This window comes from Arthrobacter sp. LAPM80, assembly GCF_046736435.1.
In the GTDB taxonomy this organism is placed as follows: Bacteria; Actinomycetota; Actinomycetes; order Actinomycetales; family Micrococcaceae; genus Specibacter.
In genome coordinates this window covers 1-57,671 of record NZ_JBCHVD010000001.1, presented here as the reverse complement: position 1 = coordinate 57,671, position 57,671 = coordinate 1, and the positions used below count along the sequence as shown (strand labels likewise).

The 57,671-nt window shown below is 62.9% G+C and carries 48 protein-coding genes, 1 tRNA gene and 2 pseudogenes (1 of these 51 running past the window's edge); 22 read left to right on the top strand and 29 right to left on the bottom strand.

Annotated features, from left to right (window positions below):
• The 6 genes from AAGW05_RS00255 to AAGW05_RS00230 all read right to left on the bottom strand — a co-directional run.
• Window positions 1-712 carry the 5' end (the start) of an acyl-CoA synthetase gene (locus AAGW05_RS00255; RefSeq protein ID WP_411802454.1) on the bottom strand. 821 nt of this gene lie to the left of the window's left edge, so 712 of the gene's 1,533 nt are visible here — the first part of the coding sequence; its start codon is at window positions 710-712; its stop codon lies off the left edge, out of view.
• Between the two features lie 65 nt (window positions 713-777).
• Window positions 778-1,644, bottom strand: coding sequence for a crotonase/enoyl-CoA hydratase family protein (locus AAGW05_RS00250; RefSeq protein WP_411802453.1), 867 nt, complete (start codon window positions 1,642-1,644; stop codon window positions 778-780).
• Complete coding sequence (locus AAGW05_RS00245; protein ID WP_411802452.1) at window positions 1,641-3,836, bottom strand: 3-hydroxyacyl-CoA dehydrogenase NAD-binding domain-containing protein; 2,196 nt, start codon at window positions 3,834-3,836, stop codon at window positions 1,641-1,643. The genes AAGW05_RS00250 and AAGW05_RS00245 overlap by 4 nt, the downstream gene beginning before the upstream one ends.
• A 4-nt stretch (window positions 3,837-3,840) precedes the next feature.
• Window positions 3,841-5,064 (bottom strand): acetyl-CoA C-acetyltransferase, encoded by a 1,224-nt coding sequence (locus tag AAGW05_RS00240; protein ID WP_411802451.1) that lies wholly within the window; start codon window positions 5,062-5,064, stop codon window positions 3,841-3,843.
• Window positions 5,065-5,197: 133 nt separating this feature from the next.
• The gene (locus tag AAGW05_RS00235; RefSeq protein ID WP_411802450.1) at window positions 5,198-5,542 is read right to left on the bottom strand and encodes an acyl-CoA dehydrogenase family protein; all 345 of its coding nucleotides are present in this window, start codon (window positions 5,540-5,542) and stop codon (window positions 5,198-5,200) included.
• Window positions 5,445-5,933 (bottom strand): hypothetical protein, encoded by a 489-nt coding sequence (locus AAGW05_RS00230; RefSeq protein ID WP_411802856.1) that lies wholly within the window; start codon window positions 5,931-5,933, stop codon window positions 5,445-5,447. Before AAGW05_RS00230 ends, AAGW05_RS00235 begins: the two co-directional genes overlap by 98 nt.
• Window positions 5,934-6,013: 80 nt before the next feature.
• Between AAGW05_RS00230 and AAGW05_RS00225 the strand changes: the two genes are divergently transcribed.
• Both AAGW05_RS00225 and AAGW05_RS00220 read left to right on the top strand, forming a co-directional pair.
• Window positions 6,014-6,877: an enoyl-CoA hydratase-related protein gene (locus AAGW05_RS00225; protein WP_411802449.1), complete on the top strand. Its 864-nt coding sequence runs from the start codon at window positions 6,014-6,016 to the stop codon at window positions 6,875-6,877.
• The gene (locus tag AAGW05_RS00220; protein WP_411802448.1) at window positions 6,874-7,545 is read left to right on the top strand and encodes a TetR/AcrR family transcriptional regulator; all 672 of its coding nucleotides are present in this window, start codon (window positions 6,874-6,876) and stop codon (window positions 7,543-7,545) included. Before AAGW05_RS00225 ends, AAGW05_RS00220 begins: the two co-directional genes overlap by 4 nt.
• Before the next feature lie 83 nt (window positions 7,546-7,628).
• Here the strand turns inward: AAGW05_RS00220 and AAGW05_RS00215 are convergent, their stop codons facing one another.
• The 5 genes from AAGW05_RS00215 to AAGW05_RS00195 all read right to left on the bottom strand — a co-directional run bounded on the left by AAGW05_RS00215 (window position 7,629) and on the right by AAGW05_RS00195 (window position 13,780).
• Window positions 7,629-8,528, bottom strand: a complete 900-nt coding sequence (locus AAGW05_RS00215) for an SDR family oxidoreductase (RefSeq protein WP_411802447.1) — start codon at window positions 8,526-8,528, stop codon at window positions 7,629-7,631.
• Window positions 8,512-8,829: an AMP-binding enzyme gene (locus tag AAGW05_RS00210; protein WP_411802446.1), complete on the bottom strand. Its 318-nt coding sequence runs from the start codon at window positions 8,827-8,829 to the stop codon at window positions 8,512-8,514. The genes AAGW05_RS00215 and AAGW05_RS00210 overlap by 17 nt, the downstream gene beginning before the upstream one ends.
• Before the next feature lie 524 nt (window positions 8,830-9,353).
• A tRNA-Met gene (locus AAGW05_RS00205) sits at window positions 9,354-9,427 on the bottom strand.
• A gap of 130 nt (window positions 9,428-9,557) precedes the next feature.
• Complete coding sequence (locus AAGW05_RS00200; RefSeq protein WP_411802445.1) at window positions 9,558-12,557, bottom strand: UPF0182 family protein; 3,000 nt, start codon at window positions 12,555-12,557, stop codon at window positions 9,558-9,560.
• 128 nt (window positions 12,558-12,685) lie between these two features.
• Entirely contained in the window at window positions 12,686-13,780 is a 1,095-nt protein-coding gene (locus tag AAGW05_RS00195; RefSeq protein WP_411802444.1) for a PDZ domain-containing protein, read from the bottom strand.
• Between the two features lie 270 nt (window positions 13,781-14,050).
• Here AAGW05_RS00195 and AAGW05_RS00190 point away from each other — a divergent pair, with 270 nt between their 5' ends.
• Entirely contained in the window at window positions 14,051-15,460 is a 1,410-nt protein-coding gene (locus AAGW05_RS00190; RefSeq protein ID WP_411802443.1) for a zinc-dependent metalloprotease, read from the top strand.
• Between the two features lie 95 nt (window positions 15,461-15,555).
• Here AAGW05_RS00190 and AAGW05_RS00185 read toward each other — a convergent pair whose 3' ends face one another.
• Window positions 15,556-16,224, bottom strand: a complete 669-nt coding sequence (locus tag AAGW05_RS00185; protein WP_411802442.1) for a M48 family metallopeptidase — start codon at window positions 16,222-16,224, stop codon at window positions 15,556-15,558.
• Between the two features lie 202 nt (window positions 16,225-16,426).
• On the opposite strand from AAGW05_RS00185, the gene AAGW05_RS00180 reads away from it, so the two are divergent.
• The gene (locus AAGW05_RS00180; protein ID WP_411802441.1) at window positions 16,427-17,539 is read left to right on the top strand and encodes a ThiF family adenylyltransferase; all 1,113 of its coding nucleotides are present in this window, start codon (window positions 16,427-16,429) and stop codon (window positions 17,537-17,539) included.
• Here the strand turns inward: AAGW05_RS00180 and AAGW05_RS00175 are convergent.
• The gene (locus AAGW05_RS00175) at window positions 17,500-19,647 is read right to left on the bottom strand and encodes an ATP-dependent DNA helicase UvrD2 (RefSeq protein ID WP_411802440.1); all 2,148 of its coding nucleotides are present in this window, start codon (window positions 19,645-19,647) and stop codon (window positions 17,500-17,502) included. The two genes, AAGW05_RS00180 and AAGW05_RS00175, sit on opposite strands and share 40 nt — an antisense overlap.
• Window positions 19,644-20,645 carry an NAD(+) diphosphatase gene (gene nudC / locus AAGW05_RS00170; RefSeq protein ID WP_411802439.1) on the bottom strand — a complete coding sequence of 334 codons (1,002 nt, stop codon included), beginning with the start codon at window positions 20,643-20,645 and terminating at the stop codon, window positions 19,644-19,646. The genes AAGW05_RS00175 and nudC overlap by 4 nt, the downstream gene beginning before the upstream one ends.
• Window positions 20,646-20,831: 186 nt before the next feature.
• Between nudC and AAGW05_RS00165 the strand changes: the two genes are divergently transcribed.
• Window positions 20,832-22,199 (top strand): phosphotransferase, encoded by a 1,368-nt coding sequence (locus AAGW05_RS00165; RefSeq protein WP_411802438.1) that lies wholly within the window; start codon window positions 20,832-20,834, stop codon window positions 22,197-22,199.
• Between the two features lie 61 nt (window positions 22,200-22,260).
• On the opposite strand, the gene AAGW05_RS00160 is transcribed toward AAGW05_RS00165, so the two are convergent.
• The 3 genes from AAGW05_RS00160 to AAGW05_RS00150 are packed head-to-tail and all read right to left on the bottom strand — an operon-like array spanning window position 22,261 to window position 29,599.
• Entirely contained in the window at window positions 22,261-25,791 is a 3,531-nt protein-coding gene (locus AAGW05_RS00160; protein ID WP_411802437.1) for an ATP-dependent helicase, read from the bottom strand.
• Window positions 25,788-29,177, bottom strand: a complete 3,390-nt coding sequence (locus AAGW05_RS00155) for an ATP-dependent helicase (RefSeq protein ID WP_411802436.1) — start codon at window positions 29,175-29,177, stop codon at window positions 25,788-25,790. Before AAGW05_RS00155 ends, AAGW05_RS00160 begins: the two co-directional genes overlap by 4 nt.
• Window positions 29,174-29,599 carry an MGMT family protein gene (locus tag AAGW05_RS00150; protein ID WP_411802435.1) on the bottom strand — a complete coding sequence of 142 codons (426 nt, stop codon included), beginning with the start codon at window positions 29,597-29,599 and terminating at the stop codon, window positions 29,174-29,176. The genes AAGW05_RS00155 and AAGW05_RS00150 overlap by 4 nt, the downstream gene beginning before the upstream one ends.
• 68 nt (window positions 29,600-29,667) lie before the next feature.
• On the opposite strand from AAGW05_RS00150, the gene AAGW05_RS00145 reads away from it, so the two are divergent.
• The 7 genes from AAGW05_RS00145 to AAGW05_RS00115 all read left to right on the top strand — a co-directional run bounded on the left by AAGW05_RS00145 (window position 29,668) and on the right by AAGW05_RS00115 (window position 34,442).
• Window positions 29,668-30,357 carry a 3'-5' exonuclease gene (locus tag AAGW05_RS00145; RefSeq protein WP_411802434.1) on the top strand — a complete coding sequence of 230 codons (690 nt, stop codon included), beginning with the start codon at window positions 29,668-29,670 and terminating at the stop codon, window positions 30,355-30,357.
• A gap of 315 nt (window positions 30,358-30,672) precedes the next feature.
• Window positions 30,673-31,605, top strand: a complete 933-nt coding sequence (locus tag AAGW05_RS00140) for an ABC transporter substrate-binding protein (protein WP_411802839.1) — start codon at window positions 30,673-30,675, stop codon at window positions 31,603-31,605.
• Between the two features lie 10 nt (window positions 31,606-31,615).
• Window positions 31,616-32,374, top strand: a complete 759-nt coding sequence (locus tag AAGW05_RS00135; protein WP_411802433.1) for an amino acid ABC transporter permease — start codon at window positions 31,616-31,618, stop codon at window positions 32,372-32,374.
• A 3-nt stretch (window positions 32,375-32,377) separates the two neighbouring features.
• A complete protein-coding gene (locus AAGW05_RS00130) occupies window positions 32,378-33,115 on the top strand; it encodes an amino acid ABC transporter ATP-binding protein (protein WP_411802432.1) in 738 nt (245 codons plus the stop codon).
• Between the two features lie 134 nt (window positions 33,116-33,249).
• Entirely contained in the window at window positions 33,250-33,645 is a 396-nt protein-coding gene (locus AAGW05_RS00125; RefSeq protein ID WP_411802431.1) for a hypothetical protein, read from the top strand.
• A gap of 53 nt (window positions 33,646-33,698) precedes the next feature.
• Entirely contained in the window at window positions 33,699-33,926 is a 228-nt protein-coding gene (locus tag AAGW05_RS00120; protein ID WP_411802430.1) for a hypothetical protein, read from the top strand.
• Window positions 33,927-33,929: 3 nt separating this feature from the next.
• Window positions 33,930-34,442 carry a hypothetical protein gene (locus AAGW05_RS00115; protein WP_411802429.1) on the top strand — a complete coding sequence of 171 codons (513 nt, stop codon included), beginning with the start codon at window positions 33,930-33,932 and terminating at the stop codon, window positions 34,440-34,442.
• Between the two features lie 632 nt (window positions 34,443-35,074).
• Here the strand turns inward: AAGW05_RS00115 and AAGW05_RS00110 are convergent.
• Window positions 35,075-35,662 carry a recombinase family protein gene (locus AAGW05_RS00110; protein ID WP_411802838.1) on the bottom strand — a complete coding sequence of 196 codons (588 nt, stop codon included), beginning with the start codon at window positions 35,660-35,662 and terminating at the stop codon, window positions 35,075-35,077.
• Window positions 35,663-36,221: 559 nt separating this feature from the next.
• Here AAGW05_RS00110 and AAGW05_RS00105 point away from each other — a divergent pair.
• Complete coding sequence (locus AAGW05_RS00105; RefSeq protein WP_411802428.1) at window positions 36,222-39,542, top strand: RHS repeat-associated core domain-containing protein; 3,321 nt, start codon at window positions 36,222-36,224, stop codon at window positions 39,540-39,542.
• A 13-nt stretch (window positions 39,543-39,555) separates the two neighbouring features.
• Window positions 39,556-39,942 carry a hypothetical protein gene (locus tag AAGW05_RS00100; RefSeq protein WP_411802427.1) on the top strand — a complete coding sequence of 129 codons (387 nt, stop codon included), beginning with the start codon at window positions 39,556-39,558 and terminating at the stop codon, window positions 39,940-39,942.
• A gap of 276 nt (window positions 39,943-40,218) precedes the next feature.
• Here the strand turns inward: AAGW05_RS00100 and AAGW05_RS00095 are convergent.
• The 5 genes and pseudogenes from AAGW05_RS00095 to AAGW05_RS00075 form a co-directional block, all read right to left on the bottom strand.
• Window positions 40,219-41,106, bottom strand: a pseudogene (locus AAGW05_RS00095) (IS110 family transposase); the annotation flags it as partial.
• 34 nt (window positions 41,107-41,140) lie between these two features.
• A complete protein-coding gene (locus tag AAGW05_RS00090; protein ID WP_411802426.1) occupies window positions 41,141-43,657 on the bottom strand; it encodes a tyrosine-type recombinase/integrase in 2,517 nt (838 codons plus the stop codon).
• Window positions 43,654-44,916, bottom strand: a complete 1,263-nt coding sequence (locus AAGW05_RS00085; RefSeq protein ID WP_411802425.1) for a tyrosine-type recombinase/integrase — start codon at window positions 44,914-44,916, stop codon at window positions 43,654-43,656. Before AAGW05_RS00085 ends, AAGW05_RS00090 begins: the two co-directional genes overlap by 4 nt.
• A gap of 76 nt (window positions 44,917-44,992) precedes the next feature.
• Window positions 44,993-45,307 (bottom strand): annotated as a pseudogene (locus AAGW05_RS00080) (IS110 family transposase); the annotation flags it as partial.
• 556 nt (window positions 45,308-45,863) lie between these two features.
• On the bottom strand, window positions 45,864-46,382 hold the full coding sequence (locus AAGW05_RS00075; protein ID WP_411802424.1) for a GNAT family N-acetyltransferase: 519 nt from the start codon (window positions 46,380-46,382) through the stop codon (window positions 45,864-45,866).
• 136 nt (window positions 46,383-46,518) lie between these two features.
• On the opposite strand from AAGW05_RS00075, the gene AAGW05_RS00070 reads away from it, so the two are divergent.
• Entirely contained in the window at window positions 46,519-46,908 is a 390-nt protein-coding gene (locus AAGW05_RS00070) for an NUDIX domain-containing protein (RefSeq protein WP_411802423.1), read from the top strand.
• Between the two features lie 133 nt (window positions 46,909-47,041).
• On the opposite strand, the gene AAGW05_RS00065 is transcribed toward AAGW05_RS00070, so the two are convergent.
• The 3 genes from AAGW05_RS00065 to AAGW05_RS00055 form a co-directional block, all read right to left on the bottom strand.
• Window positions 47,042-47,626 (bottom strand): HAAS signaling domain-containing protein, encoded by a 585-nt coding sequence (locus tag AAGW05_RS00065; RefSeq protein WP_411802422.1) that lies wholly within the window; start codon window positions 47,624-47,626, stop codon window positions 47,042-47,044.
• Window positions 47,623-48,000, bottom strand: coding sequence for a PadR family transcriptional regulator (locus tag AAGW05_RS00060; RefSeq protein WP_411802421.1), 378 nt, complete (start codon window positions 47,998-48,000; stop codon window positions 47,623-47,625). Before AAGW05_RS00060 ends, AAGW05_RS00065 begins: the two co-directional genes overlap by 4 nt.
• A gap of 486 nt (window positions 48,001-48,486) precedes the next feature.
• Window positions 48,487-48,906 carry a hypothetical protein gene (locus AAGW05_RS00055; protein WP_411802420.1) on the bottom strand — a complete coding sequence of 140 codons (420 nt, stop codon included), beginning with the start codon at window positions 48,904-48,906 and terminating at the stop codon, window positions 48,487-48,489.
• 838 nt (window positions 48,907-49,744) lie between these two features.
• Here AAGW05_RS00055 and AAGW05_RS00050 point away from each other — a divergent pair.
• The 6 genes from AAGW05_RS00050 (at window position 49,745) to AAGW05_RS00025 (ending at window position 54,896) form a co-directional block, all read left to right on the top strand.
• Window positions 49,745-49,981, top strand: coding sequence for a GNAT family N-acetyltransferase (locus AAGW05_RS00050; protein ID WP_411802419.1), 237 nt, complete (start codon window positions 49,745-49,747; stop codon window positions 49,979-49,981).
• Window positions 49,982-50,579: 598 nt separating this feature from the next.
• Entirely contained in the window at window positions 50,580-52,430 is a 1,851-nt protein-coding gene (locus AAGW05_RS00045) for an FUSC family protein (protein ID WP_411802418.1), read from the top strand.
• A gap of 116 nt (window positions 52,431-52,546) precedes the next feature.
• Window positions 52,547-52,831 (top strand): hypothetical protein, encoded by a 285-nt coding sequence (locus AAGW05_RS00040; RefSeq protein ID WP_411802417.1) that lies wholly within the window; start codon window positions 52,547-52,549, stop codon window positions 52,829-52,831.
• Window positions 52,832-52,858: 27 nt separating this feature from the next.
• Window positions 52,859-53,125, top strand: a complete 267-nt coding sequence (locus AAGW05_RS00035) for a hypothetical protein (protein ID WP_411802416.1) — start codon at window positions 52,859-52,861, stop codon at window positions 53,123-53,125.
• Window positions 53,126-53,399: 274 nt separating this feature from the next.
• On the top strand, window positions 53,400-54,209 hold the full coding sequence (locus tag AAGW05_RS00030; protein ID WP_411802415.1) for an SDR family NAD(P)-dependent oxidoreductase: 810 nt from the start codon (window positions 53,400-53,402) through the stop codon (window positions 54,207-54,209).
• 444 nt (window positions 54,210-54,653) lie between these two features.
• Entirely contained in the window at window positions 54,654-54,896 is a 243-nt protein-coding gene (locus tag AAGW05_RS00025) for a hypothetical protein (RefSeq protein WP_411802414.1), read from the top strand.
• A 78-nt stretch (window positions 54,897-54,974) separates the two neighbouring features.
• Here AAGW05_RS00025 and AAGW05_RS00020 read toward each other — a convergent pair whose 3' ends face one another.
• From AAGW05_RS00020 to AAGW05_RS00010, 3 genes are all read right to left on the bottom strand, one after another.
• Window positions 54,975-55,532 (bottom strand): hypothetical protein, encoded by a 558-nt coding sequence (locus AAGW05_RS00020; RefSeq protein ID WP_411802413.1) that lies wholly within the window; start codon window positions 55,530-55,532, stop codon window positions 54,975-54,977.
• A 333-nt stretch (window positions 55,533-55,865) separates the two neighbouring features.
• Window positions 55,866-56,312, bottom strand: coding sequence for a Clp protease N-terminal domain-containing protein (locus tag AAGW05_RS00015; protein WP_411802412.1), 447 nt, complete (start codon window positions 56,310-56,312; stop codon window positions 55,866-55,868).
• Window positions 56,313-56,521: 209 nt separating this feature from the next.
• Complete coding sequence (locus AAGW05_RS00010) at window positions 56,522-57,193, bottom strand: maleylpyruvate isomerase N-terminal domain-containing protein (RefSeq protein ID WP_411802411.1); 672 nt, start codon at window positions 57,191-57,193, stop codon at window positions 56,522-56,524.
• A 158-nt stretch (window positions 57,194-57,351) separates the two neighbouring features.
• On the opposite strand from AAGW05_RS00010, the gene AAGW05_RS00005 reads away from it, so the two are divergent.
• A partial coding sequence (locus AAGW05_RS00005; protein ID WP_411802410.1) for a class I SAM-dependent methyltransferase occupies window positions 57,352-57,671 on the top strand: 320 nt, incomplete at its 3' end.

Below are 57,671 nucleotides of genomic sequence, written 5' to 3'. Positions count from 1 at the left end.
TGGTGGGTTCAAAGAAGGGGACCATGAGGTGGGTACCGCCCAGAATAGTGGCCCCGCACCAAGCGGCCAGGTCGGCCAAATGGAACATCGGCGCCGCATGGAGCAGGATCGACCCCACCTTGAGTAGTTCGCCCGTGGCAATAGTGCCCAGCCCCGAGGCCATGAAGTTCGTGTGGCTGAGCATGACACCCTTGGGGAATCCCGTGGTGCCGCCGGTGTAGTACACCCCTGCCAAATCGTCCCCGCTGCGGTAGGCGTCGCCCACTGGGTCGCTGCCGGCCACCAGGTCTTCGTAGGAGAGCATGCCCTCAGGTGTTGCCCCGTCCCCGCAGTGGATCAGGATACTCAGCCCCGGGGCCTTCTCCAACAGGATCGGTGCCATGGGCACAAAGGGGTCATCAATGAGCAGCACGTGCGTGTCAGAGTCGTTCAGGGAGTAGGCAACCTCCGCCGGGCTCCATCTGATATTCACCGGGTTCACTGCCGCTCCGGCCCACGGCACGGCCAGGAGGTATTCAGCGTACCTGTCACTGTTCATGGATAAGATAGCCACCCGGTCCCCCGCGTGCACCCCTAGTCCTTGCAGCGCGCCGGCAAGGCGGGCAATCCGCTCGCCATGTTCAGCGAAGGTGCGCTTCCTGTCCTTGAAGATGGTGGCAGTGGCGTTCGGGGTTGCCTGCAGTGAACGGTGCAGGCCTTGGGTGAGATACATGAAAAGCTCCTTGGTAGAAAATCGACTCTGACCTTTAGTACGCAAGTTCCAACTACCCTGTTGCCCTATTTACCGGTGAACACGCCCTGGCGGCGCCCACCCAGGGCCGCCACTGCCTCCAGCAGGTCCTCGCTGTGCAAGAACGCCGCATTCCACAGGGCCACGTGGCGCAACCCGCGCGCCACCTGCTCTTCCCTGTCCTCATTCAGGATGGCCTTCGTTCCCGCCACAGCCAGCGGGGAATTAGCGGCAATCTCCCCTGCCATCTCCAGTGCGGCCGCCATGAGCGCTTCGGCGTCCTCGTATACGGCGTTGACGAGGCCGATCTTTTCGGCGCGCGCCGCCGTGATGTCCTTGCCTGTCAGCGCCAGTTCGCGCAGCTGGCCTTCGCCGATGATGCCGCGCAGGCGCTGGAGGCTTCCGACGTCGGCCACAATGGCCAGGCGGGCCTCCCGCACACTGAACTTTGCCTCGGCTGCGGCAAGTCTGACATCGGCGGCGGCGATGAGGTCAACGCCACCGCCGATGCACCAGCCCGATACCGCGGCAATGACGGGCTTGCGGCACGCCGCAACTGCTGTAATGCCGGCCTGCAGGCGTCCCACCGTGGCCAGGAATTCGGCGCGCGGTGCGGCCTGCGCGGCGGTGTCGGCGGTGAAGCTTTCCAGCCAGCCGCCCAGCACCTCCTGCACGTCAAGGCCTGTGCTGAAGTGGGATCCGGCACCAGCAAGCACCACTGCCCGCACGCTGCCATCGGCGTCAAGCGCCGCGAAAAGCTGTGGAAGTTCGGCCCAGAACGCCAGCCCCATCATGTTGCCGCGGCCTGGCCCGATCAAATGCACGACGGCGACACCCGGGGTGGGTGCCTGCCCCACAGAGAACGCGGTCCAGGGGTGCGTGAACGCGGACCCGGCCGCGGCAACAGTGTTCATGAGTACTTTTCGCCCTTCTTGGCCTTGGCCACCAGCGAGGCCGGAGGCAGGAAATGGTCGCCGTATCTGGCCGCCAGCTCACGTGACCTGGCAACGAAACCTGCCAGTCCGCCGTCGTACCCGTTCATATACTGGATAACTCCTCCAGTCCAGGCAGGGAAGCCGATGCCGAGGATGGAGCCGATGTTGGCGTCCTCGATGCTACGCAGCACGCCCTCATCGAGGCACTTGACGGTCTCCAGGGACTCGGCAAAGAGCATGCGCTCCAACATGTCCTCGAACGGGATTTCAACCGTGCCGCCATAGGTTTCCTTCAACCCCTCCCACAGGCCCGTGCGGTGGCCGTCGGCATAGTTGTAGAAGCCTGCGCCGCCGAGCTTGCCCTTGCGGTCGAACTCGCCGACCATGCGGTCAACGACGTCGGCGCCGGTGTGGCGGCGGTACTTCTGCACGCCGTTGTCCGCCTCGAGGCCTGCCTTGGTTTCCTTCTCGATCTTCTGCATGAGCACCAGGTTCAGTTCGTCGGCGAGCTGCAGCGGGGCTGCCGGGTAGCCAGCCTGCAGGCCTGCCTGCTCGATCGAGGGTGCCGCGATGCCCTCGCCCAGCATGGCAAAGGCCTCGTTGATGAACGTGCCAATGACCCGGCTGGTGAAGAAGCCGCGGGAATCGTTGACGACGATCGGCGTCTTGCGGATCTGCACGGCGATGTCGAAGGCCTTGGCCAGCGTTTCATCGGATGTGTTTTTGCCGGCGATAATTTCCAGCAGCGGCATCTTGTCCACCGGGGAGAAGAAATGCAGGCCGATGAAGTTCTCCTGCTCGTCCACGCCCGTTGCCAGCTCGGTGATGGGCAGGGTTGATGTGTTGGATCCCAGCAGTGCGTCGGCGCCGACGATGTCCTGGATTTCCTTGAATGCCGCCTGTTTGACCGCTACGTTTTCGAACACGGCCTCGATGACGAGGTCCGCACCTGCAACATCCGCCGCCGTTGCCGTGGGGGTGATCTTGGCCAGCAGCATGTCGGCAGCTTCCTGGGTTGACTGGCCCCGGGACACTGCCTTCTCCGTCAGGGCCTTCGAGTAGGCCTTCCCGCGCTCTGCTGCTTCGAGGGAGACGTCCTTCAGGACAACCTCCATGCCGCTGCGGGCACAGACATAGGCGATCCCTGCACCCATCATGCCTGCGCCGAGGACTGCGACCTTCTTGGCCGTGTACTTTTCGAAGCCCGCAGGACGGCTGCCGCCGGCGCTGATGTGGCCCATGTCGAAGAAGAACGCCTTGATCATGTTGGTGGAGACCTGGCTTGTCACGACCTCGACGAAGTAGCGTGATTCAATCTCAAGGGCCGTATCAAAATCAACCTGGGTGCTTTCGACGGCGGCGGCCAGGATGGCGCGCGGGGCCGGGTAGTTGGCGCCCTTGAGCTGCTTGCGCAAGTTGGCGGGGAACGCTGGAAGGTTTGCTGCGAAGGAAGGTGTTGACGGGGTGCCGCCGGGGATCCTGTACTTTGGCACGTCCCACGGCTGGACGGCGTCGGGGTTTGCCGCGATCCAGGCCTTGGCTGCCGGGACGAGCTCCTCCACGGTGCCCACGACCTCGTGGATCAGGCCCACCTCGAGTGCCTTGCGGGGCTTGTACTTCTGACCCCGCAGCAGCACCTTCATGGTGGCGTCGGCGATGCCCATGAGCCTGACGGTGCGGACAATGCCACCGCCGCCCGGGAGCAGGCCAAGGGTGACCTCGGGCAGGCCAATGAGCGATCCGCGGGTGTCGGCTGCGATCCTGTGGTGGGTGGCAAGGGCGATTTCCAGCCCGCCACCCAGTGCGGCACCGTTCATGGCTGCCACGACAGGTTTGCCGAGCGTTTCAAGGATGCGCAGCTGGGACTTGATCTTCTGTGCCAGCTCAAAGATCTTTTCGGCGTCGGCCGCGGTGGAGTTCACCAGGTCCTTCAGGTCGCCGCCGGCAAAGAAGGTCTTTTTTGCCGAGGTGAGGATGACGCCCGTGATGCTGTCCCTGTCAGCGGCAATCTCTGCGGCCAGGCGGTCGACGGCGGCCTGCATTGAGTTGATGTAGTCGCCGTTCATGGTGTTGGCCGACTGGTTGGGGTCATCCATGGTCAGGATGACAACGCCGTCGACGTCCTTGTCGAAGCGGATGGTGTTCATCTGTTGCACATTTTCCTCGCTCATCGCCCTAGATCCTCTCAATCAACGTTGCCACGCCCATGCCGCCGCCAATGCACAGGGTTATGACGGCCCTGCGCTTGTCGGTGCGTTCAAGTTCATCCAGCACGGTGCCAAGGATCATGGCTCCCGTGGCCCCCAGCGGGTGGCCCATGGCAATGGCCCCGCCGTTGACGTTGAGCTTCTCATCCGGGATGCCCATGTCCTTCTGGTACTTCAACACCACCGATGCGAACGCCTCGTTGATTTCAAACAGATCGATGTCCTCGACTCCAAGGCCTGCCTTTTTCAGCAGTTTCCGCGTTGCGGGGGTGGGGCCCGTGAGCATGATCGTGGGGTCGGCGCCCGAAGTGGCCGTGGCGACTATCCTGGCGCGCGGGGTCAATCCCAGCTTTTCACCCACCTCGGCGTTGCCCACCAAAACCAGGGCGGCGCCGTCGACAATTCCCGATGAGTTGGCTGCCGTGTGGACATGCTCGATCTTCTCCACGTGATGGAATTTCTGGAGTGCGACGGCGTCAAATCCGCCTGCCTCGCCCATGGCGGCGAAGGCTGGACGCAACGCTGCCTGCGATTCCGGGGTGGATCCGGGGCGCATGTGCTCGTCGCGGTCAAGGACAACGAGGCCGTTCTTGTCCTTCACGGGAACGATCGAGTTGGCGAAGCGGCCTTCTTCCCATGCCTGCGCGGCAAGCCGCTGGGATCGCACGGCGTAAGCATCGACGTCGACCCTGCTGAACCCCTCGATCGTGGCGATGAGGTCGGCGCCGACGCCCTGCGGAACAAAGTAGCTGTCGTAGTTGGTGGCCGGGTCCATGGCCCAGGCGCCGCCGTCGGACCCGATGGGCACACGGGACATGGACTCTACGCCGCCGGCGATGATGAGCTGGTCCCAGCCTGAGCGGATCTTTTGGGCGGCCGTGTTGACGGCCTCAAGTCCGGAGGCGCAGAACCTGTTCAGCTGCACGCCGCCGACAGTGTTGGGCAGTCCCGCGGCAAGGACGGAGGTGCGGGCGATGACGGCGCCCTGGTCCCCCACGGGCGATACGACGCCGAGGATGAGGTCGTCGATGAGGTCCTCGTCCAGGCCGGGGTGGCGCTCACGCAGGGCATCAATCAGGCCAACGACAAGGTCGATCGGCTTGGTGCCGTGCAGGGCGCCCTTTTTGCCGCGGCCGCGGGGGGTGCGGATGGCGTCGTAGACAAATGCTTCAGGTACAACTTGTTCGGGCATGTGATTCCTTCCATTGTCATCGCATCCGCAGCGGTGCGGAGGGACGGTTGGCAGAACTGGTTTGTTGGGTGGGCCCCACACCGCGAGTGTCCCGCTGCGAGCAGAGCGAGCGGGCGATGAGTTCCTTCATGACCTAGTTGGCGCCGGCGAGCACGCGCAGGACCCGGTTGTCCTGGTACATGCCGGCAATGGGGTACTCCATCATGTAGCCGTAGCCGCCGAAGATCTGCTTGGTGATGCGCGCGTCAAGGAACACGCGGTTGACCTGGGTGATGGTGGCACATTCGGCAAGTTCAAAGCGGGTGTTCTGCACTTCAAACAACGGCTTGCCGAAGGCTTCGCGAGTCTTGGTGTACTCAAGGGCCGCCGCCACGGCCGCCTCACTCATGGCCTGGGCCAGGATCGCAGTGATGAGCCGTTCCTGCGGCAGCTGGTTCACGAGCTGGTAGAAGCCCTGGCCCTCCACCGCCCATGACATGGGCGGCCGGCACGCGCAGCCTGTCAAAGAACAGTTCCGATGTGTCCTGTCCCGTGAGCCCGATCTTGTCCAGCTTGCGACCGCGGGTGAAGCCGCGGGTGGTGATGGCGTGCGGGTCGGAGCCGGTGCCGGGTTCGGTCATGGCGATGGCACCAACCCATTCCCCGCTGCACATCCTGGACAGCCAGCGCTTTTTCTGTTCCTCGGGGATGGACCTGCCGCAGAGGCCAAGTAACCCGGCCCGCCCGTGGAGCTCCTTGTCAGGGAACCCCTGGGCCTGGAGCTTTTCTTCGAGAGGGGCAACCTCCTTGATGAAAAAATCCTGAAGCAAAGACTTCACATCGAGCAGATCTTCGTCGATCCACCCGGAAGAAAACAGAGTTGTTGACATACCGCCAATCGTGCAAGACTATTGACACCGTGTCAATAGATGACGCGAGTCTTTACTTTCCATTCACGAAAGCCACGACCATGACCGCTGAAATCACCCTTCCCTATACGGCCATCACGTACACCGTTGAGGAACGCATCGCCACGGTGACCTTGAACCGGCCCGAGGCCCGCAACGGCTACACGCTGGCCATGGCGCACGAGCTCGAGCACGCATTCACGGCGGCCGACGCCGATCCCGCCGTCCAGGTGGTGGTCTTCACGAGCACCGGCAAGGACTTTTCCGTCGGCGCGGACCTGAGCGGGGGCGGCTTTGACGTCACCATGACCGACCCAGCCGCCAACTGGCAGGAACCCGCCGGGCGCTGCTCAAAGACCATTTATGCCATGAACAAGCCCGTCATTGCGGCCCTGCGCGGGGTCAGCGTGGGAGGGGGCCTGACCATCACGCTTTCGTGCGACTTCCGCCTGGCGTCCACCGATTCCCGCTTTTCCTTCCCGTTCAGCCGCCGCGGAATCTTCCCTGAGGGCGCCTCAGTCTGGTACCTGCCCCGCCTTGTGGGCATGACCCGGGCCAGCGACTGGATGCTGACGGGGCGGCTGTTTGGCGCCGCCGAAGCGCTCGACGCCGGACTCGTCACCTCGGTGCATGAGCCCGATGCCGTGCTTGACGCCGCCTACGCCCTGGCTAGGGACATCATCACCCACACATCTGAGGTCTCCACCGCCGTCATCAAGCAGATGCTGAACCGGCTCAGCGGCATCGACTCCCCCATCCCCGTCCACGCCCTCGATTCCCGGCTGATCGCCGGCACGCCAACACACGCAGACGCCGTGGAGGGCGTCATGTCATTTTTGGAAAAGCGCCCGCCACACTTCCCCATGACCGTTCCGGCCGACCTGCCGCAGTGGCTGCCCTGGATAGAGACAGACCCAACACCGTGACTACCTCCAACCCCGCCCCGCCCCAGACCGCAGCGTCCCCCGCCCGGGACGAGCCCGACGTCGAACCTTCCGACGAGCCGCGCCGGCAACGGCTGAACCCCGACGAACGGCGCCAGCAAATCTTTGGGTGCGCCCAAAAACTGTTCAACGAGCGGCCGTACGATGAGGTTTCGGCCACCGACATCGCCGCAGCGGCGGGGGTGGCGCGCGGGCTGATCAACCACTATTTCGGCAACAAGCGCGAGCTGTACCTCCAGGTCATAAAGGTCAGTTCCACTGTCTCCGCGGTGGCCGTTGCGAGGCTGCCCGAGGGGTCGCTACCCGAACGCATCAACCTGTCGGTGACGTGGTTCCTTGATTCGCTGGAGACATCGGGCACCGCGTGGCTGTCGCTCGGATCGGGCAGCATGGGACGGGACCCCGACCTTGAGAAGATCCTGATCGCGGCGGAGAATGACTCCATTGAGCTGCTGATCGAGGCCTGCGGGCTGTCCGGCCTGCGAGAAAACCGAGAGCAGGTCAGGGCCATGTTCAGGATTTACGCGCAGCTGGCCCGCAGCGGCGCGCGCGAATGGCTGCTGCGCAAGACGCTGACACGCCCGCAAGTGCACGCCCTGCTGGCCAGCACGCTGCTGGTGATCGTCAAGGACGCAGTCCCCGCCATCTGAGAACTGCACCTGACCGGCAGAAAACGGCGAAAAGATCACGTTTTTCACGTCATTTTCCCCGTTTACTGCGGGCTGCTTTCATGTTACGGATCCACGTAGAGGTCCATCATCAGATCCACGGAAGGATCAACGGCGTAGTGTTGAAAGTCGGTCATGCCACGGGCCCGCAGCAGCTCCTCATCGATGATCATCTGCCCGGTCAATTCCCGGCTTCCGGTGGTGAGGATCGCGTGGGCGGCGTCGGCCATGATGGAGGCGTGGCGCGAGCGGCGGATCATCTCTTCCCCGCCCAGGATGTTGGCAACTGCCGCCGTGGCAATGGTGGTGCGCGGCCACAACGCGTTGGATGCCACTCCCTGCTTGGCAAACTCCGCCGCGAAGCCCAAAGCCGTCAACGTCATGCCGTATTTTGCCAGCGTGTAGGCGGGGTTGGCGCCCAGCCACTTCGGGTCAAGGTTCAGCGGCGGGCAGAGCGAAAGGATGTGCGGGTTCTCCGCTTTCAACAGCTGCGGCAGCGCCGCCTTGGACAGCATGAACGTGCCCCTGACGTTGACGTCCTGCATGAGGTCGTAGCGCTTCGGGGTGACTTTCAACGTCCCGTCCAGGGAAATCACGCTGGCGTTGTTGACCACAATGTCGATCCCGCCAAAGGTGTCAACAGCCTGCTGCACTGCGGAGGCGATGGTTTCGTCTTCGCGGACATCGCCCACCACGGCGATGACCTTTCCTCCCGCTGCCTCAATGGCGGCAGCGGCCGTATGAATGGTGCCCTCAAGACGCGGATCCGGCGAATCCGTCTTGGCAATCAGCACCACGTTGGCGCCGTCACGGGCGGCCCGTTCGGCGATGGCCAGGCCAATACCGCGCGATCCGCCCGACATGATGATTGTTTTTCCGCCCAGGTTCCCCGGCGCGGACGGGACGAAGGCACCCAAGGTGCCATCCGCCGTCGTGCTTGGCAAATCCTTAGATCTTTCGGTCATGACCCCTCCAATACGGTTCGCGCAGATCGCCCTTGAGAATTTTTCCTGTTGCATGGCGCAGCAGTTCGTCCACGAAATCCACCGCTGTGGGGCACCGGAAGTGAGCCAGGCGGTCGCGGCACAAGGCGATGATGTCAGCCTCGCTCACTGTAGTGCCCGGCGCGCGCACCACAACGGCCTTGGTCCAGCCGAAAAGTTTTTCGTCCCGGAAAAGGTCGGCCACGCTCTGGAACAGCAGGATCAGGTAAGCCAGGAACAGAAAGGCAATGATGATTGACCAGAAGAATTCAAAAAACTGCATGAAATATCCCCTCGTTATTCTGAATACGCGCAATCAGACGAGGCCGCATGCCCATTGTGGGGCCAAATCAGCGATCATGTTGTCACAATAGCATTCGATCTCTGTGACGTTTTAGACACAATTGCCAAAAATCGATCCGGCGTGGAAATCCCCTTGGCAATTGTGCCGTTCACCTGTCCCGTTCACCGACCGTTGACCAAGCTGCGCACATGAGCGAAATCGCCGTCATGCTGACAATTTTGATCTTGCTAATTGTCATTCTGTCTGGCACAGGATTCCCGTTGAAATTGTAGCCATTGGCATGGCCTTGGCGCTGTTCGGTCCCCAGGGAATCTTGAACCCGGGCAAGGCCATCGCCGCCTAATCAAACGCTCCCGCAGAATCGGTGCTTAAATGCCGAACGCTCCCTCAGCAATGTGAGGGAGCGTTCGGCCTTTAACAGCAGAATGTAACCGAGCGCGGGCCAGAGTCAATGGTTAAACAGAAAAGTCCCTGATCCGAAGATCAGGGACTTTTCAGTGGAGTTGCGGGGACAGGATTTGAACCTGTGACCTCCGGGTTATGAGCCCGGCGAGCTACCGAACTGCTCCACCCCGCGATGTGCTTATTACTTTACAGGCCATCGGGGCCAACGCAAAACCGTGGGCACGTGACCTTCATCTCCCCACAGCAAGGGCCCGGACACCATGGGTCTCCGGGCCCTTCACCGCTGATGCACGACGGCGGAACTAGGGTTTCGCACTCGGTGTCGCCGAAGGTGTGGCGCTGGGCGTTACCCCTGCTGATCCTTCAGCAGCGATGGCTGCCGCAAGGGCTGCCGCAAGGTCCTTCTGCGCAACGCCGTAGGCGGCAAAGTCGCCCTTGGCCAAGGCAGCCTGGCCAGCCTTCAATGCCGCGCTGGCATCGTTGAGCGCCTTGGACAGCGCAGCATTGCTGCCGGTCGACGGCGTCGTGGGCTTGTCGGTGGAGCTGCCTGACGCGTTCGGATCCTTCTTGAGGTTCGCGTCTCCCGCAGCTGCACCGGAGTCGCCGCCAAAGAGCTGGTCGAGGGCAGTGTTCAGGGTCGCCGCGTAACCGATCTTGTCACCGAAGGCGACGAGCACACGCTGCAGGGTGGGGTACGACGTCGAGCCCGTGGACTTCACGTAGACAGGCTGCACATAGAGCATGCCGCCACCCATGGGCAGGGTCAGCAGGTTGCCGTTGATGACATCCGTCTGGCCAAGCTTGAGCACGTTCAGCTGTTCGGAGACGGACGGGTCCGACTGGAACGTGTTTTGCACCTGGCCAGGACCTGGCACCTGCGTGGCATCCGGCAGCTGCAGCAGCTGCAACTTGCCGTAGTCGGGGCTCTTGACGCCCTTGACATTGCCCGCGTCCCCATTGGCTGCCATGAAGCCGTACAGGATGTTCCTCGAGGCTGTGTTCTGGACTTCCTGGGGGATGAAGTCAGTGGTCAGCGAGAACGCCGTCTTGTCCTGACCGGGCATCTTCAAGGACAGGTAGTAGGGGGGCTGCTTGTCGACGGCGGCGGTGGTCGGGTCGTCAGGGACGCTCCATGCCAGCGTGTTCTTGAAGAAGTTCGTCGGATCCGTGACGTGGTAGCGTCCCAACAGTTCACGCTGGATCTTGAAGAGATCCTCCGGGTAGCGAACGTGGGACATCAGGTCGCCGGACATTTCCGTGAACGGCTTCACGCTGGTGGGAAAGACCTTCTGCCACGCCTTCAGGATGGGATCCTGGGCGTCCCAGGCGTACAGGTCAACCGAACCGTCATAGGCATCCACGGTGGCCTTGACCGAGTTGCGGATGTAGTTCACCGAGGCGTTGGGCAGGGCGGCCACTCCGCCGGCGGCCGTCAGGGAGTCAGTGGTGGCTTCCTGAAGCTGCTGTTGCTGCGAGTACGGGTAGTACGAGCTGGTGGTGTAGCCGTCAACAATCCACTTGACCCGCCCATCGACAATGGCCGGGTAGGGATTGCCGTCAAGGGTCAGGTACGGGGCAACCTTGGCAACGCGTTCAGCCGGGGTGCGGTCATAGATAATCTGCGATTTGTTATTGACACCGTTGGTCAGCAGCAGATCCGTTGACTGGAACTTCAGCGCGTACATGAGGCGGTTGAACCAGTTGCCGACGTTCGGTCCGGCATTGCCGGTGAACGTTGTCAGGGAGTCGGCGGACGGGTTGTCGGTGGTGCTTGTGGGATCGGTTCCCTGCGGACGGTCAAGCTCGATGGGCGAGGTCCCTTCGGGGGCACCAACAACCGAGTAGTCGGTGGTTGACTGGCCGAAGTAAATGCGCGGCTGGTAGCTGGTATCTGAGCCCAGCACGCCTTCGGAGGGGACGCCCGACTGCATGAACACGGGCTTGCCGTCGGCGGAGACCGTGTTGCCGTAGGCGGCAACCACGCCGTAGCCGTGGGTGTACACCAGATGCTGGTTGTACCAGCTCCGCTGTGTGGGGCTGATGCCCTTGGGGTTCAGCTCGCGCACCGCGATCACTGCATCCTGGACCTTGCCGGCAATGGTGTACCTGTCCACGTTCAACGTCTTCGGGAACTCGTAGTACGGGCGGTACTGCTGGAGCTGGGCGAAGGTCGAGGAAATCAGGTTCGGATCCAGCAGGCGGATGTTTGCGACCGAGTCGGCGTCCGCGCGCAAGGCTCCCGGGGTTGCCTTGGTGGTTGCATCGTAGGGGGTGACCTGCATGCCTGCCAGCCCGTAGGCATCGCGGGTCATGTCAATGTTGCGGGCAATGTAGGGCAGTTCCACGTTGCCTTCCGACGGCGTGACCTGCCATTGCTGGATGGCCCACGGGTAGATGCCGCCGGCCACAATCGCGGTGACGACAAGCATGCCGGTGCCGATCAGGGGCAGCTTCCACTTGCCGATGAACGCGGCAACGATGAACAGGACAGCCACGATGATGGCGGCCGCAGCCAGGATGGCCTTGGTGGGGATCACGGCGTGGACGTCGGTGAACATGGCACCTGCACGGTAGCCGCCGTTGTCTTGCAACGTTGCGTAGCGGCCAAGCCAGAAGTTGGCGCCGAGCAGAATCAGGAAGACTCCGGCAAGGACGGCAATGTGGATCTGGGATGCGCGGGAGGTGAAAACGCCACGCTCTGTCAACCGGATGGCACCGTACAGATAGTGCGTGAGGAGCCCTCCGATGAAGGCAACCACCGTGGCGCTGATCAGTATGCCCACCACGAAGCCAAGGAACGGCAGGGTGTTGGTGTAGAAGCTGATGTCCAGGTGGAATTCGGGGTCCTGGGTGCCGAAAGGCACGCGGTTCAGGAACAGCATCACCTTTTCCCACTGCGCCATGGCGGCAGTTCCGGCGAACAGGCCAAAGACGATGGGGACGCCGATCATGACGACACGGCGTACCGGCTCAAGCTGCAGCTGGTAGCGGTTGAGGCTGTCATCGCGCGCACTGTCGGGCGCGTAGACGGGGCGGGCCTTATAGGCGATGCGGATGGAGAAATACACTGCCGCTGCCATGACAAGGAACCCTGCAAGGAAGATCAGCAGCTTTGCGATGTGCTCGGTCCAGAACACGCCGGAAAAGCCGATCTGCTGATACCAGAGCAGGTCGGTGTAGAACCCGGAGAAGATCAACACTGCGACCACCAATGCCGCCACCACAATGATGGTGGGAATTAGTGCGCTGCGGCGTCTGGGCCGCACAGGCTTGCTCGGCGATGGGGATGGTCGGGATGTCACTCTCTACCTCTTACTCAACTGTGGACTTGAAATGATGCCGGTTGCTTCTATAATGGTGCCACGAATGGTATGTGGCCAAAGTTCCGTGTGATGCGCAATCGTTACGTGGGCGCATCAGTGCGGGCAATTTACTTGCAGGTGGCCAGGGCCGATCCGTCCTTGCCCGAGCCGATCAGGGAGACGGCATCGTAGGCCTGCTTGAGGGTATCGACCTTGATGACCTGCAGTCCGTTGGGGATGTGGCCGACGACGTCGGAGCAGTTGGCGCCCGGGGCCAGGAAGTAGTCGGCACCGTTTCCACGGGCACCGATCATCTTTTGCGCGATGCCGCCAATGGCCCCGACATTTCCCTTGGGGTCGATGGTGCCAGTGCCGGCAAACGCCTTGCCGCCCGTGAGATCCCCGGGGGTCAGGTTGTCCATGATGCCCAGGGCAAAAATCATGCCGGCACTGGGTCCGCCGATGTTTTGCAGGGAGATTTTCACCTCGAAGGGGAACGTGAACGTGTTTTGCAGCGCTATCCCCAGCAGGTACTTTCCGCCGTCACCAGGCTTGGGTGTCACGGACAGGGTTTTTTCAACCCCGGCCCTGCGGACAACGACCTCGACGGGGGCGCCCTTGCCCTCGGCCAACACGTTCTGGATGACAGTCAGGTCCGTGACCTTTTGCGCGCCAACGGTGAGCAGGACGTCGTCGGGCTTGAGAATGCCCCAGGATGCGCCGTTCTCGGGGATGGAGGCCACCGAAAGGTTCGTCTGGAAGGCGATGCCGAGGGCATCCATCGCGGCGGCCGTGGCGTTTTCCTGCGAACCAGTCATGGCAGCGGAATTCTCGCTGTTCACTGCTTCCTGGCTGACGCCGGGCGCGTAGATCATTTCGGCCGGGTAGATGGTGTCCGACGGCGTGAGCCATGCCTTCAGCGCGTCGATGAAGCTGATCTTGCTGTCGGGCAGCCCGCCGGTCAGGTGGACTGTGGTGAGGTCAAGGCTGCCGGCCGTGGGGGGAAAGTTTTCGTGGCCCGCGACGGTGATGATGTGCTGGCCGTTCATGGTGCCGATGGTATTGATGGCCGGGCCTGGTGATTCAACGACATAAGGGACGGGGATGGTCATCGCAGCGACGGCCAACACGACGGCAACAACGCCGGAAGTCACCATCAAGGTAAATCTGCGGTCGCGGAAAGTGCCTGGTTGTGCCGCAGTGTCGGTATGCTCCTGGCTCAAAGCCGTGACCTTTCCAAAGCTCTTCTTGACCTCAACCGGCACCCCGAGACAAAACGGGCACCGACCTCTAAGCCTACTGTGTCTGCTTGTGCCGCGCGTGTGCCTGCGCCGTGAGTCGGCCCTGAAAATGAGGCATTTCGGGGGCCATGCGGGCTGCGGCAGGAGGGTCCTTTGCCTGTAGCGAACAGGGGGCATCCGCGGGGCGACAACGCCGGACGACGGCGGTAACGTGAAAGTTACTTACGTGTCCACGACAACGAACGGGCCATCATGTCCTCCACACCAGCCAACAACGACGACGACGAAACCCCGAAGGATCCGCTTCAGGAGATGCTCGCCAACCTTTTGGGCGGCCAGGGCATGGAAGGCTTTGATGCGGCCGAGCTGGCCAAGGCTGCCGGGCTGCCCTCCGATCCCAATGTGCTGGCACAAATGTTCTCCCAGGTCCAGGCCATGATGAGCGGTTCCTCGGACACGCCGGTCAACTGGGAACTTGCCCACGACGCCGCCCGGAAGGCGGCCGCCGGGGACGATCCCTCCGTGTCGCCTGCGCAGCAGCAGGCTGTGGACGAGGCCCTGCGCCTGGCCGAAATGTGGCTTGACCCGGTCACCGATCTGGCCCCGACCGGCATCGTCGGCCGCGCCTGGTCACGTGCCGAATGGGTCGAAGAAACCCTTGGCACCTGGCAGCGGTTGACCGAGCCCGTGGCAAACAGCATCGCTTTTGCCATCTCCCAGGCCATGAATGAGCAGCTGCCCGAGGAAATGAAGACTATGATGGGCGGCGCCGCCTCCATGATGCAGAACATGGGTGGTGCACTGTTCGGCCTCCAGCTTGGTGCAGCCGTGGGCGCGCTGGCCAAGGAAGTGGTGGGTTCCACCGACATTGGCATACCCCTGGCCGATCTCCAGATGGCCCTCCTGCCGGCCAACATCGAGGCCTTCGGCGAGGGACTTGAGATTCCCGAACAGGAAATTCGTTTGTTCCTCGCCCTGCGCGAGGCAGCCCATGCACGACTGTTTGTACAGGTTCCGTGGCTTCGAGGTCACCTGCTGGGTGCCATCGAATCGTATGCCCGCGGCATCCACATTGACATGTCAAGGATCGAGGACCTGGCCCACAACCTCGACCCGTCCAACCCGGAAGCAATGCAGGCTGCGCTCTCGGAGGGTGTCTTCATGCCGGCCCGCACCCCCGAACAGGACGCGGCGCTGACCAAGCTTGAAACAGCCCTGGCACTGGTTGAAGGCTGGGTTGACGAGCTGAGCTTTGAGGCGGCTGCGAACCTTCCTGCCGCCGGCGCCCTGCGCGAAACGATCCGCCGCCGCCGTGCGACCGGCGGACCGGCCGAGCATGCCTTCGGTTCCCTGGTTGGCCTTGAACTGCGTCCGCGCAGGCTCCGCGAGGCTTCCGCCCTGTGGGCATCGCTGAAGGAACAGCGTGGAATTGCCGGTCGTGACGCCATCTGGGCGCACCCCGACCTGCTGCCCACCTCCGCCGACCTCGATGACGCAGCTGGCTTCAGCGCCCGCCGCAGCGCCGAGGACGCATCGGAATCCGAGGTGGACGCCGCCCTGACCAAGCTCCTCGACGGCGGCTTTGACGACCTCCCTTCGGGGGACGATCTCCCGGGCGATGACGGCCCCAAGCCCGGCGAAGGTCCCGAAGGCGGGAAGTAGGCGCCGACCCGGACCAACGCCACTTTGCGGCGGTCGGTGTGCTTGTTTGCCGGTGAAATTTCACCGGCGGACAACCACACCGGCCGCCGCGGTGCTTAACCCGCCGGAAAATCGTCCCCGTCGCCTTCGATCCCCTTGATGTTGCGGGCGGAGGCAAACGATGCCCCCTCCAGGAAGGCCTTGGCAGCCTCAAGGCGCGGATAGCCGGCCAGCTCCGCCCAAAACCTGGCACTGTGGTCGGCGTGAATGAGGTGGGCAAGTTCATGGAGCAGCACGTAGTCAAGCACCCATTCAGGCATGCCCTGCACGTGGTGGGAGATCCGGATCGACTTGCGGGCCGGAGTCGCGGAGCCCCAACGGCTGTTTTGGTTTGTCACCCAGCGCACGGATTCAGGGATGACAGGTGTTCCCAGGTACTGCCGGGACAGCAGCAGGGCGCGCTGCATCAGGGCGTCATCGCCGGCAGGAACGCTTCGCCGGCCCTTCGCCTTTCTGGTGCCTTGTTCCAGCCTGCCCACCATGAGCGGCACCCAATAGCGTTCGTCCTCAAGGCTCAGCCGCGACGGCACGGCGACAACTGCCTGCCCGTCCTCCCAGAACGCGGACAGCCCCGTTTTTCGTCTTGCTGTCCGCCGGACGACAACGGGTCCCCCGTTGCGCAGCGTGTGGGCCGAGACGGAATCGCCCAAGGGTCCGGGCGTGCCCCTGCCGATGGTTTTGGGACGCGTCGGCGGTGCTCCTGCGGGTGAAATTGCTGCTTCCATCCTTCGACGGTACATCCGGTGGCCGGCTGATTTGAAACCCGCAAGGCCAATTGTGGACAACCCCACCTTGTGGATAACTTCGCACGGAGTCATCGCTTCGGTGCCATGATCTAAACAGGGAAATCCCCCGTGGTCAGTGGACAGACCTTGTGGGGCGCAGTGCCGAAGGGTCGGCGCCGGCAGAACCCCGAGGGAGGCCGTCATGACAACCATCAATCCAGGACTTCGGATGGTGCTCCGCGGCGCCGGCAGCGTGCAGATCGGGCTGGGTGCGGGTGGACTGATCCTTGAGGGCCTGCAGGACTCCGAGCTGGCCTTTGTTGCAGCGTTGCGCCACGGGATTGCTGACAACCAGGTCATGGACAGGGCCGCAGCCCTCGGTGTGGAGGCCTCCCGCGCCGCTGACATCTGCAGCAAACTCTCCGGCCTGCTGTTCAGCGACACGAATCTGCACACGCAGGGCTTCCGTGCTGAGCGGCTCCTGCCTGAACATTCGGCGCTGCTGGCGTTGTATCAGGATCCGAGCAACGCATTCATGACCCGGCGTGAACGCGGAGTCATTCACCTGCTGGGATTGGGCCGCACGGGAGCCGCACTGGCCGCCATTCTCGTCAGCGCCGGGGTGGGCACTGTGCTGCTGGAGGACGACAGCCCTGTTGCCGCGACCGACGTCGGCCCCGGGTCCTTCGGGCCCGGCGACATTGGCCTGGCCCGCGCTGTGGCCGTGCGCCGCAACCTACTGCGGATCGATCCCGGCGCCAACGCCCATGTGGTGCACGACGGCGGGGCCGGGGGTCCCGGTGTGCGTTGCCTTGACCTTGCCATTGTGGTGGGCCACGACGCGGTTCCCGCCCACACGGCCGCACGCTTCCTTGCTGGGGAACGTCCACACTTGTTTGTGCTTGTCCGCGAGCAGGATGGCACTCTTGGACCGCTGGTGGTTCCCGGCGAGACGGCGTGTGCCGAATGCGTTGAGCGGCACCGCAACGTCAACGACCCGCGCTGGCTGGAGGTGTGCGGACAGCTCGCCGCGGCCGCGGCGTCCCCGCCGGAAAACACGCATGGATCCGGGGCAAGGCCGCGCGCCGAGATGATGGAAAACGTTGCGCTGTCCATGGCGTTGGCCGGCACGGCAGCAGCGCATGCCTTGCTGTTCCTGGATGCCGTCAACCAGCCAAGCTCGTGGTCATCGGTGTTGACCTTCCACCCCGACAATGGCAGGTGGACGCACCAGGAGTTCGGCACCCACCCCGAGTGCGGGTGCCAATGGCAGAATCAGCCCTTCGCCACTATCTCCAGTACGGCTTCACCGTAACGCTCAAGCTTGGATGGACCCACGCCCGGCAGGGCTGAGAGCTCGTCGAGGTCCTGTGGCGCGGCCTCGGCAATCGCCATCAGGGTCGCGTCGGTAAACACCACAAAGGCAGGAATGGATGCGCTGGAGGCCTCCCCCAGCCGCCATTCGCGCAATTGCTCAAAGACGGCCTCGTCGTAGCCGGGCGGGCAGTCGGCACAGCGGCCCAGCTTGCGTTCGGCCCCCGTGGCGAGGATCTTTCCGCACACCCTGCACGCGGAGGGGCCCGCAGCCTTGCGGGATTTCCGCACGGCAGACTGACGCGGACCTGTAGGCGCACCTCCCACCGAGTTGGGGCGCAGCCCGTCAAGGAACCGTGAGGGCCGGCGGTTGGCGCGGCCGCCGGGGGTGCGGGCCGTGGACCAGGAGAAGTTCAGGAATTCCCGGGCGCGGGTGATGCCCACGTAGAGCAGGCGCCGTTCCTCATCCACGGTTTCGGGGGTGTCGGCGAAGGAAATCGGCATGAGCCCCTCGCTCAGCCCCACAAGGAACACGGCATCCCATTCAAGGCCCTTGGCCGAGTGCAGCGATGCGAGGGTGACGCCCTGGACCGTGGGTGCGTGCTGGGCAGAGGCCCGGTCCTGCAGTTCCGCCACGAAGTCGATCAAGGTGAAGACATGTTCGGGCGTGCTGCGGGAGACCACCAGTTCATCGGCAAGGGCGACGATCGCCGACAACGATTCCCACCGTTCGCGCACGGCCCCGCCGGTCTTAGGCGCCTCGTTTTGATAGCCAAGGTTGTTCAACACGTCCCGGACAAGCTGCCCCAGCGGCTCGTCCTCGGCAGCCCTCGATGCGGCACGCAACTGCAGCATGGCGTCGCGGACTTCCTTGCGGGCAAAGAAGCGTTCGCCTCCGCGCAGCTGGTAGCCGACGTTCGCCGACGTCAACGCCTGTTCGTACGCCTCCGACTGCCCGTTGGTCCGAAACAACACTGCGATCTCGCTGGCTTGGGTGCCAGTGGCCATCAGGGCCTTGATCCGGCTGGCAACGGCCGCCGCTTCTGCCTCGTCGTCGCTGCATTCCAGGAACTCGGGTGCGGGCCCGCCGCGGCGCTGCGCCACCAATTCAAGGGGTTTGGACCAAAGCTCGTCGGCCGCGAGTCCGCCGCTGCGCCGGTTGCCCAGCAGCGAGTTGGCCAACCCCACGACCTGCGGGGTTGAGCGGTAGTCCCGCACGAGCTTGACCACTCCCGCGGAGGGAAAACGCTTCGGAAAATCCAGCAGGTGCCGCGGCGTGGCGCCGGTAAAGGAGTAAATGGTCTGGCTGGCGTCGCCCACGACGCACAGTTCGTCGCGCCCGCCCAGCCACAGGTCAAGCATGCGCTGCTGGAGCGGGGAAACGTCCTGGTACTCATCAACTACAAAGTGCCTGTACTGGTCGCGTACGGTGGCCGCCACGCGAGGGTCCTCCTGCAGGATGCCGACGGTGATCAGCAGGACGTCCTCAAAGTCAATGAGGTTCCGATCGGCCTTGACGTCCTCATAGGCCTGGAACAGCCGTCCCACCGCCACCTTGTCCAACCCGCCAGGCTCCCCGCGGCCCTCGGCCTTGAGCACATAGGTCTCAGGGGTCAGCATCGAAACCTTGGCCCACTCAATTTCGGAGGCAAGGTCGCGGATGGCAGCCCTGTCGGTAGGCAGGCGCAGGCGGCGTGCGGCCTCGGCGATAATCTGCGCCTTGTGCTCGAGCAGGCCGGGCAGCTGGCCGCCGACGGCGTGCGGCCAGAAATACTGCAGCTGGCGCAGCGCCGCGGCGTGGAACGTGCGTGCCTGGACGGTGCCTACGCCCAGGTCGCGGAGCCGGGTGCGCATTTCGGCAGCGGCCCTGGCTGTAAATGTGACCGCGAGCAGACGGTTGGGGTTGTAGACACCCGTATGCACGCCATAGGCGATGCGGTGGGTGATGGCCCGGGTCTTGCCCGTTCCTGCGCCTGCCAAAACACATAGGGGCCCGTTCAGGGTGGTGGCAACCGTCCGCTGTTCGTCGTCAAGACCGGCCAGAATGCGCTCTTCGGCTGTTCGTTCATCCATGACGGGGAGCCCCGTCTGGTGCGGATCAAAGCTCATGCGCTCTCTCCACGCTGTACCAATTCATGCTTCTTCGCTGCTTCCTCGCTGGCAGCCACGTCGCCGGGCTCCAGGAGGCGCCCGCCGTACCAGTGCTCGAGAAGCTCCCGTGCAATGGAGAGCCTGCCCGGAATGACGGCGCCTCCATCGAGCACAGCTGCCTGCAGTTCTTCCCGGCCGAACCAGCGGGCAGACCTGACCTCGACGTTGTCGGGGGTCGCTTCCGTGTCGTCCGTGTAGCCGATGAATCCGAGCATCAAGGACCGCGGGAACGGCCACGCCTGGGATCCCACGTAGCTCAGTGAGTGCAGGTGCACCCCAACTTCCTCAGCGATCTCCCGCACGGCAGCCTGCTCACCGCTCTCCCCCGCCTCAACAAATCCGGCGACGGTGGAGTACCTATTTTCGTCCCACGCAAAGTTGTTCGCCAGCAGGATCCGGCCGTCGGCGCCCACGATGGCCACGATGGCGGCCGGATCTGTCCGCGGAAAGTGTTCGGACCCGTCCTGTTCGCAACGGCGCATCCAGCCGGCACACAGGGATTCGGTGGGACTGCCGCAACGCGGACAGTGCGTGTGGGTGCCGTGCCAATTGGCAACGGCCTGGGCTTCCACAAAAACCTGCGTATCAAAGGCATCCAGGCCCGCAGCGACGTCTCTGTACCCGGAAAATTCGGCGCCACCTGGCACCCAGGCCAGATCTCCGGCGTCGTACGGGAGAACCCGGAGCACAATGTCGGTGCCTTCCGGCAATGCCCCGGACAGCCCGGCGCGGACCCTGCCAAGATAAACGTTGATGGTCCCGGTGTTGGGCGCTGCGGGCAGGACGGCAGGGTCGAAATACCCCAGTCCTGAGCCGTTCATGAGGGCCTGGCCGCGGTGGAAGAGAACCACCCTGTGGGAGGCGGTTCCCAACACCGTCGCGAGGTACCCGGCTTCGCTGCGCTGTTCGCACTGGCGGTCGAGCAAAGTTTCGGGGGACGGGTTGGATGCGGTCATGTTTCTACCGTACGCATCCGCTGCCATTTTTTACATTCCGAGGACCGTGATTGTGGACAAACCGGGCACGGCTGCGGCGCACCTGGCCGGGCACCCGGACGTGCCCGCGGAAAGGAGTTCTTGCGACTCGCCGCCCCAACGGCACGGGGTTGGCGATATCACGTTTACGGTAGAGGAGTGAGAAGAATGACAGCAATCGAACTGGCCGCCATCGCGAGCGCCGCCGTGCCCGGACTCAATGTCACTGCGTTTGGCCCGGAGCCCGATGACGCAGCCGATTTCTGTTCGGCCATGCTGGTTGATTCGGAAAACCGGCGGTGGCGTGTGCGGTCCCCGCGGCATCCCGAAGCCAGCACAAGGCTGGAAACCGAACGCCAGGTTTTGCGCGCCTTCTCCCCCGCGATCCGCGCCGAGCTGCCCTTCCTGCTGCCCTCGGTCGCGGGCACGGTACGCCAGGGCGAGCTCATCACATTCGTGTACTCGCACATTAAGGGCAGGGCCGAATCCGTGGAGCGGCTCGCATCGGGCACTGCCGCGCTCGCATTGGAGATCGGCGCAGCCATTGCGGCCATCCACGACCTCCCGCAGGAACTTGTCACCAACTCGGACCTGCCCAGCTACACGGCCAATGAGTTCCGCCAGCGCAAGCTCAACGAACTTGACCAGGCAGCCACCACGGGCAAGATTCCGCCATCGCTGCTGCGGCGCTGGGAGCACGCCATGGAGGACGTTGCGCTGTGGCGTTTCAATGCCTGCGTGGTTCACGGTGACCTGCATGAGGACAACATCCTGCTCGACGCCGACCAGGTCACCGCGGTGATTGGCTGGACCGATCTGCGGATCGGCGACCCGGCAGACGACTTCGCATGGCTTGTTGCCGTGAACGATCCAGTCTTTGTTGACACCGTCATGCAGTCCTACGCCGCCGCCCGCAAGGAAACCCCCGACCCGCACCTGCTCCGCCGTGCCGCGCTCAGTGCCGAATTTGCCCTCGCGCAGTGGCTCGTGAAGGGTTATGCAGCGGACAGTGCCCGCATGGTCGAGGATGCCGAGTCCATGCTGAAGACCCTTGAGGCTGACATTGCCGAGCACGGCGGCCAGCCGATCAGCGTGGAACCGACAGTTGTTCCCGTTGCGGTGGTTCCCGCACCGGCAGTTTCGGTCTCAGCCATTCCCGTCGAGCCTGTCGCCGCCAAGGAACCGGCGAAGGAGTCCGAGCCCGTGACCTCGGCCGTTCCGGTGGTTTCACTCGCGGCCCGGCCTGCCGAGAACAAGTCACCCGACGAAACCGACGACGACGTGTCCCCCGCCACCGCTGGCGAGGCCGGCGGAGACAGCGACCACGCTCCCACCGATAAGGGGGACGTTGCCGTTTCCGAGGCCTCCAATCGCGACGATGCCGACGCCACTGAGGTCGAGGCAGAGCCCCTGGCCCAGGCTGGCGAGGCAGACACTGCCGGTGGCGAAGCGGCCGCCGATGTCCCTTCAGGGGAAGCCGACACCACAGCCTTGAAGGTCATCCCGCTGAAGAAGAACCCGATAAAGAAGCGATAGCGACTCCAGCCGGCACCATCCAGACGGAGGGGCCGGGGTGACGCAGACCGGGTGGGACGGCTCAGGCGGAGTAGGCGCTGGTGACAATCGCCTCGAGTTCATCCTGCCCGGCCAGGTCCACGGGCCGGATGAGCTTGTCCTGGCCCACATAGTAAAACGCTGCCCGAACCTGGTCCAGTGGGACCCCCTTGAGCCGCGACCAGGCCAGCCTGTACACGGCGAGCTGCACCCCGCGCACAGCCAGCTGTGCCTTGGACGGCACCTTGCCCGTCTTCCAGTCGATCAGGTCCCAGCCGCCGTCGTCATCGCGGAAGACGGCGTCAATGCGCCCGCGCACCACGACCTCGGCCACCCGGGTTTCGATGGGCACCTCGAGGTCTGCCGGAATCCTGTGGGCCCATTCGGAGTTCCTGAACGTCTCCTGCATGTCCGCCAGCCCGTAGGCCTCGTCAACGTAGGCGTCCGCGCCGGGCTCCTCGTCAAAGTCGAGCTGGCCCGTGGTTGCGAAGAAGTCCTCGATCCACGAGTGGAATGCCGTTCCCTTGCGGGCGGCCATGCCCGGTTTCGTGGGCACGGGCCTGCGCATGGCCCGTGTGACTTTTTCCGGGTCCTCCCCCAGCGCGACAAGCCTGGAGGCTGAAATGTGCGGCGGCAGTTCCACCCGGAGTTGGTCTGATTCAAGGTGTTCCTGGGCCAGCAGCACACTGGATTCAGTGCCCCAGCGCGGGTTGGCGGCAAGGAACGCCTCGGTGCCCACCTCCGCAGCTGGCAGTTCTTGAGCCGCGAGCACGGCAGCGGCCGAACGTTCGGCGTTCGTGCGCCGGCCCACCCGTGCTGCGACGCCGGCCCTGCCCACGATCTCGGGGCCGTTGAGGGGGTCGTAGGGCCACGTGGCGCTTTCCGCGCCGGCACTGACGGGATTCTCGGCGCCCTCCTCGGGGTCTTCCATCCACGCGCCGATGCTGGCCGCCTGCTTGGCCCCTTCGGTGAGTGGCAGCAGTTCATTGAGGAACGGGGACGGTGCCAGCGGCTTCTTCCCGCTGCCCCAGATTGTGGTTGAGCACATGAGGAAGTCGCGGGCGCGGGTGAACGCGACGTAAGCAAGGCGGCGTTCCTCCTCCTCCGCGTGCAGCAAGACGTCGTCGGCGAACAGCTTCTCGTTCTCCATCAACGTCTTCAGGTCAGGGACGTCCACGTCCCACTCGGGGAGGTCGTCCCTGTCCCCGCGCAACGGCCAGGGCAGCGATTTGGCGCCCGTGCTCCACCGGTCGGCGCGGGCACTGGGGAAGGCGCCGGCATTCATGCCGGGCACAAAGACCACGTCCCATTCGAGTCCCTTGGAGGCGTGCACCGTCAGCAGCGCGACGGCGTCGGGGTTGCTGTCCACCGGTGTCATTTCAAGCCCGCCTTCCTCGGATTCGGCGGTTTCCAGCCAGCCGAGGAAGGCATCCAGGTCCACCCGCTGCGCCGCCTGCATGAACGTGGCTGCGGCGTCGGCAAAGGCGTCAAGGTGCCGCCTGGCATGGTGGATGCTTGAGCCGGGCTTTGCCGCGAGTTCAATGTCAAGGAGCATGGTTTTCTCCACGACGCCGAGCAGGTTGCCCAGGTCCTCCCCGACAAAGCTCCGCAGCAGGCGCAACTCATCCCGCAGCGCAAGCAACCGTGTCCGGGCCACATCGCTGAGGGGGCGTGCGGCTTCGGGCCAGTAGTCGGGGCTGAGGTAGTCAAGGGCTTCAACCAAAGAGGCGGAGTCCACGATGTCGGCCGTCACAACGGCCGCCTCTCCCGTATCAGGCTGTCCCTGTGCCGTCCCTTCCAGGACTCCCTCGCCCTGCAGTGCGGCGGCGTCAAAGTCCACCTTGTGCCGCGCGGCCCATTCCCGCCGCCGCGCCAGGTGTCGCGACCAGTCGGAGAAGGCCATGAGGTCCGCCGGGCCGATGCGCCACCGGGCGCCCGTCAGCAACCGCATGAGCGCGTCCGACCGTCCGGGATCGGCAATGACCCGCAGTGTTGACACGAGGTCCACAATTTCAGGCGTTCCCAGCAGGCCGCTCAACCCCACGATTTCGTAGGGGATGCCACGGGCCTCGAAGACTGATTGAAGGCGCGGGAATTGCGCACGACGGCGGCACAGCACCGCAAGGGTCAGCTCGCCCTGGGCGCCGCCGCGGTGGGTGAAGTCCCCCTTGCGGTCAAGGATCAGCTCGGCGATGGCTTCCGCCTCGTCCAGTTCGGTCTCGAACCGGGCAAGGAGCACCTCGCCGCCGGGGGCATTGGGTTTTTCGCGCAGGGGCGATACGACAACCTTCGGGCCTGCCGCGGCTCGTTCCTGCTCCGTCAGGCCGGCGGCCAGCTTGGCGTTGGCCTTGCGGGTTTGCGCCTGGGCAAGCTCGGCCGACATCACGTTGGCTGCTGCCAGGATGTGCGCCGAGTTGCGCCACGCAATGGTGAGTTCGGCAGTCGGCGCCCAGCCGCCGTCGTGCTTGAGGAAAATCTCCGGGAACCTGAACAGCTGGCCGGCGGAGGCACCGCGGAACCCGTAAATGGATTGGTGTGGGTCACCAACGGCCGTTACGGGGTGACCCTCGCCAAAGAGCTCGGCGAAGAGCTGCAGCTGGGCGTGCGAGGTGTCCTGGAATTCATCTAGCAGCACCACCTTGTAGCGCTGGCGCTCCATCTCGGCGGCGTGCGGGACATCGCGGGCGATCCGGGCGGCCAGGGCCACGAGGTCGCCGTAGTCAAGGACGTTGCGGCGGCGCTTGGCCTGCGCATATTTCTGCACCAGGGCGGCCACGGACGCACGCGTGCGCAGCACATCGAGCTGCTTGTTGACCGCAACGGTGCGCGGCTTGGCGGTCTCGGCAATGTAGGGAAGGGACTCAAAACTTGCCAGGTAGGCCTCGATGGTTGCCATGACCTGCTCGGGTTCCTGGAGGTGCTCGGCGCATTCCCCGGCCAGGTCCATGACCGACTGGATCAGGGTGGATTTCGCGGCCGTGAAGTGTTCGTGGGCGCCGTCGTGCGCCTCAACGACCTCGCTTGCCAGCTGCCAGGCCTCCGCGGCACCGAGCACCACGGCGTCGCGTTCAATGCCCAGACGCAGCCCATAGTCGGTGACGATCCCGCTCGCATAGGAGTGGTAGGTGGAAACCTTGGGCTCCAGGGCGTCTCTGGCTGCAGCGGCGGGGGCCAGCTCCACCTCGCCCGAGCGGGCCAGGGTGCCCAACTTGGCCAGCTGCCCGCGGATACGCGAGGCAAGTTCGCCGGCGGCTTTGCGGGTGAAGGTGACGCCGAGGATCTCCTCCGGCAGGAGGAGTCCGTTGGCCACGAGCCATACGACCCTGTCCGCCATGGTGGTGGTCTTGCCGGAACCCGCACCGGCGATAACGAGCAGTGGTTCAAGGGGCGAGCAGATGATGGCCGCCTGCTCGGGCGTGGGAGGGCGCTGCCCCAGCAGCCCGGCCAGCTCATACGGGCTAAGGCGCGTCCCCGGCTCGGGGCTGCCTTCAGCGGGGCCTGCGAGGGCGCTGTTGGTGGCGCTTTCGGCAACGCCTTCCTGGCTGCTTTCCAGGGTGCTTTCGGGGGTGCTCATTCGGTGATTTGTTTCCCTTCCGGGCACAGCGGGCAAATGGTGGGCAGGGGGCAGCCGTTGCGTTCGGACCAGTCTGCACCGTGGTGGGCAGGAAAGACCGACTGGGCCATGAGCATGGCCGCCTCCATGACCTTGCGGGTTGGGTCGTTCTCGCTGCCCGCCACCATGGGCGCCTGGTCCTGCGTTTTCACGCCCTTGGTGCCATCGCCCAACGGCAACAGTGCGGCTCCGCCCGACACGGCGCCCGCCAGTCCGGCCGCGGCTGCCCGTTCGGCAAATCCCCCCGCAGTCACCGCCACCTGATAGGCGCCCAACTGCGGATGCTCGGCCACCTGGTCCTTGGTGGGCTTGGTGCGGCCTGTCTTGATGTCAACCACAATAAGGTTCCCGTCTGAGTCCGCCTCCAGCCGGTCGACCTGCCCGCGCAGGCGCACCACATGGCCGTGCGCTGGCTGTTCGCCGGCGGCTCCGCCGTCGCCTTGGGTGTCCGCCAGTCCTGCGTCGGGCGTTCCGGCACTTGGCAGCTCGCCGAGGTCTACGGTGAAGCTTTCCTCCACGCCAACCAGTGTGCGCCCGGCCATCCGTGCATCGATCACGTATTGGGCCAGCTTTCCCAGCATCTCCTGGGCGCGCTTGTAGTCAACGTCCGTTTCCCAAGATTCGGGCAGGCCCAACGTGGGCCAGCGCTTGTCCAGTTCGGCCAGGTATTCGTGGCCGGCCGCGTTGGGGATGTCCTGGGCGATGCCGTGGATGAGTGTCCCGAGGCTGCGGGCAAAGTCTGTTGTCGCCTCCCCTCCTGCGGCCCTGATGAACCAGTTCAAGGGCGACTTGAGCACCTCCTCGACCTTTGACGGTGAGACGATGACGGGCTCCCCCGGAGCGACGATGGGCGCGTCAGTGCTCAACGGCAGAAGACCCCACCACTGTTGCGGGTCGGCGCCGGGCACGTTGTTCCCTGCCAGGACGGCCAGCATCCGTGCGGCCTCGGGATCGGCGTGCATTTCAGATTCCTGCCGCAGTTCCGCCACCAGGGAACGCAGGGTCATGGGCCGGGGCACCTGTTCAATGGGGCGCACGGGGTACTGGGATTCTCCGCCCGAATCGGTCACGGGGAGGAACGGTGCCGCCAGGTCGATGAACTGCGATGGCTGGAGGTCATGCCCCGCGGCGGCCGTCAGAATGAGGATCTCGGAGGCACGTGAGATGGCGGCGGCAAAGCTGCGCAGTTCGTCGTACCTGATCTCGCGCAGCCGGGCGGCCGGTTCAATCTGGCGTGCGGCCTGCGAGCCCCTTTCCAAAACGTCGACAAGCATCTGGCTGCCCAGCAGCTCCCCACGCAGCCTGGTGTTGGGCCAGACCCCTTCCTGCAACCCGGCCACAATGACGATGGGCCATTCCCTGCCAGCCGCACTGGCCGGTGTCAGGATTTCCACGGCATCGCTGCGCTGGGCGCGGGCGGCCAGGGTGTCCATGGGCAGTTCCTGGCTCATCAGGTAGTCCAGGAACTGCTGCGGGCTCGATCCCGGCAGCTGGTCGACGTACCGTTCGGCGGTCTGGAACAGTGCCATGACGGCATCGAGGTCCCTGTCGGCGCGGATCCCGGTAGGACCGCCGCGCAGGGCTTGTGATTCCCACGTCCCGGAACTGTCACAGGCTTCCCACAGCGCCCACAGCACGGTTTCTGCATTAGCGCCCGGCTCGGCCACCGCGGCACGTCCGGCGGAGAGCATGGCGGCAACGCGGCGTGCGTTGTCTGCCTCCCACCCCAGCGGGGCCAGTTTTTCCGGGTTAAGCAGTGCTTCGACCAGCAGCTCGTCGCTGGCACGGCCGCCTCCGCCGTGCAGTTCCTGCTGGCGCAGGGCCTGCCGCAGCCTGCGCAGGTGCAGCGCGGTTGAGCGCCCCAGACGCGAGGTCAGCAGCGCAACGCAGGCTTCGGCGTCGAGCGTTTGTGGGGCAAGGGCAATCCCGAAGGCTTCCAGCAGGGGGCGCACGGCGGGCTCGTCACGGACAGGATTTTCGGCAACGGGAACCTTGACGGCAATGCCCTGCGCGCTCAGGTACCGCTGCAGCGCGGCCAGGGCGGAGCCCGTGCGCACAATGACAGCAATACTGCCCAGGCTGTGCCCGCCCAGGTGCTGCAGGTGCAGGATCCGCTCGGTCACCAGGCGCAGTTCGTGCACCTCGGAGGCCACCACGTGCGCGCTCACATAGGATCCGGCGGACGACGCCGTGTCCCCGGTGCCCGCCGTCGGCCAGGAAAGTTCGCGGGCCTTGTGCCCGCCGCGGATTTGGAAGATGCGCTCGGCAACCCCCGACCACGCAGCAGCCAGGGGCGGGCTCATGCGGTGTGAAGTGGAGAGTGCGAACTGCTGCAGCCCGAACGCCTCGGTGGACAGCGTTTCGCCCAGGCTGGCGACGAGGTCCGGCCGTGCGCCACGGAAGCCCTGCACCACAGTGTCCGGGGATGCTGCCACGAGGATGTCCTTGCCGCGGCCCACGAGACGCAGAAGTTCATGCACTGAATGGTTGGCTTCCTGGATGTCGTCGACCACGATCAACGCCAGGCGGCCGCGTTCCCGCTCAAGGAACTCGGGATCGATCTGCAACAGTGTCGTGGCCGCGGTGATGATGCCTGCCGGGTCGAAGGAGCCCGACTTTCCCCAATCCACCACATCCCGGTACTCCTGGTACAGCGATGCGGCTGCCACCCAGTCGGGGCGCTGGTTGGCCTGACCCAGCCCGGCCAGTTCCTCCGGAAGGAGTCCGTATTCAATGACACGGTCAAAAAGCTGGCGGATCTCCTGGCGGAAACCGCGGGTTTCAAGGGCGTCCGAGAGCTCCGCGGGCCATTGCGGCGCCGTGCCTAGTCCCATCTTGTGGCCGGCGAGCAGGTCCCTGATGATGAGGTCCTGCTCGGGCCCGCTCATGAGACGCGGCGGCCCGTCAAGGTGCGGCATGCGCCCCTCGACCTTGGCCCGGCGCAGCAGGTCAAAGGCATAGGAGGACCAGGTCCTTGCCGGGGAGGTGCTCAGGCTCTTGGAGAACCTGGCGCTGAAGCCGTCGCGCAGCCGTGCGGCAGCCAGGCGGGACGGGGCCAGCAGGAGGGCACCGCCCGGGTCGACGCCGTCGTGCTCCATCCGCTTGACCGACGCCTCGATGAGCACCATGGATTTGCCTGTGCCGGGCGCACCCCACAGCAGGACGGGACCGGACCCGGGCTTGAGATCCACCACCACCTGCTGGTCGGCGCTGAGCTGCGGGGCGCTGCGGACACTGTCGGCAGGGGCGACAAGCGTCAGCCTGGGCAGGGCAAGCTGCCCCTGGGGTTGGGTCTTCCCCTGCCGGATGTGCGGCCCCTGCTGAGTGTCCCGAGTTTCCGTGCTCATGCATCCAGTCCATCATGGGGGTCTGACATTGTGGCGACAGGAGCGGGGTTCTGCAGCCTGGCGGCAATTGTGTCGATGAGGTCGAACTCCCTCTCACCCGGATTCCAGCGGGCATGCGCCATGTCCACGCGCCAGGATGGCGCCCGTCCGCCCACAGGCGCCGCGTCGACGTCGCCCCGCAGCGCGGTCTGCTCCTCGCGGTAGTGCACCAGGGCCCGGCCCTCATGGAACGCGGGCGCCGCACCGCTGGCGCGGATCACCCGCCACCAGGGCACTGCGCTGCCGTGGGCGGACATGACGGCGCCCACCTGCCGCGGCCCGCCGCTCTCCAGCAGGGCCGCAATGTCCCCGTAGGACAGGACCCGTGCGGCGGGAATCAGTTCCGCCACGGCCAAAACCGCTTCAACATACTGCTCACGCATGCCTCAAGCCTAGTTCGCCGCGGCCGCCCGGTGCTGCAATGTCCATGGCAGCCGGTAGCGTTAGTGGCATGACTAGCTGGAGCATGCACCCCCGTGCCGCATTTGACCTGGAAACTACGGGCAAGGACCCCCGCACGGCCCGCATCGTGACGGCGTCCATCGTGATGGTTGACGAGGCCGGGGCCGTGGCCGAAACCTACGAGTGGCTGGCCGATCCGGGGATCGAGATCCCGGAGGAAGCAGCCGCAATCCACGGTGTCAGCACCGCCCACGCACGCGAGCACGGCCGCCCCTCCGATGAGGTCACCGCGGAGGTTGGCGCCGTTTTGGCCACGTTGTTCGCCAACAACATCCCAGTCATTGCCTTCAACGCCAGCTACGACTTCACCGTCCTGGCCTTCGAGGCCCGCCGGCACAGCCTGAACCAGATCACCGCCGCGCCCGTCATTGACCCGTTCATCTGCAACAAGCAGGTGGACCGCTTCCGGAAGGGCAGCCGCACGCTCATCGCCCTGTGCGAGGAATACGGCATCAAGCTCGAGGACGCGCACACCTCAGCGGCGGATGCTGAGGCCACCCTTCGGTTGGCCGATGCGCTGGCCGCCAAGTACAGCGCGCTGCGGATGGACGTCACGGAACTTCACGCCGCACAGGTCGGGTGGGCCAGGGACCAGGCAGCCGACTTCCAGTCGTACCTGCGCCGTGTCAAGGATCCGGCAGCCGTCATCGAGGGAGACTGGCCGGTACTGCCCGAATAGTTATGATCCAAATCACACGGCGGAATTTTCGCGTCCAGCCAAGCCGGCCGCGTCAGTCGTGCAGCGTCCAAACGCCGGAGACGGCTGGACCATGTCAAGGATGACCATTTTTCGCACCTTCTTTGGTCGAATGGGCATTTGGCCGCGCATAAATTCGCACCCGCCATATTTTGGGAGCGGATGACATAATTTAGTTTTGTTGGTTGAGTTCTGCTAAGAAATTCCTGGGAATTTCTTCCGCCTCCCCACACTCCACTGACTTCCCTCCCAAGCCGTCCTTTCGGGCTGGGCACCTGCAATGAAAGTGAATGTTTGATGAAGAAATCAGCCCTGAAGTGGCTCACAACCGTCCCGGTTGCCGTTGCACTTGCGTTCTCCCTCGCGGCTTGCGGCGGCGGCACTGGCGCCACCAGCTCGGACAAGCCGACGGATGCACTGGCCGGCAGCGACCGGGTTTCACTGGACAAGTACACCACCGCTGACGTCATTCCCCTGGACAAGATCAACAAGGCCGACCTGGGCCTGATCGTTCCGGGCACCATCACCGTCGGCACCCTCTCAGACGCCCCGCCGAACATCTTCCTAGACAAGAACGGTAAGTTCACCGGTTTCGACAATGAACTGCTGCGCGCCGTTGCTGACAAGCTGGGCCTGAAGGTTGAATTCAAGTCCACCGACTTCTCTGGCCTGCTCGCCCAGGTCCAGAACAAGACGTTCGACGTCGGATCGTCCTCAATCTCCACGACCGATAAGCGCCGCGTAAATGTTGGATTCACCAACGGCTATGACTTCGGCTACATGGCCGTTGTGGCCAAGAAAGACTCCGCGGTCAAGGGTTTCGCTAACCTCAACAAGGATCTGCGTGTTGGTGTCGTGCAAGGCTCAGTTCAGGACGACTATGTCACCAATACGCTGCATCTGGAGCCTGTTCGTTTCGCCGACTACAACTCGCTCTACGCCAATTTGAAGACCGGCCAGATTGACGCCTGGGTTGCTCCTTCGCAGCAGGCATCAGGTCAGGTCAAAGACGGCGACGGTACGGCAATTGTTGAGTCGATCATCAATACGCAGAACTTCGTGGCCTACGCCGTTAACTCCGGCAACAAGCCGCTCATCGACGCCCTGAACTCCGGTTTGGATGCTGTTGTGAACGACGGCACCTGGGCCAAACTGTCCAAGGAATGGTACCCGGAGCGCGAAATGCCTAAGGATTGGACCCCCGGGTCCAAGGCCGCAAAGATCTCCTAAGGCATAACCTATGGACGTACTCCAGCAGTTCCTTAAAACATTCTTTGACTGGCAGGCCATGGGGCAAGTTGTCCCTCAAATGCTCACAGTCGGTTTGCCCAACACTTTGATCCTGGCCGCATCATCGGCCGTCCTCGGCTGCTTTTTCGGTTTGGTACTGGCCGTCATGGGAATCTCACGCAACGCAGCGTTGCGGTGGATATCACGGGTCTACACGGATATTTTCCGTGGGCTTCCAGCGATCCTCGTCATCGTCATCATCGGCATTGGTCTTGGGCCCATTCTTCGTCAGGCAACGGGCATTACCAACCCCTTCCCGCTGGCCATTCTTGCACTGACATTGATGGCGGCAGCCTACATCGGTGAGATCTTCCGTTCCGGCATTCAAAGTGTTGACAGGGGACAGCTGGAGGCGACTCGGGCCCTCGGTTTTAGCTACGGCTCAGCCATGCTTCTGGTGGTTATCCCGCAGGGTATCCGAAGGGTTCTTCCCGCTCTGGTGAATCAGTTGATCGCCTTGATCAAGGAGTCCTCACTGGTCTACCTACTGGGTGTTACCGCCACGCAGCGTGAAATCTATCGAGTCGCCAACGACTCGGCAGCCAACTCGGGGAATATGTCTCCCCTGATCGCCGCCGGTGTGCTATACCTGATCCTGACCATCCCGCTGACCCACCTGGTGAACTTCATGGACAAGCGCATGCGTGATGGAAAGCCGGTCAAGATCGAGCCCGATGAAGCGGCCGCAATGGTTGGAAAGGGAGCTTAACCCATGAGTGAATTCAAGTCAGGCTCCCTGACCGCAACCAACATCCACCTCGCCTTCGGCACCAACAAGGTGCTGCGCGGCATCGACCTTAACGTGCCCACAGGCACCACGGCATCCGTGATCGGCCCCTCGGGTTCGGGCAAGTCAACCCTGCTGCGCGTCATGAACCGGCTGATCGAACCCGATCAGGGCGACATCCTTCTCGATGGCACATCGGTCTTGAAGGATAACCCTGACGAGTTGCGCCGCCGCATTGGCATGGTCTTCCAGCAGTTCAACCTGTTCCCGCACAAGACAGTCGCGGAGAATGTTTCGCTCGCGCTGCACAAGATCCGCAAGATGCCCAAGGACCAGGCACGCTCCAAGGCCCTGGAGCAGTTGGACCTGGTGGGCCTGAAGCACAAGGCGGACGCCCGTCCGGGCAACCTGTCAGGCGGCCAGCAGCAGCGTGTGGCAATTGCCCGGGCGCTGGCCATGGAACCTGAGGTCATGTTCTTTGACGAGGCCACCTCGGCACTGGATCCTGAACTCGTCAAGGGCGTCCTTGCCCTCATGACCGACCTGTCAAAGGGCGGCATGACCATGGTTGTCGTCACACACGAGATGGGTTTCTCCCGCAATGTCTCGGACACCGTCACGTTCATGGATGGCGGAGTCGTCGTGGAGACCGGACCGCCGGATCAGCTGTTCACTGAACCGAAAACGGACCGCCTGAAGGGCTTCCTCTCGGACGTCCTTTAGTCTCCGGCCTGCCGAAACCGACCCGCAGTAGTCGTCGAAAATCACCGCGAAATCGCGACTTTTCGACCACTGCTGCGGGTCCGTTTTTTTAGCTTTCCCAGTCGCTTCCCAGTGCCCGGGCATACCCTGGAACCATGGTTCAACAGGAGCCAACCCCGGGCATGTTTGCCCATGGCTCGCGGGTCCGCGGTGTCCTGGTCCGCGTTCCCGTGTCGACGTGGCGGCTCCTCATGCACCCTCTCAGCAAGGGCGAACTTGAGCGCTTCAATGCCAATCCCATCGAGGACGTCCGCTATTTCCATGACATTGATTTCGTGGGCGACCGAATCCGCCCCGACAGGCTTGACGTCATTGTTCCCAATGACAGCAATCCCGGATCCCTGCCCGTCTATGTCTATTTCCACGGCGGCGGATGGACCTCTCGCGACAAGGCGTCGCTGAGAAAGTACTGCGCCAGGCGGACGGCCGGATTTCGGCACTCATCACGGCTGCCACGTTCCGCGCGGAACTCGCCTCGCACTACGGGCTGAATCCCATCGTTTCGGCCGACCAGCTTCGGGGACTGGTGCAGCATTGCAGCGTCGTGGACTTCTCCGTCTTCTTCGACAAGGGATTTGTCGCGAGCCTAACCTTCATCCCCATGCTGCTCCCCCACGGGCATCCAGACGCTGACGGCAACAGGAAGAACGAAGCACACCGCCACCACACGTTGCGTGAGGCGGCCGGCTATAAGTCGCCCATTGAATGGCTGGATTCGAGGTGTCCAACCGTCTCCCTGACCGCATGGGAGCGGGACTTTTTCTACCGCTGAACCATGAATCTCGTCAAAAGCCTCGATGCGCACGGCGTTCCCGTCGATTCCCCCGTTTACGGCTGGGAGCGGAGCAACACCGAACGCCCCTGGCAGCAAAACTTCCGCTATCCCGAATCCCAGGAGGCCTATCGGCGCCTAGAATCCTTTCTAACGTACGTGACCGCGCCAGCCGAGCTTGCGTGGCCGGTCCCGATGCGAACCGGAGGTGATGCCGTGGATTCACAGGCCGACCGGGCGGACGATGACGAGTCCCGGCCGGGTGGGTCGGGCACCTCACACGACGCCGAAGCCCTAGGTGTTGCGGCACCCCCCGGCGCCGCCGGCTCCAAGGAAGACTTCGTGCTGATGATGCCGATTCCGGCCCGGGCCGGGTTCTTCACGCTCAGCTACGACCTCGCAGGACAATACCAATCCGCTGCCGCCGGTCCCGAAAATCTCGATCCGGAACAGCCGCACGATGGTTACGATCTCTTCGTCAATGACCTGGTGGCAGTGCTGCACTCACTCGGCTGACCTGCCCACGTGGGGGGAAATTCGTTCGCCGGAACAGTTTCCGGTCTGGCCCTTAAACGGGAGCCGGAACTCTATTCCAGCCTGACGCTGCTCAGCTGTCATCCCTGTCCCGCCCGGGGGCTGCGCTTTGTCAGGGCAAGGTTCAATTTCACCCGCAAGCAGTTGGCGCGCACCTTGCCGCCTACCACGGCGGCCACAGCCCCGGTTAAACATCTCGGCACCAGCTCTGCCGGGACATGCTGTCGCTTGTCGCCTCGGCTAATCCGTAGCTCCCACAACCCGCCCTGCCGCAACCCGAAGAGCAACCACCATGCGCAGCCGTCAGCCGGCCTGCCCACGGCGCTGGTTCCCCACACCATCGCGAGGCGGCCCCCAGCGAGCCCCAGGTTTCGAAGGGCCGGGCCGAGACGGGCATGCACAAGCGCCGGTCGTAGAGGACGTCCATGCCGGGGTGCAGCAGCGGGGTCTGAGGAGAATCGGTACGGAAAGCCACGTTTAGGCTGTGTCGATGCTGACTCTGGCTTTGAACGGTGGAACTGGCCGTCGGGGTCCGTGGGATCGCGGACGGCGCCGCCGCTGCTTAGTTTGGCTTCGTGATGGGTGGGCTCCGTGAGAAGTTGACTGCACAATTCTCAGGAGCGTAGTGGTTCGGCTGCCCTGCGTTGTCCGCGTTCTACGGCCCGGTAGATGGTGGATCGGCTGATGGAGAATAGTTCGGCCATTTCGGTCATGGTGTATTTCCCTGCTTCGTGCAGTTCCAGGAGGTGGGCTTCTTGTTTCACGGTGAGTTTTGGCTCTTTTCCCCGGAGTCGGCCGTTGGCCTTGGCGACCTTCATTCCTTCGCGGGTGCGCATGCTGATGAGGTCGGCTTCGAACTCAGCGATCATTGCCAGGACGTTGAATAGTAGTTTGCCCATGGGTTCGGTGGGGTCATGGATGGAGCCACCGATGCTGAGCTTTATTTCACGGCTGGCGAGGTCGCCGGCTATTTCGTGGGCATCCCTCACGGACCGGGCCAGGCGGTCGAGTTTGGTAACGACGAACGTGTCTCCGGCCCGGCACGCGGCGAGGGCTTCGCGAAGTCCGGCGCGGTTCTTGTTTCTGCCGGTAAATCCGTGATCAATATAGACGCGTTGCGGTTCAACGCCGAGGGTTACCAGGGCGTCACGCTGGGCGGTGAGGTCTTGCTCTTCCGTGGATACGCGGGCGTAGCCGACCATGATCTTAGGCAAGTAGATCAGTGTCTCACATAGGGCCCCATCACCGGACAGTTCACCGTACACCCTATACGGACACTTCATGGGCCCTCATGAGCAAAGCAGCAGGCCAGCGGCTGGTGTGTCCGGTGGAGGACCGGCTTGCGGGACGATTTCAAATGCTTATACGGGACACGCTTGAGGGACACTGAATCTGCAGGTCGTGCGTCAAACTCGCCCCCGATTTTTCCTTCTGAAACTGCCATGGTGAGATTTTTCGACTCGAGCGCGTGCATGAATCCACGGGTCGGTCTCCGACCCGGTTTGCGGGACGATTATGGACTAACTGATCCCCGAGATAGCGCATTCTGAACTGGACCTGCCGGCGGTTGCGAGCCACCACCAACCATCGACGGCCGATAGCGGGAAGGCCAGCAATTCCACCCACACATGTCTGCCCCGGGAGGCCTTTTCGGGTCGAATTTATACTTTCAAGTAACTTATTTGGTTCGTTGCCCTTGTTTTCTTTCCGGAACAGGGATAGACATGGCCCATTACTTTCGCTTCGGTTTGGGGGACGACGATGTCTATGAAAACTGCGCGCCAACGTTTGTCGGTTGACGGTCAAGAGCACAGCTATTCAACGGTTTCACGCTTCGGGTGGGGTGCAGTGGGGCGGAAGTCGGTGGCCGGGGCCCTGACCACCGGTTTGGTGTTCGCGGTGGGTGTGGGCGTCGCGTCCCCCTCTTTCGCGGCACTCCCCACGGGCGATGTATCGACGTTGGGGTTGTTGGGTGCCCGGCCGGGCGCGACCCGGCTCCCGGTGCAGGTCAGTGACCAAGTCAGCGGCTCGATCGATGTCGGTACCGGCAACCTGTCCCTGGGTGTGAGCGCCCTTTCTTTGCCTGGGATTGGCAGCACTGTGGGGTTGGGGATGAGCTTCAATTCCCTCTCGGCCGACACCGGCACGTCGGGGTTGGTGGCTCCCCGCTGGACCCTGGCCGCCGGTACGGGCGGGTCTCTCTCGCAAACTTCGGCGGGTGTGGTGTTTACTTCCGGGGATGGGTATTCTGCCCTGTTCACCCCCGTGACCGGGTCGACGACGGCGTATACGTCCCCGGCTGGGGTGAAAGCGGATCTGGTGAAGACCGGCTCGACGGGCTGGGTGTTGACCTCGCGCACGTCCGCGTCGGTGGTGACCTTCGATACGGACGGGAAGGCCACGAAGGTCACCGACCGGAACAGTAACGCGACCGCGATTACCTGGACCTCCGGAAGAGCCCGTGTTGTGACCTCAACGAGGGGTGTGGCCGGGGCGCGGGTCGCGAACCTTGGCTATGACTCCACCAGCGGGTTGTTGAATGCGATCTCTCAAACCTCCGGGACCTTCTCACGGTCCGTGTCCTTCGCCCACGACGCCTCCCAGAACCTGACCGGGTTCACGGACCTGGCCGGGAAAACCACCACCTTCGCCTACACCAGCGGCCGGGTCACCCAAGTTACCTCGCCTGCCGGTGGGGTGACGAACCTCAGCTACGACAGCACCGGCCGGGTCACCCAGATCGAACAAATCAACACCAGTACCGGTTCGCCGGGGAATTCCATCACCCGCCTGAGCTACCCCTCCAGTTCCCAGACTTTGTTGGCGGGTCCGAATACGAACCAGTCCGTGGCTGTCGCGACCGGACCCCACACCACCTACACGCTCTCCACCACGGGCCGGGTGTTAGCGGCCACCGACTCGATGGGCAGGGCCCGCGCCGCGACCTACACCGCGGACTTCGACACCCTGACCGCGACGCAGGGCACCGGCACCACCGCCGGGACCACGACCAACAGCTACGGGGCGAATACCGGCCAGTCCCTGACCCAAACCCAAGCCCCTGGCGGGGCTACCGCACAGTTCGCGTACGGCAACACGGCCGCCTCGACCAAATATTTACCAACCTCATCGACCAGTGATGCCGGGGACACGTCCCTGTTTACTTTTGACGGGACCGGGAACCCGCTGACGTCCTCCGATTCCCTGGCCGCGACAGCAACCCTGAGCTACAACACGGACGGGACCGTCGCGACGGCTCTGGCGCCCGGCAACGGGAGCAACAAGACCGTTTATGGCTATAACAGCAACCACGAACTGACCACCGTCACCCCGGTCACCGGGTCCTCCCTGACCACCCAATCCCGGACCTACGACCAATGGGGCCGGCTAGCCACCCAGACCACCGGGGCCGGAACCACCCTGACCTACACCTACGACGGCGTGGGACGGCTGGCCGGGACCCGCTTCTCCGACACCACCCCGACCATCTCCTACACGTATAACGAAAACGGGCAAACCCTGACCCGTACCGACGGGGCTGGGACGACGACCTACACCTATGACCAGCTGGGAAGGCTGACCTCCCGGGTCAACACTGCAGGAGGTGGCACCATCAGCTACGCCTATGACCTGGGATCGAATCTGGCCTCGACCACCGACACCCGGGGCACCACCACCTACGCCTACGACACCTCCGGGACACCCACCTCGCTGACATACCTGCAAAACCTCGGTGGCACCCCGAACGCCGGGACGCTGGGATTCGCCACCGATGACCAGGGTCGGCGCACCGATACCTGGCTACAAACCAACCCCGCCCACACCACCTGGACCGCACATACCCACACCGACTACGACACCACCGGGCGAGTCTCCCGCACCATTGCACAACAGGGCACCGGAAACACCTCCAACACCACCGTCCTGGACATTTCTTATTGCCACGCCGCCGGCTCCACCCCACCGACCTGCCCGATAACGGCCAGTGCGGATCGGGCGAATATTCAATGGGCCAAGGACAACCTCACCGGCTCCGTGACCGCCTACAGCTACGACGGGGCGAACCGGCTCACGAAAGCCGCCACCACCGGCGGGACCACCCCGGCCATCACCTACACGTACACGTACGATGTGCGGGGGAACCGGCTCACCGCCGCCACGACCGGGGCGACCACCACCAACCAGTCCTTCACCGTCAACGCCGGCAACCAAATCACCACCACCGGCTATGTGTACGACGGCACAGGAAACCTCACCAAAGACCCCAACGGCACCTACTCCTACAACGGCGCCTCGCAACTCGCCACCACCACCAAGGCCGGCACCACCTACACCTACAGCTACGCCGGCGCCTCCCAGAACGAGCTCCTGGCCCAAACCACCCCCACCGCCACCTACTCCTACACCTACGGGCGCGCTGATACCCAGGGCCAACCGATCATTGAACAAGTCCACGAAAACGCGAACACCGCCTACATCGAACACGACCCCGTCACCGGCGAACCCCTCATGCTCCGCACCAGCTCCGGCCTGCAATCCCTGTACGTCAACGACGGCACCGGCAACCCGATCAGCGTCATCACCACCGCCGGCTACCCCGGCTTCACCTACACTTACGACCCCTACGGGGTCCCCGCCCTGACCCAAACCGCAGGCGGCAACGGCGTCCCCCAAAACCCCTACCTCTTCAAACAAGGCACCCAAGACCGCACCACCGGCTGGATCAAATACGGGGCCCGCTACTACAACCCCACCACCGGACGCTTCACCCAACAAGACACCCTCGACCAACCACTCAACCCCGCCAACGCCAACCGCTACACCTACGCCAACAACAACCCACTCAACCTCACAGACCCACTCGGGACTTGTACTCTGAATCAGACCGTGTCATTGGCCGCCGGGCTTGGAGGCATTGGCGTAATACTCGGCGGTGGTGTTGGACTACTGGCGGGGTTGCTAACTGGTCCTGCAGCAGAAGTTGGAGTTCCCGCCGGAATCGCCATTGGAGGGGTGATAGGCGGACTCGTCGGAGTTGATACTGGGCTGCTCCTGTCGTTGGGCGGTGTCTGTGGTGGCTGAGCAGGAGGGACGTATGAAACCCAATTTCTTTGGCGCCGGACTCATGGTGGTTCTCTTGTTCGTTCTGCTTCCCGTTGGCATCGCACAGTTCACCGCTGGCTCAGGTCAAAGCCGCCTCCACGTTGGCACGGCAATCGTGCTCCTCGTTGGCCTACTCCTCGCCGCTCTTCCACCCATAATGTTGCTCGGGGTACCTCTCAACGCAGCAGCGTTGAGAGCGACCGATTGGCGCAGCCGTGCAGGGTGGTACTTCCTGTTTGGGGTCCCCTTGATCGGCTTCGTCATCATCGTGGTCACGACCGCTGTCCTAGGACTTAATGTCTGGGGTGCCGTCGCTTTTGTGGCGGCCGGCGTCATCCCGTTCGTGATCGCATTATTGAGACTCAGAAGTGCCAGGTAGAACGGCACCTGAAATTTGCGCCATACCCAAGTGTTGAGCGTCGCCCTGTTTGACGATGAAGCCGCCACCGGCGTTGACGACGGACCGAGTAAGGAAACCCCCTGCCAAGATTTTCCTTGTGGGGTGTTCGTAGTCATGGCGGCGGCATGATTGGGGGGGTGTCCCTATGTTCTTCGTCAAGGGGTCTAGCCGTTTTTCTTCCAGAATATTGATGAAGTATTTTGGGCAGGGGAAGTTGCTGCCGGCGAGTGTCCGGCAGTTGCTGTCTTTGAGTGGTTATGTGGTTTTGGAAGCTGGTGCGTCGTAGAGGGCGCCGTCACGGAGCATTGCGAAGAGCACGTCGCAGCGGCGCCGGGCAAGGGCGATCAGCGCCTGGTTGTGGCGCTTCCCTTCGGCTCGTTTCCGGTCGTAGTAGGCCCGTGAGAGCGGGTCTTTCAGGGCTGCGAATGCGGAGAGGAAGAACGCCCGTTTCAAGGACTTGTTGCCCTTCTTTGACGGGTGGTCTCCACGGATCGAGGTGCCTGATCGCCAGGTCACCGGCGCCAGTCCGGCGTAGGAGGCGAGGTGGCCGGCAGTCTTGAATTCCTTGCCCGCGACCTCGGTGAGGATGCGCGCTTCGGTCCTGACACCGACTGCCGGCATGGAGGTCAGGACGACGTGAAGAGGGTGGGCCTCCACGAGTGCTTCAACCTGTGTCAGGAGCTCATCTCGGGCCGTGCGCAGTTGCTTGAGCATTGCGGCGAGTTGAGGCAGAACAGTGCCTGCCGCGTTAGTGCCAGCGACTACAACGCTCTGCTCACCCAGGGCGGTGAACACGTCTTGTGCCCAGCGTTTTCCGGCCCGTGGAGCGTACTTGGCGAGCAGTGCTGTGACACGGGTTTGGCCTGCTTTGCGTAGCTTCTCTGGCGTCGGGTATTTGATCAGCAACTCGGCCATCGCTGGATGGTCCAGATGCGTGCCAATGACCCGTTCCAAGGCGGGATGTATCTGGGTGAGCAGGCCCCGGATCCGGTTCGAGGTCGCGGTGGCCTGCTTGGCCAGATCATCGTCAAATCCACACAACATGGAGAGTTCGGCGGCTTTTTCGTCGGCGACGACGATGGAGCGCAGGGTGTGTGGCAGGGACCGTGCTGCTTCAGCAATGATCGCTGCGTCTCTGGCGTCTTCTCCGAACTAAGAATTTCAGGGCTATCCGGCGTCATTGCGAGCTTTCATCTTCATTGTTTTGCTGGATGTTGGTCCGGCCGGCAGCTTGGGTGAAAGTTGGCATGCCCAGCTGGGTGGTGGTGGTGCGGCGGGCGGTGATTTGATCCATTTCGGTCAGTTTGGCCCGGGCGCCGGCGAGACTGACTTTCAGCCCTTCGGCTTCCCCGAGCCAGCGGTGGGCCTCGGCTTCCTTGATTCGGTCGATGAGATTATCGCGGATCTGGATCAGCCGTGGCCTGGCCGTTGGATCGGGCCGCAGCAGCGGGCAGCGCAGGCAGCTGTGCTCGTGGATGCAGGGTGTGTCGTAAGAGCGGCCGCAGTCACCCAGGGCGACCTTGCGGTGTTCGAAGTGGCCGATGAACTCGGCCCATTCCGCGTCGGTAGGGGTGCGGTATTCCTGGGCCGGACGTAGGGATCGGCGGCGGGCAATGAATTCCCGGTGGCCCTTGATGACTTCCTCGGGATAGACGGAGTTGTATCCCATGGTCGTATTGATGTCGCGGTGGCCGGCGACCAGCTGGGCGATGTGTGGTGGCATGCCGTGCATGATCGCATCGGTGATGAAGAGCCGGCGGAAATCGTGGAAGGTGTAGCGCATCGGGTTCCCGCCACCGTCCTTGATGCCGATCCCGTCCAGAGCGTGGTCGAGGTAGTGGCGCAGGGCGGTTTCGGAGACGGCCCGGTTTTCCAGGCGTCGGCGCCATTGGAACAGCAGCGGCAGGGGCGCGTTGAAGACGCGTTCATTCTTGTCGTAGGAGACTACGGCTGGTACGTGGGGCTGGCCCGCGCGAATTCGGGACACGATCTGGGAAAGGACATCGGCAAGTTCGGGTGAGATGACCAGGATTCGTTCGGCGTCGGTCTTGGAGGGGGCTATCTGCAGCAGGGGAATTAGTGCACCGGTGTCGGGCAGCCGGTATTGGATCAGGCTGTGGTGCGAGAGCTCGCAAAGTTCCTCGATGCGGATGCCGGTGTGACGCAGCACTTCGACCATGGCCCAGGTCCAGAATGCGCGGTGCTCTTCAAACATGAGGTCAACTCGTTTCCCGCCGTCCGGGGGCTCGGCCCAGGTGTGCTTGCCACCGGGTGTCTTCATCTCCGAGCGGCGCATTGGTTGGCCTTCAGCGGTAAAGAGTTCGCCGGGGTCGGTGCGTTTGGCGGCCGCGAGCAGTTCGCTGGTGCGTTCCCGTTCGGAGTAGACCCACGAGACCAGTGCGGGCAACACCGGCAGGCGTTCGCGGGTCCGCTGGTCTGTCCGGGATTTGCGTGCCAACCGTGTTTTCTTGTGGGAGACATCCGTGGCATTGACCGGGCAACGCACCGCCCACGGACCCCACCGTGCAGGGTCTTCATCGGCCCACTCGGCCAGGTCCAGGTAGAAGACCCGCACCGCCGATAGCACGCTGCGGCCATCGAGCCGCTCCGTGGTCCGCTGCACCTGTTGGCCGTTGGGGGCGGTGCTGGTGCGGGTGCGGGTCATGACCCGCTTTTTCCAGGAAGACGCGACGTCGCGTGGGAGCTTCAGTGAATCGATCCCCGGGTGATGGGATTCGAGGTCGGCCCAGAACAACTTACCCACCAAATAGGCCGTGCGTTGCAATGAAGAGAAATCCATGGCGATCTGGCGTTCCCGCAAGTAATCTACGAGCACGTCCCTCACCGGACGGCACTTGATGTTGTAGCGGTCGATTAGCTGTTCGCAGGTGGGCTGGCCGTTGCCGGAGAACATTTCAATCGCGGCGGGCGCCTCCTGGCCCAAGACTCCATGCCAGCGCAGCAGCTGATAGAACAGCGGGCTGCGAATAAAACCGTTGGAACGCGTGGGGAGTCCCGCCGTGAGCTCCAGCAGCTCAACGCAATCGCCGACTTCCACGTTGGCAACAAGCCCTCCCTTCGCCGCCATGATCACCGCAATATGGGTCAGCGCCTGCTGGCCGGCTTGCAGGCCAACCTCTTCGTCGACGCACGTGCGGTTCATGGCAGAAAACGCCTGTCCATCACGCGTGCGAGCCATTTCACTGGCCAACGATCGACGGACCGGGGCGAAGAGCAAGAGCCAACCCAGACTCGGCCGGATCACGTCGGAACAAATCAGGACCAACAACCCAACACTCAGATGCGGTACCGGAGGGCAGGCCGGCCCCCGGCTGACGGATTCCCCGTTGAACAGGTCCCGCCAGTCACCGGCGGCCTCGGCCCCGCTGGCTTGCCATCGCTGCTGCCAAGTCTCGCCGGGGAATGACGAGAGCCAGCCCAGCACCGACCGAACCCCAGCATCCCGCGGTCGCTGGCTGCTGGGGTTCTCCAGCCTGAACGGGGCCGCGAAGACACGTTCAAGCACCGCAGCACGGTCCTGACACGTCGAAAGCCACGAGGACTCGAGCTCGCGGGCGGGGAACCCTGCCCTCAACTGCGCGCCCGTTAGGGCCACCATCCTGCCTGCCACTGCTTGGTCCGCCGCCGTGATGCTTACCGCCGGTGTGTCGGTCAACTGGTCGTTGCTCTTCATGAGGGGTCATTCCCGAAGAGGATCTGCATGCTCTCGGGCCGGTAATCCGGGGCGGGAGTGGGACCGGGATCCCGCAGGCGCTGCCGGGCGTGGAAGGCCAACACGCCGGCAATCACCTCCTCGGTCACCGGGTTCAGATAGCGCTGGGTGGTCGACAAATACGCGTGGCCGAGAACCCATTGCACGTCGGTCAGGGGCATCAGCGGATCCCGTGCCATTCGGTACGCAGCCGTGTGTCGAAGGTCGTGCAAGGACCAATGCGTGCCCAAAGCCGTATTCGCCCGGTCAAACATCGCCCGCGCCGCGTCATAGCTCAAGGCCCTGAACGGACGGCGCAACGTCCACCACAACGGTTCATCCCGGCCCGCCGGAACCAGGCCCTGCACTTGCACCTGATAAAGGCGCAACCAAACAAAAGCATCCGGTGCAGCCGGCAAGGGCTGCACCGCGCCGGTGCCCTTGCGGATCACAGTCATTAGCTGCTGCCCGGGATCAGCGTCAGCCACCGTGGCACCCAGCAATTCCGAGGCCCGGGCGCCGGTCGAGACCCAAAACGCCACCAAAGCCCGATCCCTATGGGACCCCAGCTTGGCAAACAACTCATCGAATTGCCTATCGGGAATCGCCCGTGGCGCCCGGGTGACAACCTTGGGCCGATACCGGCCCCCGCGCTTGCCACCAAATCCTTCATTAGGGTTGTGCTGCGCGCGGGCCCCGGAACCTGCCCGGGCCCGTGCTAGCGGAAAGGGGTTGAGCATCGGCCCGGAGCCCGCCTCCAAATGGAAATCGTAGAAACTGCGCAACACGCTCTCGCAATGCGCAACCGTCACCGCGGCGTACCGGTCAGCGTCCGGCACCCCTCCCGGCCATGGATCCGCCATTTCAGTCCCACGCCTCGCCTCGGAAGCGGGCCCGTCACCACCTGGATATCGCCAGTGAGGCCGCACCGGTTTCCGGGCAACCTGCAACCACCGACAGAAATCACGCGCCTCGACCCGGGTCGCCTGGTCCCACTCCACCTCCAGTGCAGACAAGAACCGAAACCACCGCAACAGGTCCATGCCGTAGGAGCGCAGCGTCTTCACCGACCGACCACAGGCCAGCAACTCGGCGAGGTAGACCGCCGCCGGCCCAATGCCCTTCCCTGAAGCGTCAACCAGCCGATACGGCTCGAAGGGTTCGCCAGTCGCAACCAGGGAACCCGCCAGAGCCACCTCCAACGAGGCCAGATCCTGTGGGACGTAATCTTCGTTGTCCATGGGAACAGAACCTAGCTGACGCACTGTGGCTCCGGCTATGGGTTCGCCCGCTGGACTTGGGTAGTTCGGTTAACACGTCGGTCTTGGCTTCTCCGGGGTGCAGATCGGCGATGCGGCGCATCGCCAAACCCGGAATGTAGCCGACCAGAATGCCCTCGGCTTGGGCCACGGCGACGGGCAAGGCGCCAATGGTGGAGGGCTGGTCCACGACGAGCAGCACGGTGCCCTTGCCGGCGACGGCCTTGATGATCGCCCGCAGTTTCGCCTCGTCCTGGGGCAGTGCCCGGTCAAGGAGTTTCTTGCCAGTACGGTCGATAGCGACCGCATGATGGTTGCTCTTACCGACGTCAACACCAATGAAGATATCGACGTCCTCGTGTCCTTTGATCACCGCAAACCTCCCAGAAATAGTCCTGTGAAACTAGCGTTGGCATGTCCTACGGCGGCAAGGCTCGGCATCCACGTTACGGCTGACCTACACGCTCATTCGTTGTGCTGGTCCGGTCCCCATTAGCGATCCCCTGGCGCCTATCGAATCCCGGTGACAACACCCCCCGGATCATCAATGACTGGGGGACTTAATCATGCCGGGACCGACAGGCCAACAACCCCAATTCTTACTCTTTAAGGGGCTACTAAAAAGGTAACGGGGGTGGCACCGCGGTGGTTATTCGCTGAATTCACCCACTACTGATTGCGCTGCGGTTTGGTGGCTACCGAGGGAAGCTTCTGTCCGGATATTGGCTCGTCTCAGGACATGATTCCGTTGCCTTCGGGAGTCTCTCTACGTCTATGCCATTTGTAGCAATCGTTAAACGTCCATTCTAAAACCAAAAGGCCGACGCGGGAATCGTTGACCGTACCGGTCAGGGTTCCCGCAACGGGCGCGGCTCTGACACTCGTGCTGTCGTCTTCTGAAAACGCCACCGGGCCAAGACAGTATGAATTTAGTGCGTGTTGATCCAGTAGCGGCGCTTACCGTTACGGCTGTCTTCGTAGACGCCACTATTCTTTTCGATAGTGGCACGGGAACCGGCATTGTCCTCATCGCAGGTGACGAGAACCCTGGAAATGCCCAGCTCGCGGGCAACAGGCAACGCGTCATTCAACGCTTTGGAGGCGTGACCGAGTCGGCGCGCGGATGGCCGCACACTGTATCCAATGTGCCCGCCTTCATTCAGCCCGAAATCATTGAGTTCGTGGCGGATGGCAAGGGAACCAAGGACCACATCCCCTTCAACGATCCACAGATAGGTGCACGTCACATAACCAGGCTTCCGTGGGCTTTCCGGTAGCGCAGCAGCAACAAGTTCGTCAACAAATCGGCCAAAGTCCAGCGGATCCCGGAGGTCTTCCAATGACCAATCCTCCCCTCCGCCACCATCCCGGTGAGCTCCCCCAAATTCAACGGCGGCTTCTAGCCAGGAGGATTGAAAAAATACACTGGGGGTCATGAGGGTAGCCATCAAAAGATCCTAGCCTGCTACTTTGCTCTGTCTGACACCGCTCAGGAGCGTCCCATTCGAGAGCCCGAAGGCCTTCGCCTTCCAGATGCCGTACCTCTCGCTCGCCCACCGGTGAGCTCATCCCTAAAATCGACCCATGGATGAATCCTTGGTGCATCAGGTTTCGTGCGGAATGCTTATCTGCGCGGGGCGGGTGCTTCTCGTACACCGATCGTCGTCGACGGCACGATATCCGAATGTTTGGGACTTCCCGGGAGGTCACCTTGAACGGGGCGAAAATAGTCGTCAAGCGCTTGTGCGGGAGCTTCGAGAAGAGTTAGGCGTAGAAATCACTCCGCCGACTGGGCACCCGCTGCTGACCCGCCGGGACGCTGAGATATTCCAAGAAATATGGAAGGTTGAAGCATGGGAAGGTGCGATCATCAATGCTGCACCCGATGAACACGACGCCATCGGATGGTTCAGGTTGGACGAGGCAATGTCCTTAGACCTAGCCGATGACGGCTACCCAGCACTCTTCAATTAGGTGCTGCCCTGATTTCTGACCGGAACAGGTTGCAGTTGCGGACACGCAATCGCGGTGCAGGCGACCGCAAAAATTGGGTGCGGTACCTTTCGGAATGTGACACCCCCATGCAGAAACCATGCAGGCCGCCGAGTCAGCCCCGACGGCGCCCGAACATGCGCCAGGCCCTGCTTGCGGGGATGAATGCGATGGCGGCAAGGGCCATTGGGAACCAGAGCGCGGCATTTCCGGTCCACCCGATGCCTACGCCGTTGTCTCCGGAGAATGCCGTGACCTTGAGGAAGAAGAAATGGGAATGGAATTCTCCGCCAGCCTGCATGGCGACGGCAAGCATCCCGAAGGTGAAGGTGAATAGGAAAAGCCAGTACACCATGAGCACGCATAGGGCGGCCACCACCCCTGTTGTCCACAGCGGTCGCGATTGGTCAGCGCCTTCGGCGTAACTGGCTGCCAGCTCACTCGGTTTGCCTAAGCCTTCGAGGACCTCCTTGATGCTGGTGCTTTCGGCGTCGGCGTCGATGCTGTTGCGTAGATCGGCCAGAATTCGCTTGCGAATACGCGTCGGAACCCTTCCGTCAAGATACAGATCCACCTTGAACAAATACCGTTCCCTGGCAAGGGCGTGCCGCAATCCGAGTTTCGGCGGCTTTCCAGGAGCCGTCGCCTCGCTCGGCTGTGGCTGGCCCATGCCGTCGGCGCTCTTGTCCTTGACGTTCATGAGTCACTCCGTTCTTCTTCGCGCTTTGTTTCCCTGCTGACAATGGACAGGCCCCGCTCAGCCACGGCAGCGACTTCCTGCCACTTTTGGGCAGCATTGAGGCGGGCAAGTTCGCCCGCCTCTGTGAGTGCGTAGTACTTTCGAGCCGGTCCAGAGGCCGAGGGCTGCATGTAGCTGATCAGCCAACCATCACGCTCGAATCGACTGAGCACCGGATACACGGCACCGGTCGCCAGACCAGACAAACCCAAGGAGCGCAAGCGTTCCACCAGGTCATAACCATAAGATTCCTGGTGGTGAAGCAGTGACAGAATGAGCATCGGCAGCACCCCCCTGAGCAATTGGGGGTCGTGTGGAGAGACGTGATGTTCCATGCACCTATCATTCCACAACTATTAGTCAATATCTATTAGTTGAGGATTGCTAGTCATCAGGAATCCTCCCAATAGAGCGACATGGCTCGCAGGTTGCACGAAGCCTATGAGGCCATGCGCTTAGCCTGAGCGCCGATGGGCACTGTGGGACAGTGATGGACGCGAATGAGTCCGGAGCCGAACACGTCCCTATCCGTTCCGTCGCCAGCGATGGAAGGTCCTAGCTGCAACGATGGGATCGTTGCATGAAGTGCCCCAGTTGACGTTCCCCTTACGGGATACCCGACGCCCTGGGCAAGAATCAAATGTACGGGCTGGATTTTCGACTGGATTCGAGGGTTTGGTCCGACTGTAGTGAGACGAACTTGCTGAAGTTGTCTCACTACAGTCGGACCATTCCGCTAGCCCTCGCCCTTTTCATGGTCCAACTTGGATGAGACGGGACAGCTGCACAAAAACCGTCCTCCCCAAGTCCAGCCCAGTCCGCTAGTTTCCGAGGTTCGACTTGGATGGCGGGGCGCCGGCTTTCAGATCGTAGCTTGCTGAGCGCCGCATATCCTCGAAGATGTCGTCACTTTCGATCGGCACGTTCGAACCAAGGTTATGGGACTCGTTCAGCCACATGGGCGGCTCGGGTTCCCATCCGGGCGGCATTTGAACAAAGACCACCCGTGAGATCCGAGATTCTCTCTCTTGACGTAGCTCGCGGATGAGCTCCGCCACGATGGCCAGCACTACGAGTGCACCTAGCCCGATCCAGAGCGCCGTCTGAATGTGGCCCTCAAGCGCCGAGAGAATAGCAGAGGCGATGGTGGTTCCGAATGCGCCAGCAAGCGAGAATGCGATGACCTTGCCGATAAACGTGGCCAGAGCCGTGGTTGCGAGAGTGGGTAGAAACCGAGCCATGAAGCCCTCCAAGCGTGAGGCTCCCCCTATTACTTCATCTTGATCAGCTTTGGTCCACGGCTGCCCCTCGGTTTCGCTGAAGCTGGCCTGCAGGCAGCCATGATCGCACCGATACTTTGGTCCGGCTGCAGTGAGGTGGCTGCAGCAATCTCGTCTCACGACAGCGGGACTGTTCCGCTTGTTTAAGAGATAACCCTTGAGTTCCGGGGTTCGCCGCCGGGTCTCCACGGTGTGTGTTCCGTTCGGAATCAGGGGTGATCTCTTAGGAGCCGGCGGCAGACGAGAACGGTACGAAGTACGACTGGCAATCCCGACCGTCCGATTCGCTAGAACGCATGCCGCCGAAACGAAGGCGCCTCGTTGCCTGGGGTCTGTGGTGGTTCCTGATCCTGGGCGCGGTGTTGGGTAGCGCACTGGATGCTTTGAACGTTCCGCAACCCTGGCAAACGCTCGTGGACATCGCAGGTTTGGCTGCTGTATTCGGTCCATTGATCCGTGGGGCAGTGATTGAAACCCGCGAGCTTCGCGCCGAAGGTATCGTTCTACCGACTTATCCAGTCACTCGCAGGTCATTTATCGCCATCGCTGTAATCACCGCTATTCTCTGGGCCGTTTTCGCCTTCCTGGTCGCTACAGGCACACCCACGTTTCCTCTACTTCCAATCGTTGGCACGGTTTGGTTGGCTTACCACTTGCTTCGACTCCGATCAAAACCCCATTGACAAAGACAGGCTGAAAGGAACTGCACCGGGATAGATTGACTCAAGCAAAACCGGGCGGTGTCTCGCTCAGGGTTCTTGTTACGGCGCGCGGAGGGCTCAGCGCGCACACCCTCCCGATGACCAGATCGGCGTCGTCTGAACTTTTCATCTACGATCTCGCGGTGGGTAGGGAGAATCAACGGCAAGGCGTGGGGAGTTGGCTCATCCGCGAGCTTCGTGAGCTTGCGGCAGCGGTAGGCATCCGGGATGTGTTCATCCCGGCGGACAACGACGACACCCACGCACTCGACTTCTACCGAGTCCAGGGAGCCGTGGGGTCACCAGTGACACACTTCACCTTCACCGCCCCGTAAGCGGTTCCTTTTTCGGGACGGGCAGGGAATCTCGACGACAGGAAGGCGACCGAGTTGGAACGGACCTGCCCCTGCCTCTTCTGGGGCGGTGTGTTACCGCCACATGGGCGAATTGGGAGAGCTGGACGAACGGTATGTCACTGGTTGTGAAAGGAGGGCCGTCGTGCCTCAACGCGATGGGTTGTCCAGGGCGCGGTTTCGGTCTGGACTGACGTGCTGGCATCGTCTGCGGCTGCTTCCTACACGGCAACGGGAACGCTGGCAGTCAAGGGCTGCCGCCAGTCAAAAGCGGTAATGGACGAAAACAGAAGGCTAAGAGTCCAGCCAAATGCAGCGCGTTCGCGGTGGTCAGCACGGCCAGCGCGTCCCGGTCGCTTCCGCGGTCTCGAGCAGGCCGGCGGGTGTGTCGACCGCGCCATTTGGGTGCGTGGAGGCTCGATTGCTCGGACGAAGTCCGTTACGCGTCGGTCACACTGGATCGTGGCGCGCCAGGCAGCCAATCCGCGTGGTCGGCGTTTTGCTACACCGCCGTGCTCACTTCGTACTCCGGTGGAAACAGACGTTCGTCGACCGGGATCGGGCGTGGTAGCCTGACGGCATGCGTGCGACGGGAGCTGAAGCGGCAGGTGCGGAGCCGGCCAAACCCCGGAAGAAAATCGGACGGGATGTCTCGGCGAGCATCGGTCTGATCGCGGTGGTGATCGTTGTGATGGGCGGAGCGATGCTCATCGCGTCGGCTCTGAACCTCGGCGCGAGCATCATTATTGCCGGTTTCACGGCCATCTTCTTCACCCTCGGCGTCGGAGGAGGCACGTTGCGGGCGGATCTGAGAAAAGTGGCGTGGTATGGACCGCTAACCGCCTTGGCCGCGTCGATACCGCGTATTCTCGCTGAATATAACCAAGGACTGGCTCTGGTGCTCGTCTGTCTAATCATCTTCGTGGCGGGCCTGCTGCCTGTCCTGGGCAGGAACTACGCGCAAGCTGGCCTGGGTCTGGGCATTGCCACGTTGCTTGCCTTCGCTCTCCAAACGAACACTGGTTCACCAGTTCAGACGGTGGTGGCGGCCTTTGTCGGCGTCTGCTTCGTCGTCTTGCTGCGGATCCTGATGAAGATGCGAGACCCCAGCGACGTCGCCCGTGCGCTGGCGGCCGCGACACTGACGGAGGCCGACCCCGGCTTCGAGCATGCCTACACAATGTGGCTGAGGGACAGGCCAGTACGGTGGCTGCAGGAGTCGCTCCAGGGCGCCGTCGAATACCGGACGATCCGGACCGTCCTGGGAGTCGACGATGCGGCGAAAGCGGACCGGCGGGCCTCCGAGGTGTCGGCCGTTGTTGCGGCACGCAAGCCCGGCGATCTCAGTCCTCGGACACCCGACGCGGCTTCCTCGAACACGGTTGCGCTGGATGCGGCTTTGCGGACGCTGGATCGCGTCGAGGAGGCTGCCCGCCGCAGAGACACCACGAAGGTCGCTGACGCGCCAGCAACGAGGCGCGCCTTTGACCGGGCCTCCGTCAGATCCGCATTCACGTGGCGCGCACAAACCTTGAGACACGCGCTACGAACGGCTCTGGGCGTATTGCTCACGTTCCTCGTGGCGTGGGCGACCGTGGGACCGCATGATTCTCTGGTCACCTCAATGGCCACGGCATCCTTCGCGATCCTGCAGATCAGCTGGACCCAGTCCCTGTTCAAAGCCAAGCAACGAGTGCTGGGAGTCGCCGGAGGCGCTGGCGTCATGGCCTTGGCGCTATGGCTCCTGCCGCAGTCATGGCTTCTGCCCTTCGCGCTCATCGCCGCGATTGCCGGCGTCTGGTTGATCGCCAGTAACCAGGTCCTGTCGATAGGCAGCTTCGTCGTTGTCTCGGTCGGTATGAACGCCGTCGGGAAGGGCCTTGACCCGACTCGCACGCTCATCGAATACATCCTTCTCTTATTTGCCGGGGTCGCGATCGGGCTGCTGCTCGGATTCACGATCGTGCCACAACTCAAACCAGACCGAGTGGGCCAGCGGGTGCGCCGGGCCAGAAGCGCTGGGAGCGAGCTGCTGCGGTCCATCGCACAGTTGGCCAATCCGGCGTCTGGGACACCGGGGCAACACCGCATGCCGCCCGAGCTGATGCGCCCGCTCTACCGGCAGCGCACGGAGGTGATGAATCTTCGTTCGCCGTTGGGCCGCCAGGATGAGCGTGCCGGCGTGCTCGCCGAAGACTGCAGTTCCCTGGCTACGCGATTCGAGACGCTCGCGATTGTGAGCGTCCTCGAGGCCGGGGAGGGCCGTTTGACTGCTCAAACGTTGAGCGCCGCGGCAGACGCGCTGGACGGGATCATCGACCAGGACAATCACCAAAGTCCTGATGAGGCCGATTCCCCCGGGCTTGTGCAAGTCGCACGATGGGTCGGTTCCAGCAGCACGGAATTTCTCAAGACCTGCGACCGGGGCTGAGACGCCCCTGTCTTCGCCGTCAACTACGGTTCGGCACGAGAAAGTCCGACGGCGCCGGCATTGCCGGCATGACAGCGGCGAACAAATGCGCTGCGCGGGGATGGCGGGTGGGAATCGTGGATGCACTCCCCTGCGGCGGCACCTGTGCGCTGCGTGGCTGTGATCCCAAGAAGATCCTCCGCCGTGGCGCGGAAATCATCGACGCCGCCAACCTGACGCGGAACAAGGGCATCAGCGGGGACAGGCTGTCGATCGATTGGCCGGCACTGATGCGCCACAAGCGAGGGTTTACCGATGGTGTACTGAGGCCAATATATCTGCAGCAGGCGTTTTCGCCTACGCCACCGACCCGACTCGATTCTCGGAATAGCAGAATGGTCATCGGCCTAGACGTCGAGTGACTGCCGGGAAACGCGAAACCCAAGCCGATGTGGCTCTGGGCCTCGAAACCGTTGCCACAGGAAGCGACACAGGCCGATCACTGGTGGTCAAAGTACCTGCGCCGCTTCGATATCGAACACATATTACAGTTCCTGAAGCAGAGCTTGGGGTGGGCCAGGCCCAAGCTGCGGGAACCGGCGGCGGCCGACCGGTGGACCTGGATCGTGATGGCAGCGCACACGCTGCTGCGCCTGGCCCCCCTGGCCATCGAATGCCGGCTGCCCTGGCAACAGCCCTTCCCAAAACCGCCCTGAGCCCGTCACGGGTGCGCGCAGCGTATCGGCGGACCTGCCGTAATACCGTCCACCACGCAGAACAGCCGATAGCCTCGGCCCCCGGCCCGGGACGCCCGCAAGGCAGCACGAACAGACTCAAACCGATCGTCCAGCCCGTGGGAAAAGCCCATTACAAAGACTAAAAAGAAAACTTCGCGTACGATTTTCCCGATTTCTGCGGTTCACCCTGTGCAGACCGCCGCAGCGGGACTACCGTGGATGCACCAGAACTGCCAAGCGTGAGGTGTTAGCCATGAATCGAGCCCAGGGTAAAGTCGCTGTGATCACCGGTGGTGCAAGCGGGATCGGCCTCGCGGCAGCGAAGCTGCTGGCCGCGGAAGGGGCCGCGGTGGTGATCGGCGACCTGAAGCCGGAGCAGGCCGAAGCGGCTGCGGCGCAGATCACCGGGGCCGGAGGCAGGGCGCTCGGACTCGCCGTTGACGCTATGGAGGAGGCGTCGCTGACCGCCCTGGTCGAGGCGGCAGTCCAGGAGTTCGGCTCGCTGCACATCATGTGCAACCACGTCGGCGGCAGCAACCCGCGCAAGGACCTGGACCTGCTGCGCCTGGACATGGACGAATTCGACCGGACCATGCGCCTGAATGTGCGCAGCACCGTGGTCGGCTCGCGTGCGGCGCTGCCGCACATCATCGCCGCCGGCGGGGGGTCGATCATCAACACCGCCTCGGTGGGCGGGCTTTCCGGGGACTTCCTTCAGGTCTCCTACGGCACGGCGAAGGCAGCGGTGATCCGCCTGACCCAATACGTCGCGACGCAGTACGGGGCGCAGAACGTGCGCTGCAATGCCATTGCCCCGGGTGCGATTATGACCCCGGCGCTGCGTGACAACCTCTCGGCTGACGCGATTGAGTCCATCCGTTCGCACAACGCACTGCCGTTCATTGGCGCCGCAGAAGACATCGCGCAGGCCATGTTGTTTCTGGCTTCCGACGAGTCGCGCTACGTCACCGGACAATGCCTGGTGGTCGACGGCGGGATGAGCAGCCACTCCTCGATCGCCGAGGACCGCCGAAGCCTGCTGCCCGACAGCCCAGCCAGCTGACCTGGCGTTCCGGTTCAGTGACTTGATGGCTTCGGTCAACACCTGCCTCAGTCTCCTCGAACACTATATGGTTCTCGCACTGCCCTTCCAAGGCTTCGACTCTTCCAAGCATTCTCTAGAAAAGTTCATAGGACTGCGGTGGGGGGATAAGTACGGACAGGTTTTCGATCTGACGCGAAAGGATGACAAGCGTTACAACGATCGGCTCGTTGATGTGGTCGAGCGCTGGCGCAATACCTATTCTCACGGGTTGAGAAGGGTCACGGTTCTTCGGTCTACCTGCCTAAAAGGGATTGGGGCCATCCCAGTGGGACTGAGTTCTGCAACTAAGCGCGTCGGCATCTTCTTCATGCCCGCGACAGATGAAGCCATCAACCCTTATTTGGAACTTATCGACGAGTTCGGCGCATGGCTCAGTGACACGCGTACGTGCTTCGCCATGGAGTGGATCCCTCTGGGCTGCACGTCCGATTCGATCCCGCCTTCCGGACCGAACTTGCCGAACTTGCCGAACTTGCCGAACTTGCCGAACTTGCCGAACTTGCCGAACTTGCCGAACTTGCCGAACTTGCCGAACTTGCCGAACTTGCCGAACTTGCCGAAGCCATGGAAAACTCTGACCGGTTTGCAAAATACGTCGAATACAACGCGTACCTTGAAGACCGTGCTACAAACATGGACTATTAAGACTCAACAAGTAACGGCCCCGCACAACGTCGTTGACGCCAGCCGCCAGGTTGTCAAAGTGCCCGGTAAGCGTTCCCCCTATGGGGACGGCTCATTCTTGTCTGGAGAGCGGGACCTATTGATTGCTTCTGCTTCGGCATCCGCAGCAAGCACTTCATCGGAAACGCTGAGCATCAGGGTGCTGTCGCGCATGGTGAAGAGATGGGTGACTATTTCGCGGCCATTTGCCTTCCAGATACTGGGGGGCACTTCTTCGTCTTCCCTCGGCCTTATTGGCTGGCCATAGACATCCGTCAAATTGTTCGACACGACGTCGTGGCCGAGGAGGCTCGCAGAAGCCTGCGCCTCAGGGAAGGCATATAGGTGAAAGTGGACGCCCAAGAACTTGCCACGAAACGAGTCCCATGAGGCGAAGGAAATGCCTGGCACTTCAGTGAAGAGGGTGAATGATGCCGTAGATGATTCGTCCGACGCGTGATCCAAGCGTTCTCCGGTTTTGAAGTGGAGGCGCCTGAATAGGGTCTCCTGTTCCTGATCGGAGCTGGGCCAAGTTCCTTCTACCAGTTGCGCCACCAGGGCAGCAACTGTGGCCGGATCGGGAATCAGTTCGCTTCTCGGTTCTATGATCGCGGGCATATGGCGACACTACCGCCAGAACACGCGAAAAGCAGCCTGCTACCTTCGATCATTTAAGAAGGTGATGACTCGTGGACCCGCTGGCCGGGACCAATCTAGTGCCATGAATCCTCACCCCAAACTGCCACCACTTAATCCTTTTCCCACAGAGGGTTCCCCCGCGGACAACCCAACAAATCTCACAGCCACTGTTCGTCCAGGTGATCCGGCCGACCTGTGATCGACCGGCTTGCGGGATACTCCGAAATGCCTATTCGGGTGGACCACTCGCCTGTGTTTGCGAGGATAGGACGGTGGGGGATCGCTGCCTGTTGCCCAGCTATGACCAACCGATCACCCCTGCATAAGCGCCGCCATTACCCGCATTTGTGCACTGTCTCGATCCACACCCGCAGCGGCCAGCGCACGATCCAGGCGGTCGCTATGGACACTCAGCACCCCGAACAATAGGTGCTTGATCCCGACGTGATCGGAATGAAGCTCCCGCGCGGTGCGCTGCGCCGCCTTGAGGACCTCCAGAGACTTGCGGGTGAACGGCATCGATTCTGAGGTGTCTGGCGGACCAGGGGAGGCGAAACTCATTATCGCTTGACGCACTTCATCCGGCCAGACGCCCAGCGCCGTCTGCACCGTGTTTGGATAAGCGTGCAAAAGCCCCAATAGTAGATGCTCGGGACCGATGTACGAGTCATGCATCATTACCCTTGACTCTTCCTGAGCCAGGATCACCGCCCGCTGCGCACCGTCGGTGTAGTTCTGAGACATCTTCGAACCGCTCATGCCCCAAAGCGTAGTCTTCGCTGTGCGTCAGCACCACGGGCGCGCCTGCCGATCCGGGTCTTGGCCGGTGAGAGCCATAACTCCATCCCCTACTGCCAATCTCGGCTGTCCCGGTGAGCGTTCGGCCCACGGGCACTGTACGGCCGCGCTTTCGGCACCAGCGGCCCGTATGTTCTCTCTGTGCCCGCGCGATTCGAGGGACTTGGTGGTTACCAGGGGTTCGGCGTTGTCTCGCTGTCCAACGGCCCGCGTCCGGCCAACCATGCCATAACCAACCGCCGACTATTAGATGAATCGAGTCGCTCGGGAGCATTTGCAAGCAACTGCGGAAGTTCCCAGTCCACATACTCTTGCGGCCAATCCAACGGGCCGTAGCCCAGTCCGAGATCTACGTGGTGCAACTCCACCTCCCGGAGCCTGTGTGCTGGGCAACCAGCTACACCGTAGTGCCCTCCGCCAAGGAAATGCCCGTTGGGCCATCCTGCCGCCATGGATGCCGTGAATATCTCTTCAAGACGCTCCATGCTGGATTGGAGATCGGCGATGATCTCACCAGGTGACCGCGTGGCCCCGTCTTCAATCTCGGTGCTGCGCTGTTGCTCACCACTTTGGTATTTAGGAACATCGTGGCCACCCAGCGCACCTGATAGTCGTCGCGCATGGGCGTCCGCATTGCGAGCAAGATGGGTCAGAACATGGCCCACGGTCCAGCCCGGCAGGCGACTTGACGATTGGACGTCCTCGTCGGTCAGCTGTGCCACGCGACGCATCAACCGCCCCTGCGCTTCACGGCACAGTCGGGACGCCGGTTCCGGATTGCTCTCAAGATCCACGAATACATCAACCTTTCTTCGCCACTCGATCACCGACAACTCTGCCACAAGCGCTCACAATGACATGGGATGGGCAGACACGATCCAGATAAGACACCGATCAACCGTGCAGGGATTGCTGGGATGCACCAAATTCCTCACCCCTGTAGGAACGGATCCTAGGTATTCAAGACGGAGTTCCGCCTGATAATCGTTAGTCTGAAGGCATGAATCAGGTCCATAGCGCACCAACAGCTTCGACGCACGGCGCTGTTGTGCATGATGAGGTTCGCCCGGCCTGGTCGGCGGAGGTGGTCTCGTGGCTATCGGGATCACCCTTGAGCGGTCACCGACTGGAAGTACTGGAGCTAGGAGCCGGCACAGGACTAGGAACACGGACCATCGCGACACTTGGACACGCCGTCTCTGCAGTTGATACGTCTGCCAACATGCTCTCCGTGCTCCGAACCTCCTGCCAGGAACTTCACTCTGAAATCGCTAATCGCATCACGGCTACTCGCGGGTCGGCAGAACGATTCCCCTTGGG

Bases quoted from the DNA above. Each gene is read 5' to 3' on its own strand.
- AAGW05_RS00130 (WP_411802432.1), top strand. From the start codon at position 32,378: ATGAGTGAATTCAAGTCAGGCTCCCTGACCGCAACCAACATCCACCTC.
- AAGW05_RS00030 (WP_411802415.1), top strand. From the start codon at position 53,400: ATGAATCGAGCCCAGGGTAAAGTCGCTGTGATCACCGGTGGTGCAAGC.
- AAGW05_RS00175 (WP_411802440.1), bottom strand. From the start codon at position 19,647: ATGAGCTTTGATCCGCACCAGACGGGGCTCCCCGTCATGGATGAACGA.
- AAGW05_RS00110 (WP_411802838.1), bottom strand. From the start codon at position 35,662: ATGGTCGGCTACGCCCGCGTATCCACGGAAGAGCAAGACCTCACCGCC.
- AAGW05_RS00225 (WP_411802449.1), top strand. From the start codon at position 6,014: ATGACCGCTGAAATCACCCTTCCCTATACGGCCATCACGTACACCGTT.
- AAGW05_RS00105 (WP_411802428.1), top strand. From the start codon at position 36,222: ATGTCTATGAAAACTGCGCGCCAACGTTTGTCGGTTGACGGTCAAGAG.
- AAGW05_RS00210 (WP_411802446.1), bottom strand. From the start codon at position 8,829: ATGCAGTTTTTTGAATTCTTCTGGTCAATCATCATTGCCTTTCTGTTC.
- AAGW05_RS00160 (WP_411802437.1), bottom strand. From the start codon at position 25,791: ATGAGCACCCCCGAAAGCACCCTGGAAAGCAGCCAGGAAGGCGTTGCC.
- AAGW05_RS00035 (WP_411802416.1), top strand. From the start codon at position 52,859: ATGTGGCTCTGGGCCTCGAAACCGTTGCCACAGGAAGCGACACAGGCC.
- AAGW05_RS00240 (WP_411802451.1), bottom strand. From the start codon at position 5,064: ATGCCCGAACAAGTTGTACCTGAAGCATTTGTCTACGACGCCATCCGC.
- AAGW05_RS00050 (WP_411802419.1), top strand. From the start codon at position 49,745: ATGACCAGATCGGCGTCGTCTGAACTTTTCATCTACGATCTCGCGGTG.
- AAGW05_RS00135 (WP_411802433.1), top strand. From the start codon at position 31,616: ATGGACGTACTCCAGCAGTTCCTTAAAACATTCTTTGACTGGCAGGCC.
- AAGW05_RS00250 (WP_411802453.1), bottom strand. From the start codon at position 1,644: ATGAACACTGTTGCCGCGGCCGGGTCCGCGTTCACGCACCCCTGGACC.
- AAGW05_RS00185 (WP_411802442.1), bottom strand. From the start codon at position 16,224: ATGGAAGCAGCAATTTCACCCGCAGGAGCACCGCCGACGCGTCCCAAA.
- AAGW05_RS00015 (WP_411802412.1), bottom strand. From the start codon at position 56,312: ATGAGCGGTTCGAAGATGTCTCAGAACTACACCGACGGTGCGCAGCGG.
- AAGW05_RS00245 (WP_411802452.1), bottom strand. From the start codon at position 3,836: ATGAGCGAGGAAAATGTGCAACAGATGAACACCATCCGCTTCGACAAG.
- AAGW05_RS00155 (WP_411802436.1), bottom strand. From the start codon at position 29,177: ATGAGCACGGAAACTCGGGACACTCAGCAGGGGCCGCACATCCGGCAG.
- AAGW05_RS00100 (WP_411802427.1), top strand. From the start codon at position 39,556: ATGAAACCCAATTTCTTTGGCGCCGGACTCATGGTGGTTCTCTTGTTC.
- AAGW05_RS00180 (WP_411802441.1), top strand. From the start codon at position 16,427: ATGACAACCATCAATCCAGGACTTCGGATGGTGCTCCGCGGCGCCGGC.
- AAGW05_RS00045 (WP_411802418.1), top strand. From the start codon at position 50,580: ATGCGTGCGACGGGAGCTGAAGCGGCAGGTGCGGAGCCGGCCAAACCC.
- AAGW05_RS00230 (WP_411802856.1), bottom strand. From the start codon at position 5,933: ATGTCAACAACTCTGTTTTCTTCCGGGTGGATCGACGAAGATCTGCTC.
- nudC (WP_411802439.1), bottom strand. From the start codon at position 20,645: ATGACCGCATCCAACCCGTCCCCCGAAACTTTGCTCGACCGCCAGTGC.
- AAGW05_RS00065 (WP_411802422.1), bottom strand. From the start codon at position 47,626: ATGAACGTCAAGGACAAGAGCGCCGACGGCATGGGCCAGCCACAGCCG.
- AAGW05_RS00190 (WP_411802443.1), top strand. From the start codon at position 14,051: ATGTCCTCCACACCAGCCAACAACGACGACGACGAAACCCCGAAGGAT.
- AAGW05_RS00070 (WP_411802423.1), top strand. From the start codon at position 46,519: ATGGATGAATCCTTGGTGCATCAGGTTTCGTGCGGAATGCTTATCTGC.
- AAGW05_RS00090 (WP_411802426.1), bottom strand. From the start codon at position 43,657: ATGAAGAGCAACGACCAGTTGACCGACACACCGGCGGTAAGCATCACG.
- AAGW05_RS00060 (WP_411802421.1), bottom strand. From the start codon at position 48,000: ATGGAACATCACGTCTCTCCACACGACCCCCAATTGCTCAGGGGGGTG.
- AAGW05_RS00150 (WP_411802435.1), bottom strand. From the start codon at position 29,599: ATGCGTGAGCAGTATGTTGAAGCGGTTTTGGCCGTGGCGGAACTGATT.
- AAGW05_RS00085 (WP_411802425.1), bottom strand. From the start codon at position 44,916: ATGGACAACGAAGATTACGTCCCACAGGATCTGGCCTCGTTGGAGGTG.
- AAGW05_RS00235 (WP_411802450.1), bottom strand. From the start codon at position 5,542: ATGTCATGGGCGGTGGAGGGCCAGGGCTTCTACCAGCTCGTGAACCAG.
- AAGW05_RS00115 (WP_411802429.1), top strand. From the start codon at position 33,930: ATGAATCTCGTCAAAAGCCTCGATGCGCACGGCGTTCCCGTCGATTCC.
- AAGW05_RS00165 (WP_411802438.1), top strand. From the start codon at position 20,832: ATGACAGCAATCGAACTGGCCGCCATCGCGAGCGCCGCCGTGCCCGGA.
- AAGW05_RS00145 (WP_411802434.1), top strand. From the start codon at position 29,668: ATGACTAGCTGGAGCATGCACCCCCGTGCCGCATTTGACCTGGAAACT.
- AAGW05_RS00215 (WP_411802447.1), bottom strand. From the start codon at position 8,528: ATGACCGAAAGATCTAAGGATTTGCCAAGCACGACGGCGGATGGCACC.
- AAGW05_RS00055 (WP_411802420.1), bottom strand. From the start codon at position 48,906: ATGGCTCGGTTTCTACCCACTCTCGCAACCACGGCTCTGGCCACGTTT.
- AAGW05_RS00020 (WP_411802413.1), bottom strand. From the start codon at position 55,532: ATGCCCGCGATCATAGAACCGAGAAGCGAACTGATTCCCGATCCGGCC.
- AAGW05_RS00125 (WP_411802431.1), top strand. From the start codon at position 33,250: ATGGTTCAACAGGAGCCAACCCCGGGCATGTTTGCCCATGGCTCGCGG.
- AAGW05_RS00140 (WP_411802839.1), top strand. From the start codon at position 30,673: ATGAAGAAATCAGCCCTGAAGTGGCTCACAACCGTCCCGGTTGCCGTT.
- AAGW05_RS00075 (WP_411802424.1), bottom strand. From the start codon at position 46,382: ATGGCTACCCTCATGACCCCCAGTGTATTTTTTCAATCCTCCTGGCTA.